This window comes from Alkalispirochaeta alkalica DSM 8900 (assembly GCF_000373545.1).
GTDB lineage: Bacteria > Spirochaetota > Spirochaetia > DSM-27196 > Alkalispirochaetaceae > Alkalispirochaeta > Alkalispirochaeta alkalica.
On record NZ_KB891693.1, the window covers coordinates 1 to 57,671 of the forward strand.

Annotated in this window: 52 protein-coding genes and 3 tRNA genes (1 of these 55 running past the window's edge); 32 read left to right on the plus strand and 23 right to left on the minus strand. The window is 60.0% G+C overall.

The window, feature by feature from the left end:
* The first annotated feature begins 68 nt into the window (after positions 1–68).
* Positions 69–344, plus strand: coding sequence for a hypothetical protein (locus B071_RS15490; RefSeq protein WP_157702986.1), 276 nt, complete (start codon positions 69–71; stop codon positions 342–344).
* 2 nt (positions 345–346) lie between these two features.
* Positions 347–640 carry a hypothetical protein gene (locus tag B071_RS0102575; RefSeq protein ID WP_018525541.1) on the plus strand — a complete coding sequence of 98 codons (294 nt, stop codon included), beginning with the start codon at positions 347–349 and terminating at the stop codon, positions 638–640.
* Positions 641–732: 92 nt separating this feature from the next.
* Here the strand turns inward: B071_RS0102575 and B071_RS0102580 are convergent, their stop codons facing one another.
* From B071_RS0102580 to B071_RS0102590, 3 genes are all read right to left on the minus strand, one after another.
* Positions 733–1,602, minus strand: coding sequence for an AcrVA2 family anti-CRISPR protein (locus B071_RS0102580; protein WP_018525542.1), 870 nt, complete (start codon positions 1,600–1,602; stop codon positions 733–735).
* On the minus strand, positions 1,599–1,988 hold the full coding sequence (locus B071_RS0102585; protein ID WP_018525543.1) for a hypothetical protein: 390 nt from the start codon (positions 1,986–1,988) through the stop codon (positions 1,599–1,601). Before B071_RS0102585 ends, B071_RS0102580 begins: the two co-directional genes overlap by 4 nt.
* Before the next feature lie 97 nt (positions 1,989–2,085).
* Positions 2,086–2,355, minus strand: a complete 270-nt coding sequence (locus B071_RS0102590; protein ID WP_018525544.1) for a hypothetical protein — start codon at positions 2,353–2,355, stop codon at positions 2,086–2,088.
* Positions 2,356–3,083: 728 nt separating this feature from the next.
* Between B071_RS0102590 and B071_RS0102595 the strand changes: the two genes are divergently transcribed.
* On the plus strand, positions 3,084–3,596 hold the full coding sequence (locus B071_RS0102595; RefSeq protein ID WP_018525545.1) for an ASCH domain-containing protein: 513 nt from the start codon (positions 3,084–3,086) through the stop codon (positions 3,594–3,596).
* A gap of 2,457 nt (positions 3,597–6,053) precedes the next feature.
* Here the strand turns inward: B071_RS0102595 and B071_RS15495 are convergent.
* Complete coding sequence (locus tag B071_RS15495) at positions 6,054–6,659, minus strand: protein-L-isoaspartate(D-aspartate) O-methyltransferase (RefSeq protein ID WP_157702987.1); 606 nt, start codon at positions 6,657–6,659, stop codon at positions 6,054–6,056.
* A 692-nt stretch (positions 6,660–7,351) separates the two neighbouring features.
* Between B071_RS15495 and B071_RS18155 the strand changes: the two genes are divergently transcribed.
* From B071_RS18155 to B071_RS0102620, 3 genes are all read left to right on the plus strand, one after another.
* Complete coding sequence (locus B071_RS18155) at positions 7,352–8,068, plus strand: methyltransferase domain-containing protein (protein WP_018525548.1); 717 nt, start codon at positions 7,352–7,354, stop codon at positions 8,066–8,068.
* Positions 8,065–10,143 carry a flippase-like domain-containing protein gene (locus tag B071_RS0102615; protein ID WP_018525549.1) on the plus strand — a complete coding sequence of 693 codons (2,079 nt, stop codon included), beginning with the start codon at positions 8,065–8,067 and terminating at the stop codon, positions 10,141–10,143. Before B071_RS18155 ends, B071_RS0102615 begins: the two co-directional genes overlap by 4 nt.
* On the plus strand, positions 10,143–11,918 hold the full coding sequence (locus B071_RS0102620; RefSeq protein ID WP_018525550.1) for a ferrous iron transporter B: 1,776 nt from the start codon (positions 10,143–10,145) through the stop codon (positions 11,916–11,918). The genes B071_RS0102615 and B071_RS0102620 overlap by 1 nt, the downstream gene beginning before the upstream one ends.
* Before the next feature lie 6 nt (positions 11,919–11,924).
* On the opposite strand, the gene B071_RS18160 is transcribed toward B071_RS0102620, so the two are convergent.
* From B071_RS18160 to hydG, 7 genes are all read right to left on the minus strand, one after another.
* Positions 11,925–12,611: a histidine phosphatase family protein gene (locus B071_RS18160; RefSeq protein WP_018525551.1), complete on the minus strand. Its 687-nt coding sequence runs from the start codon at positions 12,609–12,611 to the stop codon at positions 11,925–11,927.
* Positions 12,608–13,384 (minus strand): adenosylcobinamide-GDP ribazoletransferase, encoded by a 777-nt coding sequence (locus tag B071_RS0102630; protein WP_018525552.1) that lies wholly within the window; start codon positions 13,382–13,384, stop codon positions 12,608–12,610. The genes B071_RS18160 and B071_RS0102630 overlap by 4 nt, the downstream gene beginning before the upstream one ends.
* 29 nt (positions 13,385–13,413) lie before the next feature.
* The gene (hydF, locus tag B071_RS0102635) at positions 13,414–14,646 is read right to left on the minus strand and encodes a [FeFe] hydrogenase H-cluster maturation GTPase HydF (RefSeq protein WP_018525553.1); all 1,233 of its coding nucleotides are present in this window, start codon (positions 14,644–14,646) and stop codon (positions 13,414–13,416) included.
* Complete coding sequence (locus B071_RS0102640; RefSeq protein ID WP_018525554.1) at positions 14,643–14,954, minus strand: TM1266 family iron-only hydrogenase system putative regulator; 312 nt, start codon at positions 14,952–14,954, stop codon at positions 14,643–14,645. The genes hydF and B071_RS0102640 overlap by 4 nt, the downstream gene beginning before the upstream one ends.
* The gene (locus tag B071_RS0102645; RefSeq protein ID WP_018525555.1) at positions 14,938–15,519 is read right to left on the minus strand and encodes a hypothetical protein; all 582 of its coding nucleotides are present in this window, start codon (positions 15,517–15,519) and stop codon (positions 14,938–14,940) included. Before B071_RS0102645 ends, B071_RS0102640 begins: the two co-directional genes overlap by 17 nt.
* Complete coding sequence (hydE, locus tag B071_RS0102650; RefSeq protein WP_245534039.1) at positions 15,516–16,721, minus strand: [FeFe] hydrogenase H-cluster radical SAM maturase HydE; 1,206 nt, start codon at positions 16,719–16,721, stop codon at positions 15,516–15,518. Before hydE ends, B071_RS0102645 begins: the two co-directional genes overlap by 4 nt.
* Positions 16,714–18,321 (minus strand): [FeFe] hydrogenase H-cluster radical SAM maturase HydG, encoded by a 1,608-nt coding sequence (hydG, locus tag B071_RS0102655; RefSeq protein WP_018525557.1) that lies wholly within the window; start codon positions 18,319–18,321, stop codon positions 16,714–16,716. Before hydG ends, hydE begins: the two co-directional genes overlap by 8 nt.
* A gap of 507 nt (positions 18,322–18,828) precedes the next feature.
* Between hydG and B071_RS0102660 the strand changes: the two genes are divergently transcribed.
* The 12 genes from B071_RS0102660 (at position 18,829) to B071_RS0102715 (ending at position 33,343) form a co-directional block, all read left to right on the plus strand.
* Positions 18,829–19,764, plus strand: a complete 936-nt coding sequence (locus B071_RS0102660) for a DUF3187 family protein (RefSeq protein WP_157702988.1) — start codon at positions 18,829–18,831, stop codon at positions 19,762–19,764.
* Positions 19,765–19,991: 227 nt separating this feature from the next.
* Complete coding sequence (locus B071_RS15510) at positions 19,992–20,756, plus strand: ABC transporter ATP-binding protein (RefSeq protein WP_018525559.1); 765 nt, start codon at positions 19,992–19,994, stop codon at positions 20,754–20,756.
* 95 nt (positions 20,757–20,851) lie between these two features.
* A complete protein-coding gene (locus B071_RS0102670; protein WP_157702989.1) occupies positions 20,852–21,784 on the plus strand; it encodes an ABC transporter substrate-binding protein in 933 nt (310 codons plus the stop codon).
* Complete coding sequence (locus tag B071_RS15515; protein ID WP_040587122.1) at positions 21,765–22,802, plus strand: FecCD family ABC transporter permease; 1,038 nt, start codon at positions 21,765–21,767, stop codon at positions 22,800–22,802. Before B071_RS0102670 ends, B071_RS15515 begins: the two co-directional genes overlap by 20 nt.
* Before the next feature lie 60 nt (positions 22,803–22,862).
* Positions 22,863–23,825: an ABC transporter substrate-binding protein gene (locus B071_RS0102680; protein ID WP_018525562.1), complete on the plus strand. Its 963-nt coding sequence runs from the start codon at positions 22,863–22,865 to the stop codon at positions 23,823–23,825.
* Positions 23,822–24,499, plus strand: coding sequence for a GTP-binding protein (locus B071_RS0102685; protein ID WP_018525563.1), 678 nt, complete (start codon positions 23,822–23,824; stop codon positions 24,497–24,499). The genes B071_RS0102680 and B071_RS0102685 overlap by 4 nt, the downstream gene beginning before the upstream one ends.
* Positions 24,500–24,842: 343 nt before the next feature.
* The gene (locus B071_RS15520; RefSeq protein WP_018525565.1) at positions 24,843–25,544 is read left to right on the plus strand and encodes an ATP-binding cassette domain-containing protein; all 702 of its coding nucleotides are present in this window, start codon (positions 24,843–24,845) and stop codon (positions 25,542–25,544) included.
* Between the two features lie 226 nt (positions 25,545–25,770).
* Positions 25,771–26,799 (plus strand): C4-dicarboxylate TRAP transporter substrate-binding protein, encoded by a 1,029-nt coding sequence (locus B071_RS0102695; RefSeq protein ID WP_018525566.1) that lies wholly within the window; start codon positions 25,771–25,773, stop codon positions 26,797–26,799.
* A 77-nt stretch (positions 26,800–26,876) separates the two neighbouring features.
* The gene (locus B071_RS0102700) at positions 26,877–27,392 is read left to right on the plus strand and encodes a TRAP transporter small permease (RefSeq protein WP_018525567.1); all 516 of its coding nucleotides are present in this window, start codon (positions 26,877–26,879) and stop codon (positions 27,390–27,392) included.
* 41 nt (positions 27,393–27,433) lie between these two features.
* Positions 27,434–28,687 carry a TRAP transporter large permease gene (locus tag B071_RS0102705; protein ID WP_438829537.1) on the plus strand — a complete coding sequence of 418 codons (1,254 nt, stop codon included), beginning with the start codon at positions 27,434–27,436 and terminating at the stop codon, positions 28,685–28,687.
* A 102-nt stretch (positions 28,688–28,789) separates the two neighbouring features.
* Positions 28,790–30,079 carry an exonuclease SbcCD subunit D C-terminal domain-containing protein gene (locus tag B071_RS0102710; protein ID WP_018525569.1) on the plus strand — a complete coding sequence of 430 codons (1,290 nt, stop codon included), beginning with the start codon at positions 28,790–28,792 and terminating at the stop codon, positions 30,077–30,079.
* Positions 30,080–30,088: 9 nt separating this feature from the next.
* The gene (locus tag B071_RS0102715; protein ID WP_018525570.1) at positions 30,089–33,343 is read left to right on the plus strand and encodes an AAA family ATPase; all 3,255 of its coding nucleotides are present in this window, start codon (positions 30,089–30,091) and stop codon (positions 33,341–33,343) included.
* 32 nt (positions 33,344–33,375) lie between these two features.
* Here B071_RS0102715 and B071_RS15525 read toward each other — a convergent pair whose 3' ends face one another.
* The 4 genes from B071_RS15525 to B071_RS0102735 form a co-directional block, all read right to left on the minus strand.
* The gene (locus tag B071_RS15525; protein WP_018525571.1) at positions 33,376–35,349 is read right to left on the minus strand and encodes a GNAT family N-acetyltransferase; all 1,974 of its coding nucleotides are present in this window, start codon (positions 35,347–35,349) and stop codon (positions 33,376–33,378) included.
* An 82-nt stretch (positions 35,350–35,431) separates the two neighbouring features.
* Entirely contained in the window at positions 35,432–37,486 is a 2,055-nt protein-coding gene (locus B071_RS0102725; RefSeq protein ID WP_018525572.1) for a tetratricopeptide repeat protein, read from the minus strand.
* 222 nt (positions 37,487–37,708) lie between these two features.
* Complete coding sequence (locus B071_RS0102730; RefSeq protein WP_018525573.1) at positions 37,709–38,086, minus strand: response regulator; 378 nt, start codon at positions 38,084–38,086, stop codon at positions 37,709–37,711.
* Positions 38,083–39,849: a sensor histidine kinase gene (locus tag B071_RS0102735; RefSeq protein WP_018525574.1), complete on the minus strand. Its 1,767-nt coding sequence runs from the start codon at positions 39,847–39,849 to the stop codon at positions 38,083–38,085. Before B071_RS0102735 ends, B071_RS0102730 begins: the two co-directional genes overlap by 4 nt.
* A 167-nt stretch (positions 39,850–40,016) precedes the next feature.
* Here B071_RS0102735 and B071_RS0102740 point away from each other — a divergent pair, with 167 nt between their 5' ends.
* The 3 genes from B071_RS0102740 (at position 40,017) to B071_RS0102750 (ending at position 42,511) form a co-directional block, all read left to right on the plus strand.
* The gene (locus tag B071_RS0102740; protein WP_157702990.1) at positions 40,017–40,736 is read left to right on the plus strand and encodes a hypothetical protein; all 720 of its coding nucleotides are present in this window, start codon (positions 40,017–40,019) and stop codon (positions 40,734–40,736) included.
* Entirely contained in the window at positions 40,733–41,437 is a 705-nt protein-coding gene (locus B071_RS0102745; RefSeq protein ID WP_018525576.1) for a response regulator transcription factor, read from the plus strand. Before B071_RS0102740 ends, B071_RS0102745 begins: the two co-directional genes overlap by 4 nt.
* Positions 41,438–41,566: 129 nt before the next feature.
* Entirely contained in the window at positions 41,567–42,511 is a 945-nt protein-coding gene (locus B071_RS0102750; RefSeq protein ID WP_018525577.1) for a mechanosensitive ion channel family protein, read from the plus strand.
* On the opposite strand, the gene B071_RS0102755 is transcribed toward B071_RS0102750, so the two are convergent.
* From B071_RS0102755 to B071_RS0102775, 5 genes are all read right to left on the minus strand, one after another.
* On the minus strand, positions 42,505–43,467 hold the full coding sequence (locus tag B071_RS0102755; protein WP_018525578.1) for an L-lactate dehydrogenase: 963 nt from the start codon (positions 43,465–43,467) through the stop codon (positions 42,505–42,507). The genes B071_RS0102750 and B071_RS0102755 overlap by 7 nt on opposite strands.
* A 115-nt stretch (positions 43,468–43,582) precedes the next feature.
* Positions 43,583–44,788, minus strand: a complete 1,206-nt coding sequence (locus B071_RS0102760; protein WP_018525579.1) for an MFS transporter — start codon at positions 44,786–44,788, stop codon at positions 43,583–43,585.
* A 93-nt stretch (positions 44,789–44,881) separates the two neighbouring features.
* Positions 44,882–45,883, minus strand: a complete 1,002-nt coding sequence (locus B071_RS0102765) for an ROK family transcriptional regulator (protein ID WP_083914389.1) — start codon at positions 45,881–45,883, stop codon at positions 44,882–44,884.
* Positions 45,884–45,946: 63 nt separating this feature from the next.
* On the minus strand, positions 45,947–46,726 hold the full coding sequence (locus tag B071_RS0102770) for a class I SAM-dependent methyltransferase (RefSeq protein ID WP_018525581.1): 780 nt from the start codon (positions 46,724–46,726) through the stop codon (positions 45,947–45,949).
* An 89-nt stretch (positions 46,727–46,815) separates the two neighbouring features.
* A tRNA-Thr gene (locus tag B071_RS0102775) sits at positions 46,816–46,887 on the minus strand.
* 170 nt (positions 46,888–47,057) lie between these two features.
* On the opposite strand from B071_RS0102775, the gene B071_RS0102780 reads away from it, so the two are divergent.
* The 6 genes from B071_RS0102780 (at position 47,058) to tsaD (ending at position 52,156) form a co-directional block, all read left to right on the plus strand.
* Positions 47,058–47,927 carry a flagellar hook-basal body protein gene (locus tag B071_RS0102780; protein ID WP_026244922.1) on the plus strand — a complete coding sequence of 290 codons (870 nt, stop codon included), beginning with the start codon at positions 47,058–47,060 and terminating at the stop codon, positions 47,925–47,927.
* Between the two features lie 86 nt (positions 47,928–48,013).
* Positions 48,014–48,808: a flagellar basal-body rod protein FlgG gene (gene flgG / locus B071_RS0102785; RefSeq protein WP_018525583.1), complete on the plus strand. Its 795-nt coding sequence runs from the start codon at positions 48,014–48,016 to the stop codon at positions 48,806–48,808.
* A gap of 5 nt (positions 48,809–48,813) precedes the next feature.
* Positions 48,814–49,134 (plus strand): rod-binding protein, encoded by a 321-nt coding sequence (locus B071_RS15530; protein WP_083914392.1) that lies wholly within the window; start codon positions 48,814–48,816, stop codon positions 49,132–49,134.
* 197 nt (positions 49,135–49,331) lie between these two features.
* On the plus strand, positions 49,332–50,177 hold the full coding sequence (locus B071_RS0102795; protein ID WP_018525585.1) for a sigma-70 family RNA polymerase sigma factor: 846 nt from the start codon (positions 49,332–49,334) through the stop codon (positions 50,175–50,177).
* Positions 50,178–50,193: 16 nt separating this feature from the next.
* The gene (locus tag B071_RS15535; protein ID WP_018525586.1) at positions 50,194–51,123 is read left to right on the plus strand and encodes a divergent polysaccharide deacetylase family protein; all 930 of its coding nucleotides are present in this window, start codon (positions 50,194–50,196) and stop codon (positions 51,121–51,123) included.
* Positions 51,104–52,156: a tRNA (adenosine(37)-N6)-threonylcarbamoyltransferase complex transferase subunit TsaD gene (tsaD, locus tag B071_RS0102805; RefSeq protein ID WP_018525587.1), complete on the plus strand. Its 1,053-nt coding sequence runs from the start codon at positions 51,104–51,106 to the stop codon at positions 52,154–52,156. Before B071_RS15535 ends, tsaD begins: the two co-directional genes overlap by 20 nt.
* On the opposite strand, the gene B071_RS15540 is transcribed toward tsaD, so the two are convergent.
* Positions 52,148–53,119: a P-loop NTPase gene (locus tag B071_RS15540; RefSeq protein ID WP_040587152.1), complete on the minus strand. Its 972-nt coding sequence runs from the start codon at positions 53,117–53,119 to the stop codon at positions 52,148–52,150. The two genes, tsaD and B071_RS15540, sit on opposite strands and share 9 nt — an antisense overlap.
* 165 nt (positions 53,120–53,284) lie before the next feature.
* Between B071_RS15540 and B071_RS0102815 the strand changes: the two genes are divergently transcribed.
* The 3 genes from B071_RS0102815 to B071_RS0102825 all read left to right on the plus strand — a co-directional run bounded on the left by B071_RS0102815 (position 53,285) and on the right by B071_RS0102825 (position 54,023).
* Positions 53,285–53,824 (plus strand): adenine phosphoribosyltransferase, encoded by a 540-nt coding sequence (locus tag B071_RS0102815; protein WP_026244923.1) that lies wholly within the window; start codon positions 53,285–53,287, stop codon positions 53,822–53,824.
* A gap of 44 nt (positions 53,825–53,868) precedes the next feature.
* Positions 53,869–53,940: transfer RNA gene (locus B071_RS0102820), tRNA-Gln, on the plus strand.
* An 11-nt stretch (positions 53,941–53,951) separates the two neighbouring features.
* A tRNA-Glu gene (locus B071_RS0102825) sits at positions 53,952–54,023 on the plus strand.
* Positions 54,024–54,061: 38 nt separating this feature from the next.
* On the opposite strand, the gene B071_RS0102830 is transcribed toward B071_RS0102825, so the two are convergent.
* Complete coding sequence (locus B071_RS0102830) at positions 54,062–54,538, minus strand: flavodoxin domain-containing protein (RefSeq protein ID WP_018525590.1); 477 nt, start codon at positions 54,536–54,538, stop codon at positions 54,062–54,064.
* 329 nt (positions 54,539–54,867) lie between these two features.
* Here B071_RS0102830 and B071_RS0102835 point away from each other — a divergent pair, with 329 nt between their 5' ends.
* Together B071_RS0102835 and B071_RS0102840 are read left to right on the plus strand one after the other, a co-directional pair.
* Positions 54,868–55,719 (plus strand): ABC transporter six-transmembrane domain-containing protein, encoded by an 852-nt coding sequence (locus B071_RS0102835; RefSeq protein ID WP_018525591.1) that lies wholly within the window; start codon positions 54,868–54,870, stop codon positions 55,717–55,719.
* 171 nt (positions 55,720–55,890) lie between these two features.
* Positions 55,891–57,504 (plus strand): BCCT family transporter, encoded by a 1,614-nt coding sequence (locus tag B071_RS0102840; protein WP_438829538.1) that lies wholly within the window; start codon positions 55,891–55,893, stop codon positions 57,502–57,504.
* Positions 57,505–57,515: 11 nt separating this feature from the next.
* Here B071_RS0102840 and B071_RS0102845 read toward each other — a convergent pair whose 3' ends face one another.
* Positions 57,516–57,671 carry the final stretch of a hypothetical protein gene (locus B071_RS0102845; protein ID WP_018525593.1) on the minus strand. 435 nt of this gene lie beyond the right edge of the window, so 156 of the gene's 591 nt are visible here — the last part of the coding sequence; its start codon lies beyond the right edge, outside the window; the stop codon is at positions 57,516–57,518.

The window sequence follows — 57,671 nt, forward strand, 5'->3', positions numbered from 1 at the left end:
TGGAAGATCGGGATCCCCGCAGCGGGAATCCTCGGGCTCGCTGGCGGCCTCTCTCTGGGAGGAACGTTGTGAGCCCGATTGATGACACTGGATCGGCCCGGGTCATCCGGGATGAGGACAGCTTTTTCCGGGACCACCGGGGCCTCCTGGCCATGGGGCACCTCATCGCCTTTGCGGCGGGGGCTGTAGGGGTCCTGTTCGCCCTGGCTACAGTTTATGGCTACCTGCAGCGCTTCGATGACTGGGTGTCGATGGGGCAGTATGCAGTGGGTCTTCTGGTGGCCGGGGCCGGACTCGAGTACGGGCAGACGCGCATAGAAGGAACGCTGCAAAAACCGAGGTAATCATGGGGCACTTTGAGGGAACAGAAATCGAGATCAGTGAACTCCGGGCGGAAGACCGCAGGCATAATGCCCGCTTACGGGACATCGAGCAGGAAATGAAAGAACTCCGGCGGGAGAGCATCGAAGTCAGGACAGCCTTGATCGGCCCCGATGGTTCAAACGGCCTGAGGCGAAACGTCCGGGATATCGAGACAAAGTTAGACAAGATGCCCCACCAGATTTTCGGGATGCTCGTGGGGACCTTCACGATCCTAGCTGCCCTGGCATCTCTGGTAGCGGTGATCATTCAGGGGTAGGGGTGGGCCTACCGGAGAATCAGCAACCTTTTGGGAAATAGAAACCCGCCGAAGGACAGAAGAAAAACTTGCAGATAAATCTGGCTCGAGCATCAATTTTTTTGGCGGCCAACGATTATCCGCGTCGACGATGGACTCACCCACCTTCGTGCTTCATATCCTTGTATCCAGACCCATTTTCGCTTCTTGAGTCCTGGCCCGTACGGTTGGTGTCGTAAATGAGCTCGGACAGGCACATTCATCAAAGTCTTGCCGACAGTTCCGTCGGACGATGGTTTTTCGTTGAACGCAGTTTGATAGATGCGATCAACGTATAGTCGCTGCATGATCCATTCTGATCGATCCCGTGTCCGGTCCGCATTTCGCTTTTTGGTAGTTTCAGTGTGTGTCTTCTGCGCGATAGGCGTATGCTCGGCGTCGAGGATTGCACCGAGCACTACCGCAAACCGCATTGCCTGAACGCTCCAGTCGCCAAGTGCTGTTGCATCACCAAGCACCGGATCATCAAACTCTATGCCCAATATTTCTTCCCCCGTCCATTTTGGCTTCATCGGAGCAACGAATGTTCCGTCGGGATATTCAGCTCCTACCAGATAAAGTATTCCGTCCAGTGTATAGCCACCAAGGCTTGCAGTCCAACCGAATAATGGTAGATCTGGGCGTTTGCTCTCAATCAGGAACGGCTGTCGCAACAGCGTCGGAGCCTCGCTTGGATACACGTGGAGATCCGTGCTTGCAACCAGTCCAATGACGCCGAGAGTGGGTTCAAGGACGGTAAGTTTCGGTGTCATGAGTATTGACAGCATTGCTATGTTTACGAGCTCTGGGACTTGCACTCCCGACAGGGGACCGAATGCGGACACAACGAGCCCGCCCGCGCGATCACGCAGTTCCGAAGAATCGGGGACCGGGTGCTGGTTGAGTCTGCGGACGAGTTCGCTAACCGGTGTCCAATCACTCATTCGACTGTCCTCTCATTCCACCAGTTCTCAATCAACTCAACGAGCGTAAATTGTTGAACGACGGTCAGGTCGCGGAGTTTGCTCTCGAGTGCTTCGCGTTCCGCCCCAAAAGCCTGAATTTCCTCATCGAGGCTGTCCTGTATCTTCGCAAGGACGCCAGCTCTGATGGTTGCCGCTGGCTGCCACCATGTTCCATTGCAGGCATTCCGCATCGCGTTCCATTCACTCTCGGAAAACATCGCCTCGACGCGCTTTCGCTCGCTACCGATCATCTCTTGGTATCGGTCTGCGACCTCGTGCAGGGCCGAGGAGAGCCCTCGACCTTCGGTCAGGCGCAGCTTCTGGATCAGATCGTCAGTCAGGTACACGCTCGTTTTTTTTCCCATTGTTTTCCCCTTAGTAGTTGTTGCGCCCGGGGATCGCCCGGGCGTCCGTAACCGGCGAGGTGTTTCGGCCCGGCCGAAGCCGGGCCTCGTCAGGCGGTTAGTCTTCGTCAATCCACCCATTGGCAGGGTCACACCAACGACCGCCAATAATAGAATTAGCACCCCAAGAATCGTTCTTGGATGCGATTGCTATTCGCGCCGGAATCCAGCCAGCGAAATTGTCACCGAATACTGCGTACTCATTTCGCAGCTGTCTGATTCTGCGGTTCAGTCCTCTCTCAGTCGTGTATGTGACAGTAACAATGCTGGCCGCTTGCTCATACTGTCCTGCGGACACAACCAGTTTGATTTTTTTCTTGTCACTCATCTTTCCTCTCTCCTCCGCCTTGCCCGTAGGCTGGCGATTTGGTTTGTCGCAATCAACGATTGCTATACTCAGTATTATACCGCATAGTGCGGTATAATCAAGTCATGAGTGTTGAAATTTTCCAGTCTTTTCCGATGACCTAATGAGGATTGATCTGGCAGTTTTCATCGGCTTGTTCCGGATCATCGTGGCATAAATGGAGCATCTACCAGAATCGTAAGGAAAACAGCAGAATCAGCTGCTCTGCACCCTGCCTGGCTCACCGGAGTTTTCGATTGCTTTTTTTTACGTATTGCTGGTGCACCAGGTGTCCACAAACAACAAAAAAAGACTGAATCATGCTATATTCAGGGCAGAGTAAATGTGATCAAATAAGTCCTGTTGCCATTCAGGAAGTTGTGCTAGGATGGATTTAAGGAGGGATGAGCCGAGAACAATCCGACAAAAATCCGACAACCGAAATCTGTTGTCCGAGCTTATTGAAATGGATGAAATACAGGCTTTGATCCTGTTATTTCTTTGCTGTGAATGGATTTGTGTGAAAATCAGGGATGCTGAGGGGTCTTCGGGGATTCATAGGGTGGAGGCGATGATTCCTCTCCGGAGCCGAAGGTCGTGGGTTCGAATCCCGCCGTGTTCATTCCCCTCCCATCTGGGTGCTTCCCGTTTCAGAGGTTCTGAATGCAGTCAGAGTCGGCTCAGGACCGGCCAGCGAGCGTTACCATACTATGAACAAACACCACCGCGAATATGCAAACCAGTACCTTCAGCTCCTGTCCCGGGAGGAGCGGGAGCGGATCCCCCGGATTACGGCAGAGCATTTCTGTAACGATCAGTACAACGCCAATGAATGTGCACGCCTGGTCAATGAGGGGATCAAGAGGGCAACCTCGAGCCTCGCCGGGGCCTATCGCATCGAGGGTGATCCGTTTCCCGAGCGGGGGTCTCTCCTGGTGGTTCTGGACTGGCACCAGGAACCGGTCTGTATCGTCCGGATCACCGAAGTCTCGATCTGCCCCTTCCATGAGGTGACCGGGGAGTTCGCCGCTGCCGAGGGCGAAGGTGACGGCTCCTATCGGTGGTGGCGTGAAACCCACAGCGCTGTCTTTTCACAGTGCGCTCAAGAGTTGGGTATCGAGTTCAACGAGTCCTCCCAGGTGGTGCTGGAACGGTTCGAGAAGGTCTATCCCCTTTCGCCTCGGACTCCCAGCTTCAAGGCCGCCAGGGCCACCCCCAGATAAGCCCCGCAGGAGACTATCCACGCCCCCGACAGGCCNATTCGCGCACAGAGAAGCGTTGTCACCGCCGCNGCCGCCACAGAGCAGGAGCTGTCGATAGCGCAGGCCCAGGGAAGATGGTCCTCTCCCGGACCGGCGAGGCGACGCAAACCCAGGGGGAAGACCATTCCCGCCACGAGCCCCGTGGGAACGATTCCCGCAGCTATCATGGCCAGCCCCGCAGCTGGAGACGCTGTCAGAGCTGCCACTGCCAGGGACCTGCCCGGGAGAGCTCGTGCCAGAATGAGAGCCGCCGTGGCCAGAGCGGCCCCTGCCAGGACGGGGGAACTGGGTTGTACGCGCCGGGAGAGAAGACTCCCTGCCCCGGAACTGGTGAGCAACAGCGCCAGNACTGCCGCCGAAGCCTCCAGGTGGTGTCCCAGGGGAAGGATGGTCTCCTGAATCAGGGCGATTTCGGCAACGATAAAGCCCGTCCCCGTTCCGGCAAAATAGAGGAAGGTCCAGATNCTCCCTCCTGANCNCCAGCGACTTCGGCCGCAGAGCGGTGCCGCTATCAGGACCAGGGCAGCTACCAGCGCCTGGATCGCCGCGAGAATCGCGGTAAAGAATCCGATCTCGAAATAGGGGAGGGCCGCTCCTCCTGCGGAGGAGGCGATTCGGGGAATCGCCCGGGGGTCGAGAAACTGGAAAAAGAAGGGCGACGAGTCGCTCCGGGGAGATACATCGAACCAGTAATCTCCGAATCCCGAGAGCCCCTCTCCCTCCAGAATCCCCTGAAGTGCCTCGTGAAACCCCTGGTCAATCCTTCGATGGAACCGTTCCCGCTCGTCCTCTTTCAGATCAGGCAGAATCAGNAGGTCGAACCCCAGGGATTCCGCGCTCCGCCGCACCGCCTGTTGTTCATCCCCGGTAAAAGGAGTCCTGCTGACCAGAAGGGTGGCGCTGTTCCAGCTCTGGATCGCAGCGATGTGGTCCGATGGTCGATGAACTCCCTCGTCCTCCAGGACGGCGATCCAGGTGGNGAGGAGACGCAGGGAGATCGAAGGAGGATCTTCCAGCCAGAGGGTAGTGCTGATCATCCCCCGGGGAGTCAGGAGGCGGAAGATCCCCCCAAGAGCTTCCCGGGTATAGTCGTAACGCGGTTCCATGGCTCCCGTTCCGGAGGTTCCTCCGAATTGACCCAGCTGGGGGGTCACGATGAGGTCGTAGGTCTTTCCCTCTCCCTCCCNGAGGGGCTCGCTCTCCCGGAGGGGGGCCTTCGTGAGATNCTGGTTCAGCTGGTTGTGNCGNGCGATCCAGGGCCTGATCGCCAGGGATGTGGTGGAGACCCGTGGATCCTGGTAGAGGTGGTGTATCCACTCGGGGTGCCTCTCGCGGAGCAGGTTCAGGGCCGGTGAGTGCGATTCCTGGACCGTCACCTGCCGGGCTCCCCGCGCAAGGGCGTGGGCTGCATCGGTCCCGGTGCGCCCTCCCAGAATGGCCACGTGCCGGGGGGAGCGAACCTCGTAGGGCAGCATCCGGGTGGTGTAGTCCAGCAGATTCCNGTCTCTCTTCTGCCTTGGGAGGGTCCCGTCTTCAGGAAGGGTTCCAAAATAGTCCCCGTCGTTGAAGAGGACGGGCCACTGGGGAGGCTCGTGGGGAAACTGGAGGCTGATTCCCGGGGCGTAACGAAGCGCCGGGGCCCGGACAACCGTGAGGTGACCCCGGTGGGTGGATTCGCTGTGGATGATCCGCGCCTGGGGAAGCTGCAGGGCTGCACTGATATCCTTGTATTGCGAGGNTTCGGGGAGACCGGGGGATATCAGCGCCCTGCCCGCGAGGATCAGCGCCAGAATTCCTGTCGCTGCCGGGAGCGGGATCGACCTGTGGCCGGGTGAGGAGGGATTCCCGGAGTCCTGGGAAGGCAGGGCAGGAAGCAGAAGTATTCCTCCCGCCAGGGGGAGAAGCGCCGTGAGCCCGGGAAGGGATGCCAGGGGAAGGAGGCGNAGAGCCGCGAGACCCAGCAGGGCTCCTGCGGCCGATCCGCCGAGGTTTGCCGCGTAGAGCAGGCCGATCTGCAGGGGGTTTTGCAGAAAGAAGAGCGTGATAGCCAGNCCTGCAAAGAAAAAGGGCACGGCGTAGAGCAGATAGACTCCTGCCAGGAGGATCCCCTGGTGGGGCTCGGAGAAAAGCAGAAAGAGATCGAGCCGTTCCGTGATTCCCGTGAGAGAAGCCGTGGCGGCCATGGCCGCAGCGGAGAGAAAGAAAAGAGAGATCAGGTTCCGGAAGAGGTGGCGGAAGAGGAGATCCTTCCCCAGGAAGGCCGCAGACCCGGCTGCTCCGAAACCCAGCATGGCGGCGGAGATGACCAGCCCCGTAAAGGGGGCTCCCTGGGCTGCCGAGAGNGTCCTCATGATCACGAGCTGGAAGGCGATAACCCCAGCCGAGAGAAGGGCCAGGGCGGGGAGCGATCCCCGGGAGTTATTCGGGCCTGACAAAGGGAACAAAGCGCACGGGCAGAATCTGTTCGGTCTGAAAGGTATCATCCCGGCGGTGCACCAGGGTCAGCACCTGGGTGCGAAAGGGGGAGCCCACGGGAATGATCATCCTTCCCCCCGGGGCGAGCTGGGCAAGAAGGGGCGGTGGAATCGATGCCGCCGCTGCGGTTACCACGATCGCGTCGAAGGGTGCCTTTTCTTCCCAGCCGTAGTAGCCGTCGCCCGAAGCTGCCTGGACCCGATGGTACCCTGCTTTCCTGAGGTTGCTCTGCCCCCATTCGGCCAAAGCCTCCACAATCTCGATGGTATAGACCTGATCGGTGATCTCGGCCAGGATTGCCGCCTGATAGCCCGAACCGGTGCCGATTTCCAGGATTCGGTGGCCCGGCCGGGGTTCGATCAGCTCTGTCATGAGCGCCACGATATAGGGTTGGGAGATTGTCTGGCCGTGGCCGATCGGCAGGGGACGGTCGTCGTAGGCTCGCTGAAGGTGTTCCTGCCGCACGAAGTAGTGCCGGGGGACGCGCCTGAAGGCTTCCAGGGTCGGTTCGTGGCTGATTCCCCGGGCGATCAGTTGTGTGGTGACCATTTCTTCTCTCCGGGGCCGGTGAGGTTCTGTGGCCTCTGCCTCCGGCAGGAACCCTGGCAGGGCCAGCAAGGCTGTCAGAGCCAGGAATATGTGCCTCCATGCCCGGCCGGGTCCGCCCGGTGCCTGGGGATCTGCGCTGTTCACCGTGCCTCCCTGTGCGGTCGGGAACGCATGGCCGGAGTTTCCGGCTGGACCCTCCGGTCGAAAAAAACGCTCCTGGTCAAGAAAGAAGTTGGCAGGCGCTCGTGGTGAGACACCTGCCAACCGGACCAACCCCAGGCAGCCCCCGCACGGCTGGAAGCGATCCCGCCTGAGGTGTACCAGCCATATAGTCCCGTACGGGCAATACCGGAAATTGTAGCACAGGATTCTGTCGATAACTACATGTTCTGTTGATATCTCCTGAAAAGAGATCGCTTCTGCAGAGGAGCACTCGCCGGTCTTCCCGCTCCTGTCGGGCGGTTGACAACCTGCCCGGTTTGCGAGAGTATTAGCGCGGACTAACTAATTATGGTAGCAGTAACACCGTCGCGGTACGGTTGGACATCTTCTGTGGCTCGCCGGGTTCTTCGGGCCGGGATNGCCCTGATCTGGTTTCTTCACCACGGGAGAGGCGGCGACCACCGTCGAGGGGCTGCTCTCTGTGGCGGCTGCCCCTTGCGCAGTCGGTGCGATTCCAGGGGGGATGAGCGATGCAGATAATAAAACCTCTTGTNGCAACCCTTGAAAAGCTCTGTGCCTCGTCACGGACCCTTTTNTGGTGTTATGCGGCTCCCTATCGCGGTGTGGTCGCCAGGGAGATCGCTCTGGCCCGTATTGGTGAGGGCGATCGCGTTCTCGCTATCGGGTGCGGTTCTCTCCCTTTTACGGCGGTTCTGGTGGCGACTCTCGCCCGGGCGCAGGTGGTGGCCGTCGATATCGATCCCGTTTCGGCCGGCAAGGCCCGGACGCTGATAGCGCGGCTCGGTCTCTCCTCCCGCATCCAGGTTCTTGCCGGGGATGCCGCCTCGCTCCCCATGCCCCGGGCCGAGGTTGCCCTGGTGGCGCTTCAGGCTGCTCCCAAGAAGGAAATTCTCGATAACCTGNCAGGATCGCTTCCCCGTGGCTCCGGGCGGGTTTTGCTGCGCCTGCCCCGTCCCGGTCTGGAGGGGCAGTACGGTATGGAGGGAGCGTGTTTTCTGGAGGGGCAGTACGGTATGGAGGGAGCGTGTTTTCTGGAGGGGCAGTATGGGCTGGGTTCCCCGGAAGATTTTTCCCCTTCCCTGGGAGCGGTATATCATGCCATGCCTACCTTCGACAGATCGGTTCTGGTGGCTCTCCCTGCGGAGGGTTCCCGAAGAGAGTTCTCCGGCGAGGACGGCGGGTGCTCTGGAGAGAGGAATCTCTCCGGCGAGGCGGGAGTAGCGTGAGAGTTCCTGTTCCCGGAGCGCTTTTTCAGAACCCCCTGCTCCGGGGGCTGATTCTGGTGGGGGCTGTTGCCCTGATGTCGCGGTTGGTCTCCCGGGAGGCCCTGGGGGCCGCTCTGGTGAGTCTGGGGGGGNTATCCCCGGGGGCAATGGTGTTGCTGCTCCTTCTGCAGGTGCTGGTTCTGGGGGTCCTCTGCTTTCAGTGGAGCCTGCTGCTGGCCGCTCGGGCTCCCTCGGGAAGGGCGCCCTGGTTGTCGGTGGTGCCCCCCTATCTGGCCGGGGCCTTTGTGGAGTCCGTGACTCCCTCGGCGAAGCTGGGGGGCGGGATCACCCGGGGCATTCTGTTCCAGCGCCGGTTTGGTATCTCCTCCCGGGATGTGGCGCTGGTGATCGGCCTGCAGGCGGCTGTCATGATTCTGGGGGCTGCCCTGGTGCTGGTCCCCGCAGGGATCTTCTTCGGAGGTGCTGCTCTGGAGATACTGGGAGGGGGAGCGCGCGTCCCGTCTTTCCCATCTCCCCACGGAAGGAGCCTCCTGCCGGGGGGGATTGCCTTTTTCCTGATGGCTGCGCTGGCCGGGGTCATCCTCTTTTCGAAGAGATCCTGGTTGCAGAGGCGGGGGCAGCGGTCTGCCTTTTCCCGGAGAAGACTCGCCGTGGCCACGGCCCTGGCAGCGGCGGTGTGGGCGCTCTATCCTCTGAAGGTTTTTTGTGCTGCCTGGGCGCTGGGTGTTCCCCTGGCTTTCTCCGTAACCCTGGTTGCGACCTTCACGGCCTATCTGGCGGGGTTGCTTCCCCTCACGCCGGGGGGGCTGGGNAGTTACGAGGCGGTGATGACCCTGGTTCTGGCTCGTTCGGGCGTGCCCCTGGATCGGGCGCTGGCGGTGACGATGCTCTCCCGGGTTGTGAGTTTCTGGTGGCCCCTGGCCCTTTCATCCCTGGCGGCGGCNGTTCTTCTGGTCAGGTCCGGGGGAAGGGGCAACGGCAGGGGGGCGCCGGGGAATCAGGGGGGAATGACCTTGTCAGCGAAGGATTCGCCAGAGGTTCGGGCTCATCGCAAGGCACGGAAACAGTTTATGACAAAGGACGGAGGGATGGGTTCTTTTTTTCTTTCCGCGGTGGTACATTTCGAGCGCTGTGCGGCCGGGAACAGCCTGGCCGGGGCCTTGTATCATCGGTGTTTTTACAGGANAATTATCGATACAGAAATCGCTGCTGCCGGGATAGAGCCCGGGGCCCGGGTCCTGCAACTCGGATGCGGCCCCTTTCCCATGACGGCGATCGCCCTGGCGGAACGGGGGTATCGTGTTACCGCCGTGGATCGGTGCGCCGGNACGGTGCGCAGCGCCNCGTCTCTGGTACCTTCGTCNGTGCAGATNCTCTGCGCCGACGGGTTGGAACTTGATTATTCGGGCTACGATGCGGTCTTTGTGGCCTTGCATGTGCAGCCCCGGCAGGAGATCGTCCGCCGCATTCTTGCAACGGCAGATCGGGGGACTCCCGTATTGTGCCGNAACGGGCGGGGGGTTCTCTGCCGGTCCTACGGGCGCGTGACGCCCCATACTATCGGTGGCGCTGTGTCGGGCTGGAGCCGACCGCTGCCGGGAAAAAAGGAGCTGGTGGTGCTCAGAAAAAAAGGATTTTCTCCGAAGGCCTGTCCCANGGCCTGTGCCAAGGATATCATTCCGACGACTCCGNCGAGCATGCAATCCGACCCTTCCGGGGCAGGCCTTCTCGCGGAGCGCCCGGGTAACGGACAGGAGGTCTGTTGCCCGGGTGATCNCGCCGGGATCTGCCGACTCTGCGACCTGGCCCCCTGCCAGGGCGGGGAAATCACGGCGATTCCCGATATGCCCATGCTGGCCGCCATGGGGTTGCGCCCCGGCAAGGCCTGTACCATTCTGGCGGTCCAGCCTTGGGGAGGTCCCGTGATCTGCTCCNTCGGGGGGCGTCAGATCGCTCTGGAACGGACCGTGGCCGAGGACATCACCGTTTCCTCCCTCGCCGGACGGGCTGAAGCACCGGAGGAGGGCCAGGCAGAGAACGCCCNGGTTGACCAGAAAGGGTCTCTCGTCTCCTGATGGCGTGNCATACCCCGGCAGGATCGGCTCCACAGGGTCACAAGGAGGTCCTCCTGATCGGACCTCCCAATGTGGGAAAGAGCGTTGTCTTCAATCACCTCACGGGAATGAACGTCTCCATGGCGAATTACGCCGGTACAACCGTGGATATCGCCCGTGGGACGGGGCGGTTCGGTGAGTTCCCGGTCTCGCTGGTGGATCTTCCCGGCACGTATACCCTGGCTGCCTCCAATCAGGCCGAGGAGGTCGCAACGGATATGCTGGCCGGTCCGGCTGATCTGGTATTGATTGTGGCCGATGCGGTCCATCTGGAGAGTAGCCTCTTCCTTGTTCTGCAAATTCTTGAAGCGGGGCACCCGGCGATTGTGATTCTGAATCGCATCGATGTGGCCCGGCGCCGGGGAATCGAGGTCGATGCGGGNCTCCTGGCAGAACGCCTGGGGGTCCCCGTGGTTCCCACCGTGGCGGTTCGATCGGAGGGGTTCGATGCGCTCCGTCATGAGGTCGTTCAGGCCCTCAGAGAGCCTCGCGTACCNGNCCCTCTGCGGGGGGATCCCTGGGAGATCTCGGAAGAGCTCTGCCGTGCTGTGCAGCAGACCTCGGGTGACGATTCGGACCTGCACGATCTTCCTCCCCACGGTGCGGTGCCACANCCCCGGCGGCGAATACGCTTTGGCGANAACGCGCTCATCCAGCCCTGGCCCGGGCTCCTCATAGCGGGCCTGGCTCTTCTGACCGCCGTGGGAATTATTGTGGGTCTCGGCATGGGAATGCGCCAGTTTCTGCTGCTTCCCCTGGTGAGGGGCCACCTCTTTCCCCTTCTGCGGAGTCTGGTGACGGCCCTGGTGGGGCAGGAGATGATCAGAAATATCCTCATCGGCGAATACGGTCTGCTCATCAAGGGGATCGAGTGGCCCTTTACGCTGGTGCTCCCCTACGTGATCTCCTTTTATCTGGTGATCAGTATCATGGAGGATACGGGGTATCTGCCCCGCTTTGCCGTGCTCCTGGACGGAGCTTTCGGCAAGATCGGTCTTCGCGGGTCTCACAGCATCTCCCTGCTCCTGGGCTACGGCTGTGCGATCCCGGGGATTCTCTCCTCCCGGGCCATGGGGTCCCGCAAGGAGCGGATCATTCTGGCTACCATGATCTCCCTGGCGGTGCCCTGCATTTCCCAGACCGGAGCGATTTTTGCGCTCCTGGCAGAGGCGAACCTGCTCCTGGTGCCGGTGATTTTCCTCCTCTCCTTCATCGTAATGATCGGCGCGGGGTTGATCCTGGATCGCCTTGTTCCGGGGACCCGATCTCGTCTGGTCTACGAGATGCCCGTGCTGCTGGTTCCCCAGAGACGGGTGATTCTCCGCAAGATGATCGGGCAGATCCGCCATTACATCATCGATGGAGCCTTGCCCATGGTGGTGGCCGTGGGGATCGCTTCGGTCCTCTACGAGACGGGAATTCTGGCGTACCTCGGCCGTTTTCTGGCTCCCCTGGTGACGGGCTGGTTGCGTCTTCCCGAAGAGGCAGCGGTGCCCCTCGTGCTGGGGGTCGTGCGTCGGGAGCTCACGGTGCTGCCCCTGCTCGATATGGGGCTCTCGCCGGTTCAGCTCCTGGTGGGGGCATCGGTGGGGCTCTTTTATGTTCCCTGCATCGCTGTGGTGGCGACCTTGAGCAGAGAGTTCGGGGTGANGATCGCCTTTGGTCATCTCCTTCTGACGGTGGCTACGGCTTTTCTCGTTGGTGGGGTGATCGCCCGGGTGGGAGCGTTTCTGTAGTTTCGTCTACNGTCCCGTTTGACCGGTCCCGGGAGTGAGAGGGGGCGGGCGGAGTCGGTGCGAAGGCAGGGGCAGACGATAGCGCCGGATTACTCCGNAGGGCAGNGAATCCCTGAAAAAATCGTCCAGGTCTGTGTGCGCAAAGAGGTGTTCCAGGCATCGCAGGACACCTTCGTGGGTTATNGCCAGTGCCGNGCCCTCTCCGGGAAGGTCCTCACAGAAGGTCTGGACCCGGTTGATCATCTCCGGCAGGCTTTCTCCTCCNGGAGGCGATCGGGTTTGCCAGTTTTCCATCCAGGGTTCCGTCTCTTCCCGGGGAATCTCTTCCCAGGGTCGTCCCTCCCANAGTCCGTAGTCGAACTCCAGAAGCCTGGNATCTTCCCTCACGGGGTACCCCAGGGCCACGCCGAGGTCCCCCGCCAGGGTGCGGCACCGCTCCAGGGGACTCGTATAGATGACACCTCCGGCCAGGGNGCGTCCCGGCAGATCCCCGGTCGTCCGGAGTTCCTTCGCGATTTCCCGCTGTTCCTCCAGATAACTCCTGGCCAGGGTCAGTGGTGTTCTGCCCAGACAGATTCCTCGGGGTTTCTCTACCCGGGTGTGTCGAACCGCCACCAGCAGGCGCCAGGGGNTATCGTCGGTGATCGCTTCCGGGGCCACCCGCTTTCGGCTCCCGCGGTCGGGATCGGTCATAGCACCAGCGCCAGCGCCAGGAGTGTGAGTTCGGCAACCTGNTCCGTTGCTCCCAGGGTATCCCCTGTGTATCCACCCAGCTGGCGCCGGAAAAAAAGAATCGCCAGGGGAACCAGCAGGGCCAGCCCGGCGAGCCCCAGAATGCCCCTGCCTCCCGTGAGGGCCACCGTAGAGCCCACTGTAATCGCCAGGGCCAGAAGGACGGCTCCGGGGGTGACACCCTTGCTGATCGGCTTTGCCTTGCTCAGTTCGTCTGCACGGAGGTAGGGAAGAAAAGCGATCACCAGGACGGGTGCGAACCGGGCCCCCACGTGAACAGCGATGATTGTTCGGACCATGCTCTCCGCAGGCAGAGCCAGGAAGAGGTGAAATCGCACGAGCAGGGTCAGGACCAGCGCCACAACGCCGTAGGTGCCGGCGCGGCTGTCCTTCATGATCTCCAGCTTCTGTTCCACCGTCCACCCGCCGCCAAAGCCGTCGGCCGTATCGGCCAGGCCGTCCTCGTGAAAGGCGCCGGTGCAGAGTATCGCTGCGGTCATGCTCAGGAGAATTGCCACGGCCGGCGGGAAGAGAAGGTGGGCAGCCCACCAGACGGTGGCCGCCACCCCCCCTGTAACGAGGCCCATGGCGGGGAAATAGGCCGTGGCCGGACCAAGAAGGTGCGTCTCGGCCATCACCCGTGACGGGACGGGAATCCGCGTGTAAAAACCCAGGGCAACGAGAAAGAGCTTGAGCTGCCGGGGCAGCCGCGAGGGATGATCGTAGTGGTCCATGGGGATGGAGTATATCAGATTTTTGCTCCTCAGGCGGGGCGGGCTGCTCCCTTCAGGTTAAACGGTTCCAGGACTCGTTCCAGGACTCCCTGCATATGGGATATGGCGACCCCGTAGTTTGTCACGGGAACCCCGGCGAGCCGGGCCTCTTCCAGGCGGGCCAGCATCTGCCGGCGGGTGATCATGCACCCTCCGCAATGGATGATCAGATCGTAGCAGTCCAGCTCCTCGGGAATGGTTCCTCCCGTGACTTCCAGGCGATGTTCCTTGCCCGTATAGGTCCGTATCCATTTGGGTATCTTTACCCGGCCGATATCGTCGCACTGAATCTGGTGGCTGCAGCTCTCGGTGACAAGAATTCGTGACCCCTGGGGAAGGGTGTCCAGGAGGTAGACGCTCTCCACGAAGGAGGGGAGGTCGCCCCTGAGACGGGAAAAGAGGATCGAGAAGGTGGTGAGCGGCACCTCGGGAGGCAACAGCGCTGCTGCCCGGTCCACCACCTGGGAATCGGTTATGGCCAGATCGGGGGGGTGCTTGAGCTGGTCCAGCACCCAGGGAAGCTCCTGGTCCTTCACCACCAGGGTTGCGGCGTTCCCGTCGAGAACCTCGCGAATCGTCTGAACCTGGGGAAGAATGAGCCGCCCCGCCGGAGCTTCCAGGTCGATGGGGACAATCAGAAGTACCAGGCGCTTTGACCCGATGAGGCCCTCCAGGAGTCGCCGGTCTCCCTTTTTTCGGGCCGCTTCCAGAATTCCTGCCAGCTGGTCCCGAAGCTCCCATATACCCTCGCCCGAAGTCGAGGAGACCACGGCGGGTTTGCGCGAGGTGATCCGCTCCAGCTCGCGGAGCAACTCCAGGTCGGGCCTGGTGGTATCGCTGTGGGTCACCACGGCCAGGGTCGGCCGCTGGGTCGCGCATGAAGCGAGTTGCTCCAGATCATCCTTGTCCCAGCGGGCGGGGTGTATCGTATAGAGCGCCAGATCGCTTCCTGCCAGGGCCGCGCGGGTCTTTCTGTTTCGGGCAGAGCCCAGAGCTCCGGTGTCATCCAGTCCCGCCGTGTCCACGTAGACCACAGGTCCAAAGGGCAGAAGCTCCGAGGAACGGAGCACGGGATCTGTTGTGGTGCCGCGGGTAGAAGAGACGATGGCCAGATCCTGTCCCACCAGAGCGTTCAGCAAGGCCGATTTCCCGGCGTTGCATTTTCCTGCCAGAACGATGTGGGGCCGCATACTCCTGGGAGTTCCCTGGGGTCCCCCGCTCATGGTTTTTCTCCGGACTCGGCACCGGGCGTGGTGGCGCCGGGAAGGCTCTGGAGACCCGTCTTTACGGTGACGCCGGGCAGAGCGCCGAGCTTTCCGCTGAGAGACCCCATCTCGTCGGTGCTGGCCCGTACGATGAGCGTGATGATCGAGAGGGTTCCCTCCTCAAGGTTGGGGAGTCCCAGTCGCCCGACGATGCAGTCGGCGTGGGCCGCGAGGATCTGGTTTATCCGGGCCCCCAGACGCTGGCGGTTCTCCACAATGATTCCCACAAAGCCGTAGCGGATTTTCTGTTCAGATGTTGCCGTCATGTACTTCTCCCTTCGGGTGGACTCGTTGGTCTCGGGCCTGGCTCTGGCCCTGGGGCGTCGCTTCCTGTAGTACCTGATATCTTCCGGTGTCCACGCCCAGGAGCTTCATTACTCCGTCGCTCCAGGCAGAGGCGGTGGCTGGTTCGGTCTTCAGGGGAGAGCCGGCGGGAAGCGGGAAGGTCTTTCCCAGAATACCCGCAGCGTAGGCGTCGAAGAGATCTCCCTCGCTCCGCAGGGGCAGCTGCAGGAGTTCTTCCAGGTGAGAGAGGAACTTCGCCGCGCCAGGGAGCGCTTCGCTGATTTCCGGGATGGTCCAGAAGGAGCAAAAATGCACGGGGAAGGGGGCTTCGGGCGAGTAGAGGAGATCCTGAAGAAACTCGAGCCCCGCCGAATCCCCCCGGGGAGGAATCCGATAGAAGAGGATCGGTTTTGAGGGATCGGGAAAGCGCAGTATTACTCCGGGGATTGTTTCCGAAGGCTCGTCCGGTGCCGATCGTCGGTCCATCATCACCAGATCGCCGGTTTTCAGGGAGGGTGCCAGGAGGGTAAACTCCAGTTCTGTCACGAGGGGCTCCTTTCTGCGAATGCTTTCGTTGGTCCTGTTGCTTCTGTTGTGCCTGAGCGTGCCGGAGGGGTTGTTCCGGAGGCGGTTTCGGGTTTTCGCCGTGCGTGGGGAGCGTCTCCCCAGGAATGGTACGATACAGGTCGCCGGGCCCAGGCAGCACGGCGGGGAGTACAGGCGATGCACTCCCGGGCAGTCTCCTCCACACAGGGTTTTCCCTGGTAGAGCTGGTAGGCCTTGCGTTGCCCGCCGGGGGTGACGATCGGCATCAGTACGTTGGCACCGAAGGCGAGCCCCTGTTCCCGTCCCGTGGGCGAGAGGGCCTGCAGGGCTGTGGCAGCGGCAATATTTACATCTCTCAGGGCCAGTCGTGTTGCGGCGATCATCCGCAGGGAGAGGCGCAACCGTTCCGGAGGGGATGATTCGGGAAGCAGCCCGCGGTGGAGCATTTCCTGCCGGGCGCTCCCGGCCGCTTCGATGTAGGGTCCCATGCCGATCATGTCGGCATCGATCTCCCGGAAAAAGAGNATATCCCGAGCCAGGTCCCGGGCTGTCTGACCGGGAATACCGATCATCACGCCCGTGCCCACCTGAAAACCCGTGGCCTTGAGGTCTTCCAGTGCCCGGATGCGCCGTTCCAGGGTCTGNTCCGGGGGGTGAAGGCGCGCAAAGAGACGGGGGTCGCTGGTCTCTACACGCAGGAGATAGCGGTGTGCCCCGGCATCAAAGAATCTGGCGTAGGTCTCCCGGGTCTGCTCTCCCACGGAGAGGGTAATGCCCAGCCCCCGGGGGAGGTCTGGCGTGACCGTTTCCTCTTTTATTTTTCTCAGCACCCCTTCGACAAAGTCGATAAAGGCCCGGTCTCTGCGTTCACCCGCCTGGAGGGTCATGGATCCGTATCCCTCCTGCAGGCAAAGCTGCGCCCCTTCCAGGATCGCCTCCTCGGTCAGGTCAAAGCGGACGAGGGGATGCCCCCCATCGTCGGTATCGCTGGAGCGGCGAATTCCGCAGTAGTAGCAGTCGCTGGCGCAGCGGTTGGAGAACTCCAGAAGCCCCCGGAGCCGGACCTCTTCTCCCACCTCCTCGGCCATGACCTGCCGTGCCCGGGCTGCCAGCGCGGCGTCTCCCCCCGGCCAGTGGCCCAGAAGGAGCTCTTCCAGCTCCGCCAGGGAGAAGCTCTCCCGGGACATAATCGTATCAGACATAGAGGTCTCTCGCTCCTTCGCTGGTTCGCCTGTAATAGTCCAGGAACTTCGTGTGGAGCGCGGGCGTTCTCTGCTCTGCTCCCGCCAGTTCCTGCCGGATCAGGGCCTCGCCTATCTCTCGGGTTTCCGGGGTTGCAAAGTCGTCGAGCCATTCCCGGAAGGTGATGATCGCATTAAGTTTGCAGAAATTTCCCTCGTTGCAGCTCCGCAGAAGGCGCATGATTCGTTCTCCCCGGCGGCCGATCCGGTACCCGGCGGTGCAGAAGCTGCTGATGAAACCCATGGCGGCCAGATCCCGGACAAGATCCTCCACCGTGCGGGGATCGCCCAGAAGAAACTGCTGCTCCTCTTCTTTCTGACTGTAGGAATCTTCCGGGTTGCAGGAATCCCTCTGGCTGCAGGAGTCCTGGCTGGGCTGACCTTCCTGTGCGAGTGGGTCCGGCGGGGTTTCTCCGAAGTTGTTCTGGTGGCCGCTGCTGTAGGCGCCCAGCCCGATTCTGGTAGAGGCATCCATCTGGGTGATGCCCCGGAGTACCGCCTGATTCCGGATATCCCGGGTCTCCCGGGCGGTGCAGATCAGGCCCGTATAGGGTACGGCCAGGCGCAGAACGGTAATAATCTTCAGAAAATCAGCATCGCTCACGGCGTAGCGGCTCGACCTTGTCAGGGGCGCGTTGTGGGCCGGTTCAAGGCGGGGAAAGCTGATTGTATGGGCGCCGATCCCGCAGGCGGTGCTTTCCAGAGCCCGGACGTGGCTCAGAAGTCCCATAACCTCGAACTTCCAGTCGTAGAGGCCGAAAAGCACGCCCAGCCCCACGTCATCCACCTGGGCATCCTGGGCCCGGTGCATGGCGTAGAGCCGCCAGCGGTAATCTGCCTTAAGGCTTTGCGTCCCGTGAACGCGGCGGTAGGTATCGCGGTGGTAGGTCTCCTGAAAGACCTGGTACGTTCCCAGACCTACCTCGCGCAACCGTCTCAGGGAAGCGATATCCAGGGGTGCGCAGTTCACGTTTACCCGGCGGATGTTGGCGTGGCCCCGGCGCGTGGGGACGCGCACCCCGTAAACAGCGTTGATGCTCTCCTCAAGATAATCGATATCGGTGAGGGGGTGCTCGCCGTAGACCACCACCAGCCGCTTGTGGCCGAAGGTCCCCGCCAGGGCCGATGCCTCGTGACGTATCTCCTCCATGGTCAGGTGCCGTCGGTGCATCCCGGTGTTTTCCCGGCGAAAGCCGCAGTAGCTGCAACTGTTCACGCAATGGTTCGCCATGTAGAGGGGGGCAAAGGTGACGATCCGGTTATCGTAGACCTTGAGTTTTATCTCCAACCCGGTCTGGCGCATCTCTTCCAGCATGTCCGGGTCTTCCACGTTCAGGAGAACCGCCGTCTCCCGGGGCGTCAGAGTCTGAATCGCCCGGGATTTATCCAGGATATCCCTCACAGTCCGGGGATCGGGGGTTCGAGTCTCCTCCAGAGCGCGGAAGATCGCCTCTTCGTCGATGAAGTCCAGCCCCCGGCTATCCAGGTACTTCTCTACTTCGCCGGGTTTTACAACGCTTCTGGACCACTGGAGGTCGCGGGTCGGGGCTGAGATCGCCATGGTACATCCTCTCTCGATAAAACTGTCGTGTGTTTCAGGAGAGTTCCTTCTCCCTTGGGAAACCCCTTGGGATCAGTACAATCCAGACGCCTTGGAACGATTCCTGCTGACCCCGGCGCACCGGAGCCAGAACCCTTCCTCAGCTGTTTCGTCCCTGACAGTAGAGCATCCGCAGGGGCAATTGTCAATGGTTTGTATAGATAAAAATGCCACGAATATGCTCCCGTCTCTTCCTCCCCCGAGGAACCAGTGTGCGGAAGGGGTCTGGCCCATGCTTTCCCGGCGGGAGTGTGCTAGATTTTTACCATGCTTTTCTTCGGAACTGGTTTCATCGTGCCGGGCTTCGCGAAGGCCCGCCGCGGAATGCCCGCTTCTGGCCTGGTGTTGCCGGCGATCTTTTTTTTCCTCACTCTGCCTTCTGCGGCCGCCGAAAGCCCGAGGGTCGTCCCCGGGGAGTCTCCCGACGTCAGGGCCGAGATGCTCCTGGCCCCTCTGGTAGGCCGGAATATGCATCCTCTCTTTCTCGCGCTTCCTCCGCTCCCCGCCCGCCGGTCGGCGCTCCTGGCCGCAGGTGAGAGCGAGATCTCCTCTGCCGTGCACTGGGGGAACAACTTCACCATGGAAGAGCTTCAGAGCGATCGTACCACGGTAAATCTCGAATTGGACTCGGAGGCACTCTACAGTGGAATAGCCTGGGCGCGGGGGCTCCCGGGCCGCAGGGAGGTCCATCTCGGGTTTGATATCTCCTGGCATTTCGGGGGGGCCATGGATCCCCATATCTCGAACTTTCACCATTTCTTTGGATTTCCCGACGGAAGTCGGGAGATCCGCTCCCACTACCAGTGCAGGATGGTGGTCTTTCAGGAAGACGAAAGAATCCTCGACGAGCGTGGCCCTCTCCACCCCCTTCTTCATCTCTCGGGGGAGATTCGCCAGTCCCTGGTCTCCCACAGGCCTCTCGGCACCGGGGTGGCGCACCTTTCTCTTGGAGTTATGGGAGCGCAACCGCTCCCGGTGGGAGAGAGAGAGCACCCCCTTTCGTCGAACCGCCCCTCGGGGGCGATCCGCCTCTACGGAGGGTACCAGCGGGGCCTCTGGACTACGGAGTTTTCCACGGGAGTTGCTGCGGTCTCCCGTCCTGCCTACCTTACTTCCAGCCAATTTCATCCTTTCATCGTTCCCTTCGATGCGACCCTGGGACGTATTCTCGGTCAGAGAGCTTCCCTGGTGGTGACGGTCTCCGGTTCAACGAGTCCCTTCCGGCTCGGCTACGACCGAACGGACCGCCACAGCGCCACGGTGAACGTGGGGACCCGCCTGGCCCTGTCGGAACGCGACGTTCTTCAACTCAGTTTCACCGAGGAGTTTTTCACCTTCGCCGCGACGGATATCGGCTTCCACCTCGGCTGGAACCGGAGATTGCCGGCAGCGCGGAAGCGATGAAACGAGTCTCCCCCAGGAAGGCTGGAGACGGTGAACATACCCGAAGGGTGAGGGAAAAACGGGAAAAGGGAGGACAGCGCCTCTGTTAGTCTTGACAAACAATAAAAATCATTCTAAACAAAGTTAGTATGAGCTGCTGTCCTGGCACCCCAGATATTTGCGCCCCTCCGGGGGAGCTACCGGTCTTCTCCTGTCAGGACCTTTCCTTCTCCTATGGTCGCACGGGAGTGCTTCATCAGGTCTCTCTCTCTGCCGGAAAGGGCGAGATCATCGGATTGCTTGGCCCCAACGGGTGCGGAAAGTCCACCCTGTTGCGGTGCATCGCGGGCATCCTCAGGGTTTCCAGCGGATCCTTCCGGTACGGCACAACACCGGGGTTATCGCTTTCGCCGAGAGAGCGGGCGCGTCGGGTGAGTTTTCTTCCCCAGCATCAACGAGAACTGCCAGGTATCACCGTAAGGAAACTGGTCCAGCTGGGGAGAAACCCCTATTCGGTCACGGGATGGCATCAGTCTCCGGATGACCGCAGGGCGGTCGACCGGGCCCTGGAACAACTTCAGCTCCTGGATTTTCAGCACAAGCTCTTGGCAAACCTCTCGGGAGGGGAGCGGCAGCGGGCCTGGATTGCCATGACGATTGCCCAGGATACCCCCCTTATTCTTCTGGACGAGCCGGTGAGCTACCTCGATCTGCGTCATCAGTGGGCGGTACTGGAAGTGCTCACCGAGCTTAAGCGGAGAATGAACAAAACCCTGATCACCGTTTTCCACGATGTAAATCACGCCATGGCGGTCTGCGATCGCCTGTATGTCATGAAAGAGGGCCGCGTACACAGCCAGGGGTATCCCGAGGAGGTTCTGAACGAGGAATGCCTCCAGGCTGTCTACGGGGTGTGTACCTGTCTCTGCTCTGCCGGGGAGGGAGAAAGGCCGGTGGTGGTCCCTCTCTGTCCCTGGGCGACGCACAAGAAAAAGGAGTGTTACGTATCATGATGAGTTCCTGCACAGCCGGTGACTCCGGCGCAACCGGACCCGGGGTATTTCCCTCCAGAGTCGGGGTTCTCCGGAAAAAGAAAAGGGGTCTTCCCGTGATTCCCGTCATAACGGCTCTGGCGGTTCTTCTCTTTACCTCCTTCGGCCGGGCCGAAAGGGCCGAGGAAATCCCGGGGGAGGGGGGCGAACAAGGGTGGGTCGTCGTCGATCACCTGGGGAGAGAGGTTTATCTCGAGGCCCCTCCTGAACGGGTGGTGGGGCTTTCCCGGCAGTTCATGGAAGAATTCTATGCCATCGGAGTGATTCCCGTGGGGAAGGTGGAAGAGTACAACAACCGCCCCGAGATGAATGCCCTTCCCAGCCTGGGGCGTCAGAACAGTCCCGACATCGAAGCAATTCTGGCGGTCCAGCCCGATCTGATCGTCGCGAATGTGCGGCAGCACTTGGAGATGACGGAGATGCTGGAATCGATGGGGGCCACCGTCGTCTTTGTGGATCCCTCCTTCGAGGGGGATAATTTCTTTACCGATCGAGTCCTTCTCTTTGCCGCGCTCACAGGGCGGGAGGAAGAGGCCGCTGCGTATTGCGATCATATCAGATCGGTCCTCGAGGAGGTTCAGCAGCGGATCGCACCCCTGGGATACGAGCGGGGAATCATCGTTCAGGGTGGAAGCGAGATGATTCAGGCGGCTCAGCCCACCGGTCTCTACGGAGCCTTGCTCCCTTCTCTGGGAATAAAGAACGTGGTTCCCGCGAATCTGCCCGGCTCCGGGCGCTCCACCTTTGTTACCTACGATATCGAGGCTATAACCGAGGCAGACCCCGATATCCTGATAATCCGCTCCGCCGGAAGCGGTGAACGCAACCTGGAACGGCTTCGCGCCTCCTATATGGATAATCCTCTCTGGCAGGGAGTGAGGGCTGTCCGTCAGGGGAAGGTCTTTGTCCTTCCCCAGCGGGTGAACCCGGGTAATCTTTCCAGCGAAGAGGCTCTGCGGATCACCGCCGATGTCATCAGCGGCAACTGATCCCCGACGGGTGGGGCTCGCCTTTGCGGCGCTGCTTCTGGCCACAGGGCTGGTGGTAGCGCTCAGTCTGAACTCCGGGACGATCAGCTTTACCCTCTCCGAGGTCTCGGAGGCCCTCTTCGGCCAGAGCCGGCAGGGTCTGGCCCCACAGGTTATCAGGAATATCCGCCTGCCCAGAGCCCTGGTGGCCGCCCTGTGCGGGATGAATCTGGCTGTTTCGGGGAACCTGTTGCAGTCGGTCCTGAGAAACCCCCTGGCGTCACCCAATATCATAGGTGTCTCCGCCGGAGCAGGCCTTGTGGCAGTTCTGGTGATGGTTGCGCTGCCCGGGCATCTCCATCTGCTCCCCCCGGCTGCGTTTGCAGGAGCCCTGGGAGCCGCAGCGCTGGTCTACGCCCTGGCGTCCTGGCCCGGGGCTATCGAGACGGGCGGTGGAACGGTGATGATCATTCTGGCCGGGGTTGCTGTCTCGGCGCTTCTGAACGCGATCACCTCGGGAATCATGGTGCTCCATAGCGACGATCTGGATGTGACCTACACGTGGCTCATTGGCGGCCTCTCGGGACGGAGCTGGAACCACGTGGCCCTCATTGCCCCCTACAGCCTTCCCGGAGTCGTTCTGGCGGTGATAATGAGCCCGAAACTGAATCTCTTTCCCCTGGGGGACGAGATAGGGTCCAGCCTGGGAAGCAATATTGGTGCCCTGCGATTTCTTTTTATCGGCCTGGCCGCAGCACTGGCCGGGAGCGCCGTGAGCGTGGCCGGAACGATCGGATTTGTCGGCCTGGTGGCGCCTCACATCGGCCGTCTCGTGACGGGGAACGATAGCCGGATCCTTGTGCCCTTTTCGGCTCTCATGGGGGCCTTCCTGCTGCTGGCGGCAGATCTCTGCGCCAGAACTGTTTTCATGCCCGTCGAGCTTCCCGTGGGGGTGGTCACGGCGGCTCTGGGGGCTCCGTTCTTCATCCTCCTCCTGCTTCACCGGGGGAGGGGAGGGAGTCCTGTCGGGACGGGATGATCCGGTGGATTCTCTCTTCCGGAAGATAATCATATCAAACCCTATGAAGGAGCGTGTGAAATGGCCTATAAAGACGGACACCTTTCAATCCTGTGCATTATTCCCTGTCCCCTGCGGCCCCGGTTCAACCGGATCTTCGAGGAGCACCTGGAGTCGTACAATCGCCGGGCCTCCCTGCCTGTCTATTGCCCCAGTTTGGAGGGGATGAGTTGCGATGACGCCGAGGAGTTGTTTGAAGGAGCCCACACGCGGGAGGATTTGCCGGAGCTGATTGTGGCAACGGCGGGACACGGGACGTTCGGCCGCAATTTCCGCAGCCACTTTGTCGATACCGGTCTCTATGAGCCCTACCGACCCGAGGGGTTTCACGATTCCCTCCCGACTGCCCTGAAAAGCGCGATGGATCGTCACAAGATAGGGCTTTTGGCAGCGAGCGGGTGGTGCTGCCTGCTCGATCAATCGGTGGAGAGCGATGCTCCCCTTCCCGGCTCGTGGCTTGATCTCGCCGATTCCTGCTACGCCGGGGAGATCTGCTTGCACGGGTGCGATGAGACGGTGTCAAATACGGCCTTGCTCTACAGAATACTCCAGGCCCGGGGCGAGGCCGGACTGGAGCAGTTCGCCCGGAACGTGACGGGGGTCAGGCATTTTTCCCGGATCATCAAGGCCATGGACAGCTCTTCGCCTGAGCGGAGCCGTTTCAACATTATGCCGGGGGCGGCGGCCACACAGATTCCCCGGCACAAACGGGTAGCCCTCCTCGATTTTGCCGAAGGTCCTCTTTTCGCCCCTCTGCAGGTTCTGGCGGCGAGGGAGACCGAGGGGACCCGCGAGGAGGCCCTGTCTTTCTTTTACGGTGATGATTTCAGGGGTCTTCTGCATCTGGGGGGCTACATCATGGCCGACAGGATATCTCCCGAGGACGCCTTTGTGCTTCCCGACTACGATCATCTCTTCTCCGAGGGGTACCAGGAGGAGACCGAAGAGCTGAAGCGACGGTTTGCGGGATATCTTGTCGCATGAAGCTCATTACCGTCTCGGGGCCTCCCTCATCGGGAAAAACCGCAGTCATGCTGAAGGTCATCGGCGTTCTGAAAGACCAGGGATTCCGCGCGGGGGTGGTCAAGTTTGATTGCCTGACAACTCACGACAAAGAGTTGTATCAGGGGCTGGGTATTCCCGTGCGGGTTGGGCTCTCGGGAAACCTCTGTCCCGATCACTATTTTGTCAGTAACATCGAGAATTGCCTGAACTGGGGCCTTCAGGAGGAGCTCGATTATCTGGTCTCCGAGAGCGCCGGCCTCTGTAATCGCTGTTCGCCCCATATCAAGGGGGTGATGTCCCTCTGCGTCATCGATAATCTGATGGGGATCCACACCCCCCGGAAGATAGGGCCCATGCTCAAGCTGGCAGATCTGGTAGTGATAACCAAGGGCGACATCGTTTCCCAGGCAGAGAGAGAGGTCTTTTCCTTCAAGGTTCTTCAGGCCAACGCCGGTGCCAGGATTCTCTTTGTGAATGGCATCACTGGTCAGGGAGCTTGGGAGCTTTCCCGGCTTATCGCCGACGCTCCCGACCAGGAAACCCTTTCGGGGGGGCGCTTTCCCATGCCCGCAGCGCTCTGCTCCTACTGTCTTGGAGAGACCCGCATCGGAGAACAGCACCAGGTTGGAAACATCCGAAAGATGAAGGTCTGAGCGATGAATCGATGTGATTATGTGTTATCTCTTTCCTGGGAAGAGCTTCGCAGCGAGGCCCCCCAGTTGACTGATTTTTTCACGGGTTTTGGTATCGATACCTCGCCGGGAGCTCCCCCCGCCGGGGTTCAAATTGAAGGAATGGGGGAGGAGGATTTTCTCGACATCGGCCTCAGTAAAGGGCAGCTGCTCCGGAACCTGAGAGATTTTCTGGAGAAGATCGACGAAATGACCCGGGCCGGGCGGAGGGAGGTGCGTGAACTCTCTCTCCTGGGCGGTCACGACAAGGACGGTGCCCCTGAAGATCTGGTCATCACCCTGAAACGGGGCGAGATCACGGGTATTGTGGGGGCCCACGGGATCAGGAAAGAGCAGACTTCTGGCCGATATCGAATGGCTCGCCCAGGGAGATACTCCCACGGGGAGAAAGGTTCTGATCAATCAGGAAACTCCCGACCCGGAACTGCGCTTTTCCATCGAACACCGGATCGTTGCACAACTCTCGCAGAATATGAACTTTGTCATGGACACCAGGGTGGGGGAATTTCTGAAGCTCCACGCCGAGAGCAGAATGATCGACAGTCCTTGCATTGTGAGCGATATCATCGCCATGGCTAATGAACTGGCGGGTGAATCCTTCACGGCAGAAACGGCCGTTACGGCCCTGTCGGGGGGACAGAGCCGTGCCCTGATGATCGCCGATACCGCCTGCCTGAGCACTTCGCCCATCGTTCTCATCGACGAGATAGAGAACGCCGGCGTTGACAAAAGCAAGGCTCTGGATCTTCTATGCAGTCAGGAAAAGATTGTGCTGATCGCAACTCACGATCCGCTTCTGGCCCTGATGTGTTCCCAGCGCCTGGTGATCTGCAACGGAGCCGTCCAGAAGGTTATTGCCGCCGATGCCGGCGAGAGGAGGCAGCTGGAACAGCTCCTGCGAATCGACGAACTGGTGCAGGAGCTTCGCCGCAGGATCAGGGCCGGCGAACGGATCGAAGAAAACGCTCTGGAACAGATGCTCCGGAGCGAGGCGGGGATGACCTGACCTCCGCCGGCTTCTCGGGACTGCAGATCCCTGGTAGGGCAGGGCTTTCCTTCGATAGTGAATTCTTTTATTTCGTTTTAATCTTCAAAAAGCAAGCTTTTCAGGGGATTTGTTTTCATATCGGAACTATTCTTCACAACTTGTCCCGGGAGTGATACATTTTTTCTTGACAGGTGGACAAACGCAGGCTACCATCTCTTTTCGTTTCTATAAGTAAGGAGGAAGAATGAACAAAATGAAAACCCTTGGTCTGGTGGCTTTGATGGTCTGCGCTGCAACGACGGCGCTCTACGCGGGCGGGCGGTCCGAAGCAAAAGATGGTGATGACTATAAGCTGGTGCTCCGGCTTAGCCACGTCTTTAACCCCGTGGAGCAGCTCTCACAGTCCATGGACTGGGTAGCCGAGCGCATCTACGAACGGACCAACGGTGCCATCGAGATCCAGACCTTTCCCCAGGCGCAGCTCGCTGCTTACAAGGAAGGTGTAGAGCAGGTTGTGCGGGGAGCAAACTTTATTTCCGTGGAAGACCCCTCGTTCATCGGTGACTACGTACCGGATATGAAGGCCCTCTACGCTCCCATGCTCTACCAGAGCTTTGACGAGTACGTGGAGCTGGTGCGGACCGAGCTGGTGCAGGATATGATGGCCCGTGCCGAGGAGCAGGGGATCAAGATTCTGGCGCTGGATTACATCTACGGTTTCCGCAACATGATGACCCGCCGCCCCGTGCGAACCCCCGAAGATCTCTCGGGTCTTCAGATTCGGGTTCCCGGAACGGATCTGTACATCAACACCCTGAACAACATGGGCGCCATCGCCAACCCCCTCCCCTGGGGAGAGACTCTCTCTGCGGTGCAGCAGGGTGTTGTCGATGGTCTTGAGGGTTCGGAGTTTACCAACATCGGAAACAAGGTCTACGAGACCGGCGCGGTCCACGTGGGTCTCACGCGTCATATCCTGGGAACCTGCGGTGTTTATATCAACATCGATGTCTGGAACGGGATTCCCGAGCAGTACCGGGAGATCATCCAGGAGGAGTTCACCAAAGGTGCCGCCGAGGGGAACGCGATCCTCATGGCTAACCACGCCGACGTTGTGGCCGAGCTTGAGGCGAACGGTGTGCAGTTCCACGAGGTGGACGGCGACGCCTTCCGCGCCCGTCTGGCACCCATGTATCGGGAGCAGCCCGGCATGACCCCCGGGATCTTCGACGCTGTATTTGCTGAGCTCGACGCGATCAGGAACAGAGACTGATTTCTCAAGTTTTCTGAAAAATCTTAACCGGGGCCTGTGCGTTGGCGCAGCGCCCCGGTTTTCAGTGAGTACAAACCATGAAAAACAAGCTTTCAACTATTTTATTTCACGCCGAGGAGATCGTGAGTGCGGTCTTTCTCTCGGTAACAGTTTCGGTTGTTATTCTCAACGTAATCCTGCGCTACGGCTTCAGGAGCGGCCTTTTCTGGGTTGAGGAAGTTGCCACCACGGCCTTCATATGGAGTGTCTTTATCGGTGCAGCCGCAGTATACAAGCGAAGAATGCACATCGGTATCGATCTGATCACGCGCCTCTTTCCGGAATCGTTTCAGCGGGTTATCGCTGTCCTGATAGATTTGATGATGGTTATAATCAACGGCTATGTCTGTTATCTGAGCGTCCTGATGATCCAGTCCAACCGGCTCAAAACTACGCCGGTTCTGAATATTCCCGCAGTCTATGTAAACCTGGCGATCACCGTGGGCTTCGGACTCATCATGCTCCACGCCATGGGGTTCGTGTACCAGGACATAAAGCTGATCGTACAGGCCGGACTCTCGTCGGATCCCCCGGCAGAGACTGCGGCTGAGTAGAAAGGACATAACTTATGGCACTTTTTCCCATCGTTATCGTGATGGTGCTGTACTTCTCGAGTATTCCCATAGCCTTNGCATTGATCGCTGCCACGCTGGCTTATTTTACCTTTGGTGATGTCGGGTCTCCGCCCGATCTCGTTCTCCAGAGCTTCATAACCTCGGCCTCATCGTTCCCCCTCCTGGCGGTGCCCTTCTTTATCATGGTCGGCGAGATCATGAACTACTCCGGGATCAGCGCCAGCCTGATGCGCATGGCCGATGTTCTCACGGGGCACATGAAGGGTGGCCTGGCCCAGGTAAACGTGGTGCTGAGTACCCTCATGGGAGGCATCTCCGGTTCTGCCAACGCCGATGCTGCGATGCAGTCAAAGATTCTGGTGCCGGAGATGGAAAAACGCGGCTACAGCGCCGAGTTTTCCACGGCGATCACGGCGGCATCTTCCTCGATCGCCCCGGTGATTCCCCCGGGGATCAACCTGATCATCTACGCCCTGATCGCCCAGGTCTCGGTGGCCCGGATGTTCATCGGTGGCTACATGCCCGGAATCCTCATGGCCCTCGCCCTGATGGTGACGGTTCATATCATCGCCGTACGACGTGGCTACAAGCCGGTGCGCGAGAAGATGTCTTCCCCCAGGGAAATTCTCCTGCAGCTTCGGGAGTCGATCTGGGCATTGCTCATGCCCTTCGGAATTATTCTGGGTATTCGCTTCGGCATCTTTACCCCCACCGAGGCGGGGGCGATCGCCGTGGTCTTCTGTACCCTCGTGGGCGTCTTCTTTTACAAGGAGCTCAAGTGGCACCACTTCCCGATCATCATGAAGAACACCGTTCGGGCCACGAGCGCCGTTATTTTGATCATCGTGGCAGCCTCGATCTTCGGCCGGTACCTCAGCTGGGAAAGAATCCCTTTTCTGCTCACCCAGTCGCTGTTGCAGTTTGCCGATAGCCCCTGGATCATGCTGGTGGCCATCAATATCTTTCTCCTCCTCATGGGAATGTTCCTCGAGGGTGGGGCGGTATTGATCATCGTGGCACCCCTGCTGGTGCCGGTAGTGACCGCCATGGGAATGCATCCCGTTCACTTTGGTCTGGTGATCATCGTAAATATCATGATCGGCGGTATCACGCCTCCCTTCGGCTCCATGATGTTTACCACCTGTTCAATTACGGGAGTTTCCATCGGGTCTTTCATCAAAGAGGTTTACCCCTTCATCATCGCGCTCCTTCTGGTGCTGGCGGTCGTTACCTACGTGCCCTCGCTGATGATGTTCCTGCCGAACCTGCTGTAACCGGCACGGCTCTGGCAGGGATCGAGTTCCGGCTGGCTCCCCGGGAGGGGGCGCCGGAGCGCCCCTCGGGCAGGGCAGCCTGTGGAAAGAGAGGGGAGAACCATGCGAGTCCTTCACACCGCTGACTGGCATATCGGCCGGTCCCTCTACGGTCGCCAGCGCTACGAAGAGTTCCAGGCCTTTCTGGACTGGCTCGTCACGGTGATCGGGGAGTACCGGATCGACCTTCTGCTGGTGGCAGGAGACATCTTCGACACCACCGCGCCGAGCCATCGGGCGCAGGAACTTTACTACCGGTTTCTGTGCCGGGTCGCTGCATCATCCTGCCGCCACGTGGTAATCGTGGCGGGGAATCACGATTCACCCTCCTTCCTGAACGCTCCCCGGGAACTCCTGAAAGCGCTCTCCGTTCATGTTGTGGGCAGAGCCGGGCCTCCCGAGGAGGAGTTGCTGGTTCTGGAAGATCCCGAGGGATCGCCCGAACTCCTGGTGTGCGCTGTGCCCTATCTTCGCGACAGGGACCTCCGGATCGCCGAGGCTGGCGAGCAGGTCGAAGAGAAGGAACGCAAACTCCTGGAAGGACTCCGCAGCCACTACGATGCCGTGACAGAGCTGGCCCTGGAAACACGGGCATCCCTGGGGTCGGCGGTTCCTCTCATCGCCACGGGCCACCTCTTTGCTGCAGGAGGAACCACCATCGATGGTGACGGCGTGCGCGATCTCTACGTGGGAACCCTGGCGCAGGTTCCGGCGGGGATCTTCTCGTCCTCCCTCAGCTACGTCGCCCTGGGGCATCTCCATGTGCCCCAGACCGTGGGGGGGCGGGAGCGGTGCCGCTACAGCGGATCCCCCCTGCCCATGGGATTTGGTGAGGCGACACAGCAGAAGAGCCTCTGTCTGGTGACCTTCCCCGGAGCTGGTGAAGACCCTGCCACCAGAGAAGACCCTGCCACCAGAGAAGACCAGAACCTGTCGCCTCCCGTTCCATCGGTTGAGCTGATCCCCGTTCCGGTCTTTCAGCGACTCGCCCGTCTTCAGGGGGATTGGCCTGCCCTGGAGGAGGGGATCCGGACCCTGGCCGCAGAAAATCAGTCGGTATGGCTCGAGGTTGTCTACGAGGGGAACAGCGGTGCCGGTGACCTTCGGCGCCGTCTGGAGGAGCTCGCCGAAGGAACGGCCCTGGAAGTGCTCAGGGTAAAGAATGCCCGGCTTGCCGTTTCCGGGCTCGAGAGGGCAGACGACGAGGAGGAACCGGGAGATCTGGACCCCCAGGAGGTGTTCCTTCGGTGCCTGGCGCTTCACGACGTTCCTCGCGATCGCCACTCTGAATTGCTGCGGACCTACCGGGAGGCCCTGACCTCACTACACGAGGCGGACCACCAGGCGGAATGAGGGAGAGCCGTGCGAATAATACAGATACGCTTCAAAAACCTGAACTCCCTGACGGGGGAGTGGCTGATCGACCTGGGCCACCCGGATTTTGTCGCCGAGGGGATCTTCGCCATCACCGGCCCCACGGGAGCGGGCAAAAGCACCATCCTGGACGCGCTCTGTCTGGCCCTCTACGGCCAGACCCCCCGGCTGGGTAAAATTACCAAGACCAGTAACGAGATCATGTCCCGCCAGAGCGGCGAATGCTTTGCCGAGGCAACCTTCGAGACCCAGGCCGGGTGTTTCCGTTGCCACTGGAGCCAGCGCAGGGCCCGAAAACATCCCGAGGGAGAACTACAGCCCCCGAGACACGAGATCGCCCGGGCTGACTCCGGCAAGATCCTGGAGAGCAGCCTTCGGGGAGTTGCCGGGCAGATCGAGGCGGTGACAGGGATGGATTTTGACCGCTTCACCCGCTCCATGCTCCTTGCCCAGGGAGGATTTGCCGCCTTTCTGCAGGCTCCCCCGGACGAGCGGGCTCCTCTGCTGGAACAGATCACGGGCACGGAGTTGTACAGCCAGATATCCCGACACGTTCACGAGCGATACCGTGATGAACGGACCCGGCTGGCTCAGCTGGAGAGCGAGACCGCCGGCATCACCCTTCTGGCTCCCCGGGAAGAGGAGGATCTGCTCCTGAAGCAGGCAGAGGGACGGGCCCGGGAAAAAACTCTGGAGGCACGCCTGACCGAAACAGGAAGCGCCCGGGACTGGCTTCTGGTGGTGGAACGCCTGAAGTGTGAGATCAGCGACCTCGCCACCGAAACAGAAGAACTGCAGGAACGGCTGGAATCGTTCGAGCCCGATCGCCGGAGGCTGGATCGTGCCCGGGCAGCCCTCTCCCTGGAGGGACTCCAGGCAGGGCTGGACGCTCTGCGGAAGGCTCAGGAGGAGGACCGGCAGGCCCTGGCCGCTGGTGAGGCTGCGCTCCCCGAACTGGAGGCCCTGGCCACGGCAGGCGCCCGGGCCGTGAGCTTGGCGGAAGCTCGCGTCGCGGAAAAACGGAAGGACCAGGGAGAGGCCGCCCCCCGGCTTCGAGCGATCCGGGCCCTGGACCAGCGGTGTTCCGATCAGGAAGAGACCCTGCGAAGGGAGAGAGACTCCCTCGGGAAGGACACCAGCCTTATAAAAGAGAAAGAACACGCCCTGGCCCGCCTGGAGGAAGAGGAGCGTGCCATCGACGCCACCCTGGCAGGGATTCGTGCTTACCTGGACGCTCACCACCAGGATCAGGTCTTGCCGCACAAGATGGCCGGTCTTGAGGAGCAGATGCAGCAGCTCCACCTCCATCGCCAGCGTGCAGCGCAGCACGGGGAGGCCCTGGTGGGCTCCGGGGCTGCACTGGAACGGGCCAGGGCTGCCCGGGAGGCCCGGGAGATCGCGCGGACCGATCTGGAGAGGGAACTTGGCGAGGTTGGCCGATCTATTCGGGAGAGCAGAGCAGGCCTGGAAGAACTTCTGCAGGGGAAGCTTTTGCGCGAACACCGTGCGGAAAAGGACGCGCTCCACCGGGAGCTGCTCCTCCAGAGGACCATCGCTGATCTTGAGGAGCACCGCACCCGCCTGGAGGACGGGTGCCCCTGTCCGCTCTGCGGCTCCAGGGATCACCCCTTTGCCGAGGGAAACATTCCCCCTCTGGGGGAGACCGAAAGCCGGATCGCGGGGCTCACCGCCCTGATAGCCCGGGCAGAGGGCGAGGAGGAGAAGATCCGGCAGCTCGAAGGTACCGAGAGAGATCTCCGGGAGGGACTGACAGTGCAGGAGACGCACCTGGCTCGGGCCACCCATGACGAGGAGATGGCTCGGGAACGTCTGGCCGGAGTGACCCGGGAGCTGGAGCGGCTTTCCCTGGAGGAAGAGGACCTCCTCTCCCGCCTGGAGGACGAGCTTCTTCCCCTGGGGATCACCGGGATTTCTTCCGTCGATCCGGGGCAGCTCCGGTCAGAGCTTGCGAGGCGCCTCGAACGGTGGGCGCACCAGAAGGAACAACAGGAGGAAGCGGAACAACGCCAGCGAGACCTCAGAANTCAGCTGGGGGAGATTGAGGCGATTCTTGCCGCGAAAGGCGAAGTCCTGGAGGAAAAAAAGGAGCGTCACCAGACCCTGGAGCGGGAACTGGCTACCCTGAGGGAGGAACGGCTCTCGCGCTACGGTTCCCTGGACCCCGACGAAGAGGAACGTCGGCTCCAGCGGGCCCGGGACGAGGCGGAAGAGGAGGAGCGCCAGACCCGGGAAGATCACGCCAGGGCGGTTCAGGGGGTTCAGGACCTTCGGGGCCGCCTGGAGATGCTCAGGGACAGACTTTCCCGGCGTGAACCGGAGCTGGCAGGGCGCACCGAAACGTTCTCCCAGGCCCTGGCAGAACAGGGCTTTTCCCGGGAAGAGGAGTTCCTGGCAGCCCGGTTGGGCCCCGCAGAGAGAGATCGCCTGGCGGAGCAGGCCCGGGAACTCGATGATCTGGCCACAGACCTGAGGGCTCGCCGGAATGATCGCGAGCAGCGGCTCGCTGCAGAACGCGCAAAAGATCGTACCCGGGAGTCCCTGCAGGTTCTGGAAGAACGGTTTCTGGATTGCACCACCTCCCTGGAGGAGTTGCGGGAGGAGCTTCGGGGTATCTTCCTGCGGCTGGAAGAACAGAAGCGAGCCCTTCGGCAGCACCAGGAAAAGCAGGACGCTCTGGAAAGGCAGGAGCAGGAGACCCGGCGCTGGGCCGACCTCCACGAGTTGATCGGGTCATCGGACGGGAAAAAGTACCGGAACTTCGTCCAGGGACTCACCTTCGAGATCATGATCGGTCAGGCCAATGGACAGCTCCGGAGGATGAGCGACCGCTACATCCTGACACGCCAGGGAGGTGATCCGCTGGAACTGCGGGTAGTGGATACCTATCAGGCAGGGGAGGTGCGCTCCACCCGCACCCTCTCGGGTGGTGAGAGCTTTATCGTCAGCCTGGCCCTGGCTCTGGGGCTCTCCCGGATGGCGAGCAAGAAGGTGCGGGTAGACTCACTCTTCCTTGACGAGGGCTTCGGCACCCTCGACGAGGAGGCCCTGGACGTAGCCCTGGATACCCTGGGGAGCCTCCACCAGGAGGGAAAGATGATCGGCATCATCTCCCATGTTTCGGCCCTGAAAGACCGGATCAGCACCCGGATCTCCGTTGAACCCCGCACAGGGGGACGGAGTCGTCTCCGGGGTCCGGGCTGCAGCGGCACTCCTCACCCCTGAGCAGAGCCTTGAGGAGCTGGGCAGAGCCGGGGCTACTCTCTCCCCAGGATAAACCCCTGCACCTCGTCGTCGGCGTCCCGGGAGAACCGCAGGAGCTCCTCCCGGGGAAGTTCGGCGAACTCCCCAAAGGTAGTGATGGCGTCGCTGTTGATATCGCGGCTGTGGCGTATCCAGGTGGTCTGGTAGAAGGCCAGGGGCTTTTTCCGGTCCACGCCCGTCTTGATGAGGGTTCGGGCCCCCTCGCGAAGGAGGATCAGCTTTTTCAGAAGGTCCTCTTCGGAGTCGACGCTCCAGACACCCAGAAAGATCGGTTTCTCCGTGCTGTTCACATCGCCGATAAACTCTCCCCGCAGGAGTTTTTCCCGCTCCGCCCCCAGATAGGGAGCAAAATCGAGATGCTCCGCCAGCTTGCGGTCCGTTGCGTAGAACGCTCCCGTCCGGGGGTTGAGGGTAAAGATGATCACGTTGTCGAGGGCCTGGCCGTAGCTCTTGAGCATGGCATCGCCCAGGTTCTTTCCCTCTCCTGCCGCATGAATGAGAATCCAGCGGGAACGCACGCGCTGGGAGGTCTCCAGGAGCCACTCCTTCATGACCGGACGGTCTACGCGGAGTCCTTCGATGTACTCCTTGAGCTGCGACTCCGGGGTCTCTCCCACGAGATACCCGAAGATCGACCGGAAGATCGTTCTGATATTCTGGTGAGCGCTGAAATGGAGGATCACATCGAAGAGGAGAATCTCTATTTTTCTGGTTTGCCAGATATAGGAGACGATCTCCTGGTAGCCCGACGAGGCCGTGAGGGGTCGACTCTGCTGCAGGTGGGTCGCCTCGAGAAAGCGTCGCTCCAGGCGCGTGTACCAGGGGTCGCTCTGGAGAAGCGGTTTGGAAAAGCTTATCTTCCAGGTGCAGCCCCGGTTCGGTCTGGCATCGACGGTGATGTTGTCGGGGCCAAAGGTGCTGAAGATCTGGACTGTTCCAAGGCCCTCGCCCTCGTTTCGGGCCTTTGTGGACTTTCCCACAAAAAGAGGAATCCCCTCGGGGCCGCGCACGAGGCGTTTCTCGTCCATCCCGATCCCGTTATCCCTGAATCGCACGTAGGGCGTTCCCTGATCCTCACCAATCTTGATCTCCATAATCCCCGTCTCCCGGTTCGAAGCCGCAATCGCCTCCAGAGAGTTGGCTACGATGTTAATGAAGGCCCGGCTCACATCGACGTAGTTTCCCAGTACCACCTGGTTCGTTTTTTGCAGCTTCAGGCGTAACTCGCAGGGGATCGAAGATCCCCCCACATAGGGGACGATCCGCTCCAGAATGAGCTCGGTGATATTTACCTCGTGGACCCGACTCATGGAATCGCGGAAGGAGTTCAGGGTATTCACCAGGGAGGTCGTCTCGCGGTTTATATCCTCGATAATTCGTCCGCAGTTATCCAGGGAGAGCATGTCCACCATGTGGGAGAGAAAGCGTATGGTCTTTCGGGCATCGTGGCGGGTGCGGCCGATCTCTTCCCGCTTGTCTGGTCCCTGCTCGCTCTCCTCCTTTCGCTTGAAAAGGATCTCCGATGCCTGTCCCCAGAGGTGACGGAAGATGAGGTTCCGATAGACCAGGGACTCGCCCAGGTGAAACCCCTTGTTCAGGAAAAACTCCAGCGAATCGGCCTGTTTTTCCCAGACGTAGAGATAGACCGAGGCCTCCCGGGGGATGGAGGCCACCATGTGCCCTCCCAGGGCGGTGCCGATTCCGGCTCCCCGTACAAAGGGGCTTGTTACCAACTTGTATATGAGAAAGCATTTCTGGTCCGGATCGGAATAAACCAGGATGTAACCCAGAATTTCTCCCTCCTGAACCCAAACAAAGCTGTGCTCGTAGTCCTTGGCGATTCCTGCATCCCGTATGTAGGGACTGGGAATCAGAAAGGTATCGATGCTCAGGAGGGGGTTCTGCTCGATCGAGCGTTCCAGCTCGGGCGTGAGGTGACGTATCGCATTTCGCGGGTGTGCCGACATGGGGGCTAGTATACACCAGAGGCTCCCTGCGGAGGGAGCCTCTGGGAGGAGTCCGTCCTGATCACTGATCAGGACAGCTGTGTTAGAGGGAGCAGCCCTGGGAGATCACCACATCGGAGATGCTTTGGGTGCTCTTCTGGAACTGTCCCGACACGGGGGTAATCTGTTGCTGGGCCTGTTGTACGGCCGTGCCTGCCCTGCGAATGTCTGCCAGGTATCCCTCAACTCTGTCCAGGAGCCGATCGAGTTCTTCTATCCCGGGGATGGGAGGAATCTGGATGTTCAAGCGCTGGAGCAGGGGATTCATGATAGCCTCGGCAGCTCGTCTGATCGCTCCCGTGCTGGAATCTATGGCCTCCTGAACGGAGAAGGACCGTCCCAGGACCGATATTTGTCTGTTCAGAGCGCTCTGAATCTCGTTTGTTACCGAGCTGATTCTGTCCAGGGGCTGCATGACCCGTTCAACGCCGGTATTCACCCGCCCGATCAGGGGAACCGCCTCACCGAGCTGGAGGAGGGTGGTATTCACTTCCTGCTGCATCGCCGCAAGCTGGGCGATCCCTTCCTGGAGGCCCGAGAGAGATTGTCTGAGAGTTTTCAGATCCCGCTCCAACTGCTGCAGGGGGTGCAGTTCCGTGATCGTCCGGGTGCAATTGTTTAGGCCTCGAACGATAGCGTGGGCTGCGTCGAGCTCCCGCTTGATCTCTCCCATGGAGGCAGATATCCCGTCGGTCTGTTCCTTCACGGAGGTGATCTCCCGCAGCGCCGGGTCCAGGGCAGGAGTCTTTATCAGGCGAGCCTTCCGGTTTACCGAATCCACGGGCTCGTGGACCATACCCAGGGAGGTGGAGGTGGCCCGGAAGACGGTGCCTACCACGGGGGCGACGCTGAGAGTATCGCTCACGGTGATGACCGTCTTGAGCTGATCCTCCAGCTGTTCCACCCGGTTTACAATGTTGTGGAGATCACTGATGCCCTGGTGGGCCCGGTTCACCGATCGCGAGAGACTTGTGACCTGTCCCTCGACCTTGGAAAAGTCGTTTCGCACGGGGGTCAGCTCCTGGGAGAGATCGATGATCTCCCGGGCCACCACCAGGCGCTGTCGAAGGACCGGCGTATCGCGGAAGTTGGGTATCCATTCCAGGGCCTGATCGAAGGCGGCGATTCCCTGCTCCACCTGGTTCCGGTCGTTGAGACGGTTGCTCAGGCGTACTCCCTGCTGATAGTAGTGGTCCGCGATCCGTTCGGTAACGCGGGGAACCCCATCCTGAGCGGCCTGGTTGCCGGGGTTGTATTCCAGGGACTTCCGGAAGTACTCGATAGCAGCTTCCCAACCCTGGAGGGTGTTACGGTTTTCCTCGGCCTGTCCCAGCGCAAGATATACGTCGGAGAGGACCAGACGCTTTCGCTCCCGCCCCTCGCGTGCTCTCTCCTCAGCTGAATCGAAGTGCAGGGCCACCTCGTAGGATTCGATGGCCTGGAGAAGTTCATCGGGGTTTTGGGAGCCGTGAAAGTGGGCGCCCCGGGCTACAAAGGCCTCGATGATTCGTGCCAGATCCTCTTCCTGTTCCCTGGATCCTTCCTGGGCGAACTTTGTGATAACCTTCCGGAGAAGATCGTGGGCGGCAGCGATCTTGCCTGCCTCGATATGCTCTTCCCCCGCCGCGAGGAACCCTGACCGGGCAGCTCTTCGGGATTCCTCCAGTTCCTTGGTGAAATCGAGGATCGGCGTAGACCAGGTCCATCCCTTGATGAGGCCGAAGAGACGCTTGTCTGCCACGAGGGGCATCCGCATCTTGCCCAGGTTGTCGTAGAACTTCACCAGATAATAGTAGGTATCGTAACGCTCTTCCAGTTCGGCCGGGACGGTGGTGTTCTCCGTGGCCATGAAGAGATTTCGTGACCGTTCCAGAGCTTCGTCGGTATTGTCGCGCAGGAAGGCCTTGGCCGAGGTGAGGTCGGGGTTTTCCCGAAGCGCCTCCGAAGCGTGATAGAGTGCCTCGGCGTAGAGATTCTCGCTCCAGGCCCGGCGGGCCTCGTTGAGTGTTCCCCTTCCTGCTGTGGCACATCCGGCAAAAAGAACCAGCGCCCCCAGGAGCGCCCATCGGAACAGATTGTTTTTTGTCATTTTCTTCATAGCCTCTCCCGTCAAGGTTAGCAGAGGACTCTTAAATGCTTCTTAAAATTCATGATAAAAAAGGATGATTTGCTTTGGACGTTCCTGTGTTCGTCGGATCTGTTTTCGCCGGACCTGTGTTCTGGTTTGACCTGTTTTTGATTGGGCCTGCGGGTCGGGCTCGTTCCGGTCGGGCGGTGCCGGAAGAAGGTGGCGCAGGAGCGGGATAACAGAGCCGGGAACTCAGGGGCGGGGAATGAGAGCGACCAGGCGTTGCAGGCGCCGCGTGAGCTCCTGGGGGCGAAAGGGTTTGGCGATAAAGTCCCGGGCGCCCAGAGCGTAGCAGCGGGTTCGCACAGAGAAATCCATGGTGGAGGAGACCACCAGAATCAGCGTATCCGGTGCGAGCCGGGGAAAGGATTCCAGAAGGGTGAGGCCCGAACCGTCCCGCAACCCCAGGTCAACCACGGCGATGTCGAAACAGGCCTGTTCCAGTTCCTGCCGGGCCTCCTCTACGGAAGCGGCTCCAGAGGCGGCGATCTCCATCTCCTGGAGGATCCGGATCAGCTCCTGCTGAATGACCGGTTCGTCCTCAACCACCAGGGCGTTGATGCGTTTCACGATGGGGTTTTCCCGTGCTGGTCGCGGGGGAGCCCGAAGAGCCATATCGCGCCGGGCTGTTCCAGTCGCTCTGCACCCCCCAAGCTGTCCGCGAGCCAGAGGGGAAGCTCCTCCAGGAGGACGAGTTCCCCCCCAAGGCGCTCGGTGAGACGGGCCGAGACAAAGAGTCCTACCCCCGTAGATCTCTCGCCCCGAGTAGGGCGGGCGCTCAGGCGCGAGTACTTCCGGAAGAGCCGGTCCCGGTCTTCGCCGGTGAAGCCCGGCCCCTCATCGGCGACAAGGAACTCCAGACCTGTAGCAATGCTCCGGTAGGAGAAGATGATTCTGGTATGGGTGGGGCTGTATTTTATGGCGTTGCTCAACAGGTTCAGCAGTACGTGAAAGACCAGGTCCTCATCGGTCTCCAGGGGAGGCTGATTGTCGGAAGGAACCTCCCGGGGGAGGATCAGCTTCTGTTGCTTGCCCTGGAGGGAAGACCGGCAACTCAGGATCAGACGGTCCTGCAGGGCCGCTATATCCAGAGGCTGGGGGAAAACGGCGGCCTTCCCATCACCCTGCTGAGCCGAGTAGATTGCATTCTGGAGGACCTGCTCCATGTCCAGCAGAATAGGATCGAGCTGTTCCTGGTAGGGCAGGGGGTGGCCGGCCAGGGAACAGCGCAGTGACTGCAGATCGTTGCCCAGACTGTGGGTGAGTACCGAGATCAGCTCGTCCAGCTGGGCCCGGTTGCGCTGGATCAGGAAGAGCTGGCTCGCGCTGTGGTTTGTATACACCACCATGAGAATCAGATAGCCGCCGATGACCAGTGCAAAGGTGATCAACAGGGCTGTCATCTGCCGGAACGCCACGGTCCGTACGTATTCCACCCGATCCCGGGTGTTCAGAAAGACCCGGGCCGTTACATCCAGGGGAAAGAGCGAAAAAACCCCCACCGCGTAATCGCCATCGGAGGTTATTATGGGGCGGTCGAGCTCCCGGGCCATTTCGATATACGAAGGGGGTATCATCAATGATTCCGATGGAGCTGCCTGTTCCTCGAACCCCGTGGTGGTATAGACAGGAAGAAACTCCCGTAGCGTATCGGTGCTGATCTCGAGGATTATCTGATCCTCGTTATCCACGAGGTAGACAAACTCGCCCCGCGAAAGATCTCTCTGTACCCGATAGGCCAGTTCTTCGAGCTCTACCAGGGCGCCGAGAATTCCCAGAGGCTCACCCCGGGGATCGCGGAGCAGGAAATCGTAGAAAAAGGCCCGTCCACCCATGGTGTCATCGTAGTAGAAGGCGATGCTCCGTTCCGGAGGGGTGGGACCCTTCCAGGTCTGATAGAACCAGGCGTCCCGGTCGAGGGACGGATCCATCCGGACCGGTTCGCCCGACCAGTAGGTGTAGACCACCTCCCGGGGAATGTCCACAACGGTGATGTCGCTCACGCCGAGGATGGATGCCCACTCGACGGCCCTCTCCCTGAAGGCCTGGGGATTATCCCAGGCCTCGTCCAGGACATCCTGCCACTCGCCATGGGATACCAGGAGATCCAGCGAGCGGGTGAGGGGATCAAAAAAAGTCTCCACCCGATCGTAGGTGGACCGCACGAGTCGGGGAAAGTCATGATCCAGAATGCGGGCTTCCTGCTCGCGGAGCGTACCAAAATAGGAGAAGACTATTGTGGCTCCAAAGAATATAAACGCGACGAGCCCACCGATGAGTACCAGGATCTGTACGCGCCGGGCGATTCGTGATTCGGCCAGGTTTTGGTTCATTACGCGCTCATGATCTCCCGGTACCTATGGTAGTATGTTCCTGAAGAAACTTTCAACGTTTGTTAATAATAATTTAAGGTATTTTTAAGGTCCCTGCGGTATTATCTTGATGGTTTTCTGCCGTTGGGGCGGGGACCACAGGGAACATGGGGGAGAAACAGGATCGTATGATCAGGGAGAACGGGTCGGACAGCCAGAGACTTCTTACGGGTTTTGTCGCGCATTCTCTCAAGAACTCCCTGGCCGAGATCTCTGCTGAAGCTCACCGGTTGCCTGGTAACGCCCTGCTCCTGCGGGCGGTTCAGGGGCTGTCCCGGATCGTTGCGGACTCCCTGTATTTCCAACAGCTGCAGTCCCGGGAGATGGGCGAATCTTCGCTGGCGCCCCCCCCGGGGGAGCACCTTCCGGCGGAGGAACTCTTCGAGTTGCTCCAGCTTCGTCTTCAGGCCGAGGCAGAGGCTCTGAAAGTGGAGCTGTTCTTTTCCTGCGATCCCCGGGTGCGGCTCTTTACCAATCTTGATCTCTCCCTGGACGCCCTGGAGCGGCTCGTTCTGATTGCGATGAACGGCCTTTCTCCCGGCGGGGTGCTGCCCGTTTCTGCCCTGGCAGACCCTCCTTCCATTATTATTACCGCCCCCGACCCGGCCCTCTGGCCCGACCCCGACTCTTCCGTGGCCTTTCCCGAGAAACAGCGTCTCTCCTTCCTGGTGGCCCGGGGGCTCCTGGAGTTTCTTGACTGCCATCTGAGTCTGGGAGGGGTCGGCGATCCGGCTTCGGGGACGTGCCGGGTTGCTTTTCCGGATCCTTCTTCAGCTTCAGGTAACAGGGCGAATCAGACCGGGCTTCGGGAGCGACCACCGCGCAGTACAGGAGACTCCGCCCCGTGACAGAAGCAGCCCATATTCTGGTGATAGAGGATAACGAGCCTGTGCGCGCCTTTATCGCGCGCACGCTGGAAGATGAGGGCTTCGTTGTAGAGCAGGCGCCGGACTGTCCCGTGGCATTCAGCAAGCTGCGCCACGATTGCTATGACCTGGTCCTGCTGGATCTGAGGCTGGGCGACGACGACGGGATGGAGATTCTCAAGACGATCCGTCGGCAGGACGAAACCCTGCCCGTGATCATCGTATCTTCCCTGCAGGATATACACACCAAAGTGGGGGGCTTCGAGATCGGTTGCGATGACTACATCACCAAGCCCTTCCAGTCGGCAGAACTCCTCTGGAGAATCAGGCGCTTGTTGCGCCGAAGTTCCCGCCAGGGGTGCCGGGATCTCATTCGCCAGCATCTTCAGGCTGGACCCTTCTCTCTGGACATCAAGGAGGTCCGGGTCTACCGGGACGGGGTCCTCTTGCAGATGCGCAGGAAACTTTTTGACATTCTGCTCTTTATGGCCCAGAATCCCGAGGTGGTCCTCACAAAAGAGGCGATCCACGAACGGGTCTGGGATCCCCGGGAGGCAATGAACGAGAACTCCCTCTACGTGCATATCCACCAGCTGCGAACGATTATAGAGGATGACCCCTCCCGGCCCAGGTATCTGCGAACGGTCAGGGGGCTGGGGTTCTCCTTTCATCCCCGGGGTTAATCATTCGGTAGAGTCAGGGTTAGAGCCAGCCTGGTTGCCGGTCGGCAGATATCTCCGAAGTCTGGCCCTGCCGGGGGGACAGGCGCGGGGCTGGTCAGGACCCGGACTCACCCGAAAGGAGCGTTGTTCATGTACTGGTTTACCGTTGATTTCTGGCACGATACGGGCCTTCGATTTCTCTCCTGGGCCCTGGGGGCTGTGCCCGGGATTTTCCTTATCCTCCTTCTGGCCCTGGTGGTCTCCCGCTTTCTGGACAGGGTGATGGCCTCTTCGTCGCGGTTCATGACGGCCTCTATCACCCGTGACCGGAGCCTCGACGACGGAGAGGTCCAGAAACGGCTCAAGACCTTGACGGGCATTCTCACCGCAGGTACACGGATTCTCCTCTGGCTTGTGGTGGGGATGATGATCCTCCGTCGTCTGGGAATTGACGTGGCTCCGCTCATGGCCGGGGCCGGAGTTCTGGGGCTGGCCCTGGGATTCGGGGCGCAGGAGCTGGTGCGGGACTTCATCGCCGGTTTTTTCATCCTCATGGAGAACCAGATTCGTCTGGGCGATGTGGTATCAATCAACGGAACTGGCGGGCTCGTGGAGCACGTGGGGTTTCGCACGGTGGTTCTGCGGGATAACACCGGAACGGTCCATGTCTTTCAGAACGGCAAGATCAACACGATCTCCAACATGACCAAGGACTGGTCTGCCCAGGTCTTCGATATCGGGGTGGCCTACAAGGAGGACACCGACCGGGTTGTGGCGGTGATGCGCAGCGTTGCGGCCGATCTCAGGCAGGATCAGCTCCTGGGGCCCGATATTCTGGAAGACCTGGAGGTGATGGGGGTCGATTCCTTTGCCGACAGCGCCGTGGTGATCAAGGCCCGTATCAAAACCCGTCCGATCCGCCAGTGGGCCGTGGGGCGTGAGTACCGGAGACGCCTCAAGTACGCCTTCGACCGCGAGGGGATCGAGATCCCCTTCCCCCACCGCACCATCTTTTGGGGACAGGATCAGTCAGCTTCGCTTCCCGCCTCCCCGCCGGAGGAGACGGGCGCTACCGACGGTGGCGGGCCTCAGTAGCCTGCCCNCTCGGTATGTTCGATAATATACCGCACAGACCTCCGCAGGAGCTCCTTCTCATCGTGGGCGAGATCGTACTGGAGGCGTCCCTTTGTTCCCGCATCCAGAACAATNCCCNTGTGTCCTATNAAATGGGGATAGCTGAAGGCCACCTCGCGGAAGTCNTCAAAGTCTGATACGACGGCCGTGACGGGAAGGATGCGACGCTCGTCGCGGAGCACCGCCTGGGTGATGATTGCCACCGCCTGGGCCACAGCGTAGTAGGTTGACCCCTTGGCCTTGATAATCTGTTGCGCTGCCTGACGAACGTACTCCGTTGCCTCGGCGCGCAGATCATCNTGNTGGCAGCCCCCGGGGCACCCCGGGCAAAACTCTCCGACGTGAACGCCTCCGAAGGTGACATTTGACCACGCCGGGAAAGAGGTGTCGCCGTGCTCGCCGATCACGTAGCCGTGTATATTCTGGGGGTTGATCTTGCAGTGTCGCCCCAGAAATGTCCGCAACCGCGACGAGTCGATNACCGTTCCCGAACCGATCACCTGTTCCCGGGGAAGCCCGCTCTCGCGATAGGCCACGTAGGTCAGGACATCCACGGGGTTGGTGACTACCAGGAGCACCCCTGCAAAGCCGGAGTCCATCAGGGAGGCCGTCATGGAGCGCATGATCTCCACATTCCTGTCCATCAGCTGGACCCTGGANTCGTCGGGGCGCTGNTTTGCCCCCGCCGTGATAATNGCTATTTCGGCATCGCCACAATCCTGGTAGGTTCCCGCGTAGAGATGGGCCGTGTTGCCCAGGGGCATTCCCTGNGTGATATCCAGGACTTCTGCCTCGGCCCTGGCCTGGTCAATATCAACCAGGACCATCTGGTTTGCCAGTCCCCGGGTCGAGAGGGTATAGGTAATCGTGGCGCCCACAGAGCCCGCTCCGATGATGGCGATCTTGTTCTTGATCATTCGCTGCTCCTTGCAGTTCCGGTTCCTTGATCTTCACTTCCCNGTCGGCCTTCCTGATTTCTGCCGACCGGCTTCCTGTGGCACGGGTGAATGTACTGAAAGATGACTGCTTTCGTCAGCNTTGATNGGAAACTTCCGTCCTCTTGCCCGACTCGCCTCGTGTGCNGTCCGAAAGGGTTCGCAGTCGGGCAAAGTTTGCCAGGAGAATCAGGGCATAGGCCATCAGAAAGAAGGGGAGCATCCCCATGCCGGTGAAGGTGGAGATATATCCGAAGAAGAGCGGCAGGAAGGTCGACCCGATGTAGGCCAGGGCCATCTGAAACCCCATGATGGAACGGGAGTATTCCCGGCCAAACCTGAGGGGTGTTTCGTGGAGCATGCAGGGAAAGATCGGTGCACACCCAAAGCCGGTCAGGAAGAATCCCGTGAGAATCACCGGCAGGGGAAGGGGCAGGGCCATCAGGANGATTCCGCCCAGGGCGATCAGGGCCCCTCCGCCNATCATGGTGTTGTTTTTCAGACGGTAGGTGAGAAATCCCGTGAGAAANCGTCCCGCCGTTATGCTGGCGTAAAAGAGGGAGACCCCCCTGGCGGCCAGGGCGGGCTCGAGGTTCCTNACCTTGAAGAGAAAGGATCCTCCCCAAAGCCCCAGGGTCGCCTCGATTCCACAGTAGAACAGGAAAACCGCCAGNGCNGAGGGAACTCCCCGAATCCTCGCGGCCCGTCCNGGGGAAATGATCCGGTGCTCCCGGGTCTCGTCGGTCTGGATGGTACTCACCTTGTCCCACAGGGGGAGGGCTGCGCAGAGAAGCGCNACCAGGAAAATCTGGAAGGATCCCACGGTGAGGTAACTCTTCCGCCAGGATTCCCCNCCGGCGAGGAANATCGAGAGAATCATGGGCCCGCCCAGCGCTCCCACCCCCCAGAAACAGTGAATCCAGCTCATATGCCGGGACTGGTAATGGTTGGCAACGTAGGAGTTCAGCGTGGCATCGACGGCACCGGCCCCGATTCCCAGGGGCAAGGCACAGAGGAGGATCCACAGAAACGACGGAGCCAGGGCGTAGCCCACCAGGGCTGTGGCCGTTATGGCGACGCTTCCTGCGGTGAGCCTGCCCGTGCCGAAGCGGTGGATAGCTACCCCCGAGAGCATGCTGGAGATGATCGTCCCCCCCGAGACGAGCATCTGGGCCAGACCGGCAAAACCGTAGGGCACGGCCAGTTCGGCCTGCATCACCGGCCAGGCCGCGCCGAGGATGCCGTCGGGAAGACCGAGACTGATGAAAGAGATATAAATCAGAACCAGAAGAAGTGTTGCCATAGCCCGTCCTTGGTATTGGTATGTTTCCGGATAATTTCTTTGCTTCCGGATTTTCCTCCGGATTTGCCTTCGAGTTTCAAACCTGCCTTCGAATTATGGATCTGCCTCCGGGAGATCTTCTTCCAGCAGATCCAGAAGAATTTTTTTCAGGCCCCGCTCGAAATCGGCGGTAAAGTCCTCAGAGCAATGGATCTCCGGAAGCGCCTGGGCGGGAAGAAGGGCCCGGCAGATATCGCGTATTCTCCGGAGATGATCCTCGCCCAGGTGCTCGCCGTAGAGGACGATCGATGCGGGGTCTATCAGGGCCGTCACGCTCGCCGTGACTCTGGCTGCAGCGGAGCAGCACGCTTCAAAGGAATCGGCTATTTCCGGTCCCCAGGATATTCCCAGAGGGAGCCAGCCCACCTCCCCGGCGAAATGGCGGTGCCCCTTAAGAAGCTTTCCTTCTATCCGCAGCCCCGCCCCGGGAGGATATTTCCGGGGNAAATAGATGTAGGCCTCGCACNCCCTGCCCAGCACAGCGGCGTTGACATCGTTTTCTANCACTACCGGTATTTCGAACCGTGTCCGAAGGTGTTTTGCCAGAGGAAGCCCCACAAAGGACTGGTAATCGAGGGCGAGGATGTCNCCCTTATACTCGATTCCGGGCAAGCCGAGCACGATTGCCCCAAGGCGCGGGATTTCCCGGACTTTCTCGCCGATAATCCGCTCCAGTACCTCCGGTTCGGGAGCGGAGAGNTCGCAGCTCACAGCGTCTATTGTCTCACCACAGAGATCGACAACCCTGAGAAAGACCGTATCCCTGCCGTTCACCTCCCGGGTGAACACGGCCATTCCCAGGGTGTGGNGCTTGTTGAAGATGTAGCGCTGNGAGGGTCTGCCCCCGCTCGAGGGTGCCTTGCCGCCGGAGAAGGCTTTCTCCTGATGCACCAGATCTTCCACGATCGTCTTGACAGTTACCACGCTGAGCCCGCNTTGCTGAGCCAGTTCCCGCACCGTTGCTGTTCCTGATTCCCTGAGGCATCCCAGAACGGTCCGGGTGTTGATCTCCTTCAGGACCATCGTGTTGGCGCCTCTCCTCCTGGGGTGCTTCATACATCACTTTTAAAATGTATTTTAAAAAGTGTCAAGNGGAGTTCTTCGCAGCGCTCTCTGCTTCTACCGGTTTTTCCAGAGGTGAAGCAGGGCAAAGAAGCTCTGCTGTGTCAGAGGGTTGCCCTGGTAATCGCCGCAGACCTGGCTGCGGGAAAAGCCCGCCCTGGCAGCAGTCTCTTGCAGGAGAGGGGCGGGGAAGGGCCAATGGAGGTGAAGATCTGTCAGGGAGGCGCCCGTCTCCTTGTGGGTTACCCGGGTCTCGAACCCGTAGCCNCGGGCCGGGACGGACGGCGCGGTCTCGGGGGAGGGGGGGCGTGCGGGATCTGTCTCAAGGGCCACGTATCGTCGGGAGAAAGATATCCGGGGCGTTTCCAGCANCGGGAAGACGAAACCCGGCCGGANGGCGGGGTTGGAATAATTCAGGATCTGTACGGCCAGATACCCTCCCGGGCGGAGNACCCGGGCCGCCTGGGTCAGAAACTGCTCGAGTTCCNCGCACCCACCTGCGTAGGCCAGGGTGTTACCCAGACAGAGAAGTGCGTCCCGGCTCCCGGGNGGGCTCTTCTGAAGGAAGCCGGTCATCTCGGCTCTTACAAAGGAGAGATCCCGAAGGGTGCCGCTCTGAAGCCGGGCCTCGCGGATCATCTCTTCATCCAGGTCCAGCCCCGTAACGGTTCGTCCGGGAGCTGCGATCTGGCGGGTAAACTCGCCGCTGGCGCAGCCGATATCGAGGAGATCCCTGGCNCCGNTCGCGGNGAGCTGGGTCTCGATGGCTCGAAATTTTTCTGGTGACGAGGGGAACAGNTGCGAATACTCCGATGCAATGGTTCGGTAGAGGTTCATCCCGGTAGTATACCACCTGCCGTGGATCGGGGCGACGCAGAGGGAAAACCCTCGGGACCGGGGAAGGCCTGGCCGACGGGAAACCGGGAAGCCAAGAGTGGGATTCGAACCCACGGCCTGCTCATTACGAGTGAGCTGCTCTACCCCTGAGCTATCTTGGCGCACTGTACTGTGTTGCAACCAGGGGGCTGCAACGGCGCGAACTATAGTGCAGATCGTGAAAAAAGGGAAGCCCCCGCATTCTCTCCCGCCCCTNATTTCTTCGGGGTGTGGTTCCCTGGACCGCGCAATAACGCTTAATCACGGCCACGACCTGTCCGATACTCTTGCTATGGTTCGTGGAGTTTTTACCGCAGCGAGCGGAATGATAGCGCAGCAGCATCGCCTGGATGCCCTCTCGAATAATCTCGCCAACGCCGACACGGTGGGATACAAGCGGGATGTCTCAGTCCAGAAGGCCTTTCCGGAGCTCCTGCTCCGCCGGATGAACGATGACGGGGTAGTTCAATTTCCCTATCGGGGAGAGCCGGTTGGTTCCGTGGACAAGGCTCCCGTCGTGGGCAAGCTGGGGACGGGGGTGGAGCAGAACGAGGTTTTTACCATCTTCGAGCAGGGAGCGGTACACCCCACAGAGAACGCCTTCGACCTCGCCCTGGAGGGCGACGGTTTCTTTGTGGTTCGCACACCCCNGGGAGACCGTCTGACCCGGAACGGCAGCTTCTCTCTGGGGCCTGAGGGGATTCTGGTGACCCAGCAGGGCTATCCCGTGCTGGGCGACGATGGAAACCCTGTGGAGGTAAAGCTCAACAACTTCGTCGTAGACGAGACGGGAGCGATTTTTGCCAACGAGCGGTACCTGGACGATCCGGACCGGCTCGTCCAGATGCGGGAAAACCAGTGGGACGAGACGCTCCAGGTGGGACAGCTTCGCCTTGTGGGGGTCGAAGAGGCCCGGTATCTGCGAAAGCAGGGCACAAACCTCTGGCGGACCACCCGGGAGAGCGGCGAGGCCCGGGATCTCCTGGGTGACCGGCGCCCGCAGGTGCTTCAGGGATTTCTTGAAAAGGCCAATATCAATGTGGTGGNGGAGATGACGAACATGATCGAGGTGAACCGGGCCTACGAGGCAAATCAGAAGGTCGTCCAGAGCCACGATCAGAGCACGGGACGGCTCATATCGGAGATTCTCCGTGCGCAATAACCCTTCCCCGGCTTTGGCCTGTTCGGGGGTAGCTACATCGGGAACAACCGGGTGGAGCGTGCCCGGAGAAAGAGAGAAGAGCTGAGATGATGCGATCACTCTGGACCGCTGCGTCGGGTATGATGGGGCAGCAGTTTAACATCGATACGATTTCAAATAACCTCTCCAACGTGAACACCACGGGGTTCAAGCGGAACCGCGCTGATTTTGAGGATCTGCTGTATCAGACGGTTCGAACAGCCGGAACTCCCGCCACGGAGCAGACCCTGGTGCCCGTGGGTGTGCAGGTCGGCCACGGGGTGAATATTGCCGGAACACAGAAACTCCATATCCAGGGAAGTCTTCAGAACACCGGCAATGTGACGGACATCGCTATCGAAGGNGAAGGGTTTTTTCGGGTGATGCAGTACGACGGGTCCTTTGCCTATACCCGCGACGGGGCGTTTCAGATCGATTCTCTGGGACAGCTCGTGACAAACAACGGCCTGCGGGTGATGCCCGAGGTTATTCTTCCCCAGGGGTTTCTGCGGGATACCCTGGCGATTTCCCAGGACGGCCGTATCACTGTTCAGATCCCCGGTGCCGATGATCCCCTGGAAGTGGGGCAGGTAGAGCTGAACCGCTTTGTGAACCCCGCAGGACTCAACGCGATCGGGGACAACCTCTTCAAGGAGACCTCGGCCAGCGGTGGACCTATAAGTGGCCAGCCCGGGTTCGACGGGATGGGGCAAACGCTCCACAAGTTTCTGGAGATGTCCAACGTTTCCGTGGTGAGCGAGATGGTGAACATGATCGTGGCCCAGCGTGCCTACGAGACGAACAGCAAGGCGATCCAGACCAGCGATTCCATGCTGGGTATCGCTACCGGTCTGAAACGGTAAGGGCCATGAGCGATAGCGTGGGAGGAATGAACGCAGCCGGGTCGGCTAACCTGGCCCAGCTGCAACTGCAGAACCTTCGATATAACCTTCCCGAGGGGAGCGAGGCTGATCAGTTGCGGCAGGTGGCTCAGGATTTTGAGGCACTCTTCATGAAAAAGATGCTCGATAGCATGCGGGCAACCCTGAATCCCGAGAACCGTCTGGTTGATACCGGCATGGCCGGTGAATTTTACGAGGACATGCTCTACGACGAGTACGCTCAGGTGATGGCCAAGACCGGTGGAATCGGACTTGCCGATATGATAGTTAAACAGATTGCGCCGTGATATATTCTTCAGAGGGTGTACAAAATTGCCTGACCTCTCTCTGATTGGTGTCTGTTTTTTTGTACACCTTCTCTCTTCTTGCAGGAGAAAATCTTCTTGCCATATTTTAAATACTTACAAGACAAGCAATTAGTTAGTTTCTGATTTTTTCTACTGCCTTGGCACGTTTATTGCATATAAATGTGCAGGAGGTGTGTATGGCCAAGAAAATCAGCGCCGACTATAGTCAGAACGATGCGTTGCAGACCTATTATACCCAGATACGAAAAAACGCCCTGCTTACGGCGGAAGAAGAATGGGAGCTTTCCCGCAGGATAGAACAGGGCGATGCCGAAGCAAAGCGGATCCTGGTGGAGCACAACCTTCGCCTCGTGGTGAAGATCGCCAAAGCCTATGTGACCCACGATACCTCGTTGCTGGATCTGATTCAGGATGGAAACCTGGGGCTTCTGAAGGCTGCAAGCCGGTTTGATTACCGGAAGGGAGTCCGGTTCAGCACATACGCGAGCTGGTGGATCAAGCAGTCCCTCTCCCGCTCGCTGGCCAACCGTCGCAGGACGATCCGCCTTCCTCACCGGAAGGAAGATGTGCTCAANCGAATTCAGCGCGCCTATAATTATCTTAACCAGCACCTTATGCGCACTCCCTCGGTGGAGGAGATAGCTCGGGAAGCCCATATTTCCCCCGAAGATGTTTCCGAGATTATGAACATTGCCGCTGTTCCCGTGTCGCTCGATACGGAGATCAACGACGAAAATAGCACCGTGATGGATCTCCTGGAAGATGATACCTTCTCACCCGATGTACAGGTGATGGACAGGATCCTCCGGGAAGAGACAATCAAGGGGCTGAAAATCCTTCAGGATCGGGAACGACAGGTCATCTGGTACCGCTACGCCCTGGACGGCGGGGAGCGCTACACCCTCAAGCGTGTTTCCGCTACAATGGGAATCTCTCCCGAAACGGTCCGGCAGATAGAGATGAAGGCGATTCGCAAGCTTCGAGACCAGGCTGGACATCTCCGGGAGATGCTGACAAACTGATGTTCCGGCGGGGGTCATGGTACGGCGACAAGGAATTTTTCTCGGCTTTCTGCTGCTTGGTGTGGCGGGGAGTATCGCATTTCTGGTGTTTCAGGGCGGCGGCTACCCCTCCGATCGGGTAGTCTCCCTTCCTTCTCTGGACATTTCCGATCCCTCCCGGCAGCCGGATTCTTCCCGGCAACCCGATCCTCCCCGGCAGGAAGAGTGGCCCCCGGGGGAGGAGCCTCCTCGGGTGATCTCTCCCGAAGAGGGGCCACAGCCGGGGCCCCTGCTCTTTCTGGTTCTGGATGATGCCGGGCAGTCCTGGCAGGAGATGGAGTTCTTCGNGGAGCTGGCTGTACCCTATACCGTGGCGGTCCTGCCCGGGTTGCCAGAAAGCCGGGAGGTGATCCGGCAGGCCCGGGGATGGGGCTACGAGGTGATTCTGCATCAGCCCATGGAGGCCTTCAACGGTCAGGACCCGGGTCCCCGTGCAATTACCGCCTCCCATACCATCGAGGAGGCCCTGGAGATACTGAAGGGGAATCTGGACCGCTACACCGGTGTGGTGGGGGTGAACAACCACATGGGAAGCCGCATCACCAGCGATCCCTCCTTCATGGGCCCCCTCCTGAAGGAGGTAGCGGGGAGGGACCTCCTCTTTCTGGATAGTCTTACCACCAGCAGGAGCGTGGTTTCCGCCGTGGCTGCCCGGGAGGGCATCGCTGTACTGGTTCGGGATGTCTTTCTTGACCACCACCGGACCAGAGCCGACATAGAGGCCCAGCTGGAGCGGGCGCTGGAGATAGCCCGCCTCAGGGGGCAGGTAATCATGATTGGTCACGTGACCGTTCCCGAGACGGCCCGGGTCCTGATAGAACGGCAGGAGGAGATCCTGCGGGAGGGGTTTCGCTTTCTCCCGCTCTCCTGTGCCCGGGAGGTTTGTGATGCTGACACTTGGAATTGAGAGCTCCTGTGACGAGACATCGGCTGCGGTTGTACGCGATGGTCGCAGGATAGAATCGCTGGTAGTGGCGAGCCAGAGCGATATTCACGCCCGCCACCACGGCGTTGTCCCCGAGATCGCCTCGCGGGCCCACGTTGAGCAAATCCTGCCCGTGGTTTCCCGGGCGCTTCACGAAGCGGGGGTTGATCCTGTAGCACCTGGTCTCCTGGGTGTGGCTGCGACGAACCGCCCCGGCTTGAGCGGCTCCCTGGCCGTGGGGCTCTCCTTTGCCAAGGCCTATGCCCTCGGAGCGGGACTCCCCTTTGTGGCGGTGGATCATATGGCGGCCCACGCCTACGCGGCACAGCTGGTTCACCCCCAGGATCCTCCCCTGGCGTACCCCTATATTGTCCTTCTTGTTTCCGGGGGGCATACGATCATCGCCGTAAGCCGTAGCCCCGAGGAGCTGGAGATTCTGGGGACAACGATCGACGATGCCTGCGGAGAAGCCTATGACAAGGTCAGTGCCTATCTTGGCACGGGATACCCCGGTGGGCCGGTGATCGACGAGATGGCACGCCAGGGAGATCCCCGGGCCTGCCGCTTCCCCCGTCCCAGGCTGAATCGCAACGACAATCGCTACGATTTCTCCTATTCGGGCCTCAAGACTGCTGTGGTTCACCAGCTCGACCGGTTCTGGAACGACCAGTACCCGCGAACCCGGGAAAACATCGCGGCTGCCTTTCAGGCTGCGGCGATCGACATGCTCATGACCAGGGTAGAGAACGCCCTGGAGGATACGGGGATTCCCAGGGTGACCGCCGGGGGCGGAGTTGCTGCCAACGGGTATCTGCGGGAGCGCCTGCTTTCCCTGGCCGACCAGGGGGTAACGGTGGTGCTGCCTTCACCTCTGCTCTGTATGGATAACGCCGCCATGGTGGCAGGCNTGGGGCACCAGATGCTCGCTGCCGGTGTGCGCAGCGGTCTCGATGAGGGGGTCACGGCCCGGGTCGCCTCTTTCCGTCGCCGGGGGCGACCTCACCCCTCACAGTAGGGACTCGAACCGCTGGGCCAGCTCCTGCAAATCCTGATCATCCTCAAAGAGGGGCGCCGGGGGAGGCGCCGGTTCCTGGATGATCCGGTGTGCACAGTGAGCGATGCTTCGGGAATAGGGGCATTCGGGGTATCGCAGAAGGGTGGGGCTCCGCTCGAGGGGGCTTCGTGAGGCCAGCTCGTCCTGGGGCAGGCAGGCGATAAACTCGATCCCGCTCTTCAGATTGTCCTGAACGACCTTGCGAAGCCGCCCCCCCAGGCCGATATCCTGGGCTGTGCGGCCCATGTTCATCACAACCCGGGGGCGGAATTGCCCCAGGGCGTCCCGGGCGCGGTCACCGCTCTCGGGGTGTATGCCGCGGATCCGGGTTACGAGCTCCTGGATATGAAGGGAGCTTCCCTCCATCTTTTGTTGAAGAAAATCCAGCACCAGGTGTCGTTCGGCGCTTTTGGCAGGAAAACTGCGTTGCAACAGGCGGAACATGGCCGATTTCAGGAAGGAGTAGGCGTTCAGAATCGCCGTTGTATCCGGCGAGGTTACGAGCAACCCCGCGGAAGAGGTAAGGAAGAGATCCAGGGTGTTGTAGGTAGTGCCGGAACCCAGATCGAGAATGATAAAATCCGCCGGTATCTCCGGCAGCTGTTTGAGAATGGCCTGCTTCCGGTGAAAGGGGAGGTTCGCCGTTCCGCAAAAGAGTCCGTCTCCAGGGATCAGGAAAAGCCGTTGCTGCGGGGTCTCTACCAGCAGCTCCTCCAGGGTTTCGGCCTGCTTGTAAATAAAATGGCCGATACCGGGGTGGCTGTTCCGGATCCCCAGCAGGGTATGGAGGTTGCTTCCTCCCAAGTCCAGGTCTACCAGGACCACAGTTTTTCCTTGCTGTGCCAGAGCGATGCCCAGGTTTGCTGCAAGAAGGGTTTTTCCAACCCCCCCTTTTCCGCTTGCGATGGGGATCAGGTGCTGCATGGTTTCAACTATAGGACGAAGCGGGGGAGAGATCAACAAAAGAGTTCTCTCCTTTCTGTTGTGTTTTCCCGGGAAAACTCCCTCGGGGCAGTTCAGGTGAGGGGCACAGAGGTGGACGGACACCACCCGTTGACCCCCCGGGACGATCCGATAATACTACCGCCCATGAGTTACGATGCAATCATTGACGGGGCAATTCGACGGGTTCAGGATTTCCCCAAGCCGGGAGTTCTCTTCTATGATCTCACCAGCCTTCTGGCTCACCCCGATGCGTTCCGCCATACCCTGGATCGCATGGTGGAGACCTACCGTGATACCAGGCTGGATGCTGTAGCCGCCATCGAGGCTCGAGGGTTTTTGCTGGCCGCTCCATTCGCGTACCGTTTGGGAATCCCCCTGATCCTGTTGCGAAAGAAGGGCAAGCTCCCCGGGGATACCCTGCGCCGGTCCTTCGATCTCGAGTACGGCCAGGACACCATTGAGGTTCACCGGGAGGATGTCCCCTCCGGGGGAAGTGTTCTGGTGGTGGACGACCTGATCGCCACGGGAGGAACGGTCGAGGCTGCCTGCTCCCTGCTGGAGGAGGCCGGCGCTGTGGTGTCGGGGGTCTTCGCCGTGGTGGGCCTTCCCTTCCTTGGATATCAGGAGCGTCTTGGGACGCGTGAGGTCCGGTGTTTGCAATGTTATCAGAGCGAAACGGCTTGACACCTTTCATNAAAAGGAGATAGTATCCGCTTCGAAAGAGCTGATTCCCGGTGGTGTAATTGGTAGCACATCAGATTCTGGCTCTGACAGTGGGGGTTCAAGTCCTCCCCGGGAAGTCTTTCTACCCGGCCCGTTCGTCTAGCGGCTAGGACGCGGGATTCTCATTCCCGAAACAGGGGTTCGATTCCCCTACGGGCTATCAGGCCGGTGAGTCTATAACGATTCACCGGCTTTTTTTTATGATTTGGGTAACTGCGCAGCAAAATCCCGGATCGCTTCTTCCCTGAGGTTGAATTCGCTCTTTCCCGTTTTTGATATGACCCGGACAATCAGCCTGAACAGGATATTCATTTTGCTGTAATCGAACTCGTAGCCAAAACTCCCGAGAGCCAGGGCCCGGGCCACGAGGTCTGCACCCAAAGCGTTTTGGAGATACTCCCGGGCCTTGTGCTCCTCACCGCAGCACACGAAGAGCCCCAGGGGTTTCCGGAGCAACAGGTGCCGATTGGCAGTGCAGAACTGTACAACTTCTTTCTGTATGGAGCCCCCATAGACAGACCCCCCAACCAGTACCAGATCATAGTCGGCGGGGCTTGGCGCCGATCCCTTCGCAAGATTGATCTGCCTGATCTCCCCGTGTATCCGTCCGGCGAGCATGTGGGCGGCTTTCTCGGTAGCACCGTACCGGGTGCCGTACACGATCAGTGTTTTCATGGGGCCTCCTTCCATCTGTGTAGCATACTCTGGCGTAACCGTAAAACTATCCCCGCCTGCCAAGGGGGGTGCTTTTGGCGTATGGCGGATTTGGAGTCGGAGTGATACTCCGGCGCGTCCGCCACACCGGGACGGACGTACATATCCCGCAAGCGGTAATACCGATCACCCAGGAATTTTCTGGACAGCCCGTGAATTCTGTCTTGATGATTGGTCGCAGATCGTGCTTCCCGCCGGCCATCAAGAGCAGAAAAAATTTACGAAAAAACTTCCTGCAGAACCGGGTGGTGGTATATAACACAGGAACCCGAATATCAAGGAGNCCGTCCATGCCCCGTTCAATCGGAACCATCTTCCGGCCATACCGAATCGGTCTTGCAGGAACCTACACCCTGGCAGTCTCAGAATCGGTGCTGGGATTGATGTATCCCTTCACGATCGGGCTCGCGATTAACGGACTTATGGGTGGCCAGGGAATCAGGAGCGTCATCCCGCTGGTGATGGTCTGGCTGGGTCAGACCCTTGTCGGTGCAATCTACCAGCTGGTCTCATCCCGTGTTGTGGCACGAATATATCGGACCCTGGCAGATACGCTTGTTCTGGGGAAATCGGAAGTCACCCCGTCAATCAGCGAGGTTGCTGCCCGAGTGGATATGGTCGAAAAGGTCTGCGACGCCTTGACCGAGGTGGTGCCGCTGCTCCTGAATGGAGCAGTGGGGATCGTCGTTTCGGCAGTCATGCTGTTTCTCTACGATTCCCACGCAGGAGCTGTCGCCCTCGCGTTGATCGTCGTGATCGGTCTGATCCAATGGTGGTTTGGTATCAGAGCCCTGCACCTGAACGAGAGAATAAACACCCGGCGGGAGTCCCAGGTGCAGGTCATAGAAAAGCGAAAACCGGCTCGCGTAACGGCGCATTTCAGGGCCATCACAAGGTTGAATATTCGCTTCAAGGACATCGAGGCCGGTACATGGGCCATCGCTGATATCTGCTCCCTTATTGCGCTCCTGGCGGTTCTCTTTCTCATCGCCGGCATTGGCGCCTACGATGTGGGCTCCATTTATGCGATGGTCACCTACATCATGACTCTCACCGATTCCATGGAGAGTGCTCCCATTCTTGTGGACGAAGGGGCTCACTTCTACGATGTATCTGCGCGGGTTGCCCGGACGATCGTGTGATCGGTATGACCCACAGGGCGANGATTCTGTTTGACAGCCCACGCGACCGGTCCATATAATGCACCCATGACGAGTGATATTCACGATCCGGCACAGGAAGAGCGTCAGCACCTGGCGCAGGAGGCAGAGCAACGTCTTTTTGAGCGGAACTTCACCCGCTGGGGCCTGGACATGAACCCTGTGGTAAGTNTGGCAGCGGCTGCCTTCGTCCTGCTCTTTGCCGGGCTGGCAATGCTCGATCTGGAGCGAGCCAATGAAGTCTTTGTGGCTCTGCAGATGTTCATCATTACCCGCTTCGATTGGGTATTTATCCTGGCCAGCAATTTTTTCATTGTCGTGAGTCTTGTCTTTGCTTTCTCACGTCTGGGTACCGTCAAGATTGGTGGTGTNGATGCCAAGCCGGAGTTCTCCAACTTCGCCTGGTACTCCATGCTGATCTCGGCCGGGATGGGCATCGGCTTGATGTTCTGGGCTGTGGGTGAACCGCTCTACCACGCGGCCTTTCCGCCACCTGTTTTTACGAGCGCCGACGCAGCCGTGAGCGCCATGGCGACCACCTTTTTCCACTGGGGACTCCATCCCTGGGGGGTCTACACCATTATTGCCCTGGCGCTTGCTTTCTTTGCCTATAACAAGGGGTTGCCGCTCTCGTTACGATCGGTTTTTTTCCCGCTTCTGGGGAAGCGGGTATTTGGGCTCTGGGGCGACCTGATCGATATCCTGGCCATTCTGGCGACCCTTTTTGGTCTGGCCACCTCGCTGGGTCTGGGAGTTCAGCAAATCAACAGTGGTCTCAACTATCTGACAGGATTGCCTTTCAGTACCATGGTTCAGATCGCTCTGATTGCTGGTGTGACAGCGATCGCGACAATTTCTGTGGTCAGCGGTATAGACAAGGGTGTCCGCATCCTTTCGGAGCTGAACATGAGACTCGCCGCAGTCTTTCTGGTTTTTATCCTGATCGTCGGTCCCACGGGATACATTATTCGACTCTTCACCAACGCTCTGGGGCTCTACCTGGGNGATCTGGTCACGTCCTCCTTCTTTATCGGTTCGGGNGAACAAAGCGCCTGGCAGGGAAGCTGGTCAGTGTTCTATCTGGCCTGGTGGATATCCTGGTCACCCTTTGTGGGTATGTTCATTGCTCGTATTTCACGGGGACGCAGTATCCGCGAGTTTGTAACGGCCGTTATGGTGATTCCTCCCCTGTTGTCTTTCCTGTGGATGTCGGTCTTTGGAGGCACAGCGATATACGTGAATCAGCTCGGTGATGGGGCGCTTTTCGCAACCGTGCAGGGAAATCTTCCCGTGGCCCTGTTTGAAATGCTCGCTCGCATTAACATGCCTTTCCTGCAGGGAGCAACCGCCCTGATTCTCAGTATCNTGGCAACGGTGATGGTGATCTTCTTTTTTGTCACCTCCAGTGACTCCGGGTCGCTGGTAATCAACAACATCACGTCGGGGGGGCGCATTAAAACTCCCGTGGGGCAACGGATTTTTTGGGCCGTTCTGGAAGGCGCGGTGGCGGCTGTGCTCCTGCTGATCGGCGGTGAGCAGGCTCTGGCGGCTTTGCAGACTGCGGTTATTAGCACGGGGCTCCCCTTTGCGCTCCTCCTGGTGCTTATGAGTATCATGCTGGTGAACAGCGTGCGCGTCTCCCAGGAACGTCAAAAACGGTTGAGGGATCTGAAACTGTTTCAGCAGCTCATGAAGATATCGGGTCGTCGTCACGGGCAGGTCGGTGCCGGAGCAGGAACAGCCCGAGGTCCCCAGGGAAGGCCCTGATATCTTTGCCTTTATGGGTCGTACTGCTCGAAGCTGATCCGGGCATCGAGAAACCGGGTGTAGTCGGCGATGGTCCTGCGCAGGTTTTGCTGCTGGAAGGTGAGCTGGTGGATCGCTTCCCACATGAATACCCAGCCACCCACGTTGAGTCCCTGTCTGAGGGTCAT

What these genes read in the sequence shown, in the direction of transcription:
- B071_RS0102575 (WP_018525541.1), top strand. Translation starts at nt 347, where the DNA reads ATGGGGCACTTTGAGGGAACAGAAATCGAGATCAGTGAACTCCGGGCG.
- B071_RS0102580 (WP_018525542.1), bottom strand. Translation starts at nt 1,602, where the DNA reads ATGAGTGATTGGACACCGGTTAGCGAACTCGTCCGCAGACTCAACCAG.
- B071_RS0102585 (WP_018525543.1), bottom strand. Translation starts at nt 1,988, where the DNA reads ATGGGAAAAAAAACGAGCGTGTACCTGACTGACGATCTGATCCAGAAG.
- B071_RS0102590 (WP_018525544.1), bottom strand. Translation starts at nt 2,355, where the DNA reads ATGAGTGACAAGAAAAAAATCAAACTGGTTGTGTCCGCAGGACAGTAT.
- B071_RS0102595 (WP_018525545.1), top strand. Translation starts at nt 3,084, where the DNA reads ATGAACAAACACCACCGCGAATATGCAAACCAGTACCTTCAGCTCCTG.
- B071_RS15495 (WP_157702987.1), bottom strand. Translation starts at nt 6,659, where the DNA reads ATGGTCACCACACAACTGATCGCCCGGGGAATCAGCCACGAACCGACC.
- hydF (WP_018525553.1), bottom strand. Translation starts at nt 14,646, where the DNA reads ATGAGCGGGGGACCCCAGGGAACTCCCAGGAGTATGCGGCCCCACATC.
- B071_RS0102640 (WP_018525554.1), bottom strand. Translation starts at nt 14,954, where the DNA reads ATGACGGCAACATCTGAACAGAAAATCCGCTACGGCTTTGTGGGAATC.
- hydG (WP_018525557.1), bottom strand. Translation starts at nt 18,321, where the DNA reads ATGGCGATCTCAGCCCCGACCCGCGACCTCCAGTGGTCCAGAAGCGTT.
- B071_RS0102660 (WP_157702988.1), top strand. Translation starts at nt 18,829, where the DNA reads ATGCATCCTCTCTTTCTCGCGCTTCCTCCGCTCCCCGCCCGCCGGTCG.
- B071_RS15515 (WP_040587122.1), top strand. Translation starts at nt 21,765, where the DNA reads ATGTCATCAGCGGCAACTGATCCCCGACGGGTGGGGCTCGCCTTTGCG.
- B071_RS0102680 (WP_018525562.1), top strand. Translation starts at nt 22,863, where the DNA reads ATGGCCTATAAAGACGGACACCTTTCAATCCTGTGCATTATTCCCTGT.
- B071_RS0102685 (WP_018525563.1), top strand. Translation starts at nt 23,822, where the DNA reads ATGAAGCTCATTACCGTCTCGGGGCCTCCCTCATCGGGAAAAACCGCA.
- B071_RS0102695 (WP_018525566.1), top strand. Translation starts at nt 25,771, where the DNA reads ATGAACAAAATGAAAACCCTTGGTCTGGTGGCTTTGATGGTCTGCGCT.
- B071_RS0102700 (WP_018525567.1), top strand. Translation starts at nt 26,877, where the DNA reads ATGAAAAACAAGCTTTCAACTATTTTATTTCACGCCGAGGAGATCGTG.
- B071_RS0102710 (WP_018525569.1), top strand. Translation starts at nt 28,790, where the DNA reads ATGCGAGTCCTTCACACCGCTGACTGGCATATCGGCCGGTCCCTCTAC.
- B071_RS15525 (WP_018525571.1), bottom strand. Translation starts at nt 35,349, where the DNA reads ATGTCGGCACACCCGCGAAATGCGATACGTCACCTCACGCCCGAGCTG.
- B071_RS0102725 (WP_018525572.1), bottom strand. Translation starts at nt 37,486, where the DNA reads ATGAAGAAAATGACAAAAAACAATCTGTTCCGATGGGCGCTCCTGGGG.
- B071_RS0102735 (WP_018525574.1), bottom strand. Translation starts at nt 39,849, where the DNA reads ATGAACCAAAACCTGGCCGAATCACGAATCGCCCGGCGCGTACAGATC.
- B071_RS0102740 (WP_157702990.1), top strand. Translation starts at nt 40,017, where the DNA reads ATGATCAGGGAGAACGGGTCGGACAGCCAGAGACTTCTTACGGGTTTT.
- B071_RS0102750 (WP_018525577.1), top strand. Translation starts at nt 41,567, where the DNA reads ATGTACTGGTTTACCGTTGATTTCTGGCACGATACGGGCCTTCGATTT.
- B071_RS15530 (WP_083914392.1), top strand. Translation starts at nt 48,814, where the DNA reads ATGAGCGATAGCGTGGGAGGAATGAACGCAGCCGGGTCGGCTAACCTG.
- B071_RS15540 (WP_040587152.1), bottom strand. Translation starts at nt 53,119, where the DNA reads ATGCAGCACCTGATCCCCATCGCAAGCGGAAAAGGGGGGGTTGGAAAA.
- B071_RS0102815 (WP_026244923.1), top strand. Translation starts at nt 53,285, where the DNA reads ATGAGTTACGATGCAATCATTGACGGGGCAATTCGACGGGTTCAGGAT.
- B071_RS0102830 (WP_018525590.1), bottom strand. Translation starts at nt 54,538, where the DNA reads ATGAAAACACTGATCGTGTACGGCACCCGGTACGGTGCTACCGAGAAA.
- B071_RS0102835 (WP_018525591.1), top strand. Translation starts at nt 54,868, where the DNA reads ATGCCCCGTTCAATCGGAACCATCTTCCGGCCATACCGAATCGGTCTT.